Origin of the sequence: Micromonospora sp. NPDC049004 (assembly GCF_040649315.1) — a bacterium.
In the GTDB taxonomy this organism is placed as follows: Bacteria; Actinomycetota; Actinomycetes; order Mycobacteriales; family Micromonosporaceae; genus Micromonospora.
The window spans coordinates 459,168-516,838 of record NZ_JBEZFG010000003.1; the positions used below are offsets into that span (position 1 = coordinate 459,168).

Sequence of the window (57,671 nt, forward strand, 5' to 3'; positions counted from 1 at the left end):
CCGCCGCCGAGGCGGGCGATGCGACGCTGAGGATCGAGGTGGTCGCGGCCAGCGCGACGCCGACGGCGGCGAGGCTCTTACGGATGTTCATGGTGTCCTTTCGCGAACGGTGAGGGGGATGCGGGTCACTGCCCGCGCTGGTACTGCTCCCAGGTCCTGATCGGGACCTGGGGGCCGTCGTCCGGCCCCTGGTTGGCCAGGCCGTTCATGCCGAGGTAGTAGTCACCGACCTGGTGCTGCGCCTGACTGGACAGGTCCGTGTCGCTGATCGCCGTGGCGTGGATGTGCCACGGCCAGTCGCCCTGGTTGGGGTTGCGGACCCAGGCGGCGAAGCCGACCTGGCGCAGGGCCCGGGCGACTGCGGTGCGCCTGGCGGCGGTCATGCCGGTGACCGCGATGTCCACCACGCCCCCGCCGTCGTGCGTGCCGGCCGAGGTGGGGTCGCCCCCGGGGTTGTACGAGCCCTGGTCGAGCACCAGGGTGTAACCGAGCAGACGCTGGGCCTCGGCCAGCATCGCCTGGGTACGGGCGTTGACGACGTACCCGTCGCGCGGGACCTTCGCGCCCGGACCGATCGTGTTGCCGACGGTGTAGCGGTTCAGCCCGAGCTTCGTCAGCGACGTCGTGCCGGGCAGCCCGTTCGCGGCCAGCCCGGTGTAGCCGAGTGAGCGTTGGTACGCCGCGTACGCCGAGACGGTCACCGTGCCGAAGTAGCCGTCGACCCACTGCGCGTTCAGCAGGCCCTGCGCCTGCAACGCCTGCTCCACGGCGAGCACGGAGTTCTTCGCACCCGGAGTCAGTGTGTTGTCGGCCCGGCGGGGGTCGATCTGAGCGGCCAGGACGGTGGCCTCCATGTCCACGACCGGCCGTGCGGCCGTGGTGACGGCCCGCGGCGCTGTGGCGTCGGATGCCGCCGCGTGGGCCGGGACGCCGACGGCCACGCAGAGCGCGGCGAGCCCGACGGATAACCAGGGACGGCGCAAGATGGGTCCTCCTCGTAGCTGGTGAGTCGTACTCGGTTCGACATCACCCTGCGAGAAGTGCGGTGCTGTTCGGTACCCCTGGTGTCTGTCAGATCCGTCAGACCCTCACCGACCTCGATGAATGCGGTGTTGTCAGTTTGGCTCGACGCTCGTGCCTGACAGCGATCGATCGCATCGGGGCCACCCGGAGCCCGCGGCCTGACCCTCAGGCGGTCACGGTGACCATGAAGTACACCGGCCGCCGGGTCGGGAAGTACTCCCGCCCGGCCTCGTCGACCATCTTCCAACTGACCCAGCACTTGCCGGGGCGGCTCGGCGCGGTGACCCGAACACGGATCATCACCTGCTCACCGGGCGGCGTGTCACCGATCTGCACCCGGTCCGGTGTCCGGCAACCCGCACCGTCGGCGGTGGGGTCCATCCGCGCCAGGTACCGGTTGTGCCAGTCGACCTTTCCCACGTTCGCGAGAGCCCACACCTTGTCGAACTGGGCGTTGACCTTCACCTGGGTGCCGTCGGGGATGGTGACGTCGCCGACGAATCTGCTCGAGTCCCCGGGGATCAGCGAGTCCGAGAATGCCGTAGTGGTCGGCGACGCCACAGGTGACGGTGACGCGGTAGGTGTGCCGGGGCCGTCCGGGTCGGACCGGCCACGAACGGTCACGCCCAGGACGGCGGCCACCGCCACCACCAGCACCACGGCTGCGGCGTTGAGCCACGGCAGTCGACGCCGCCGCCTGGCCGCGACGCCATCCTCGGCCCGCGGATACTCCACGACCTGCACCACGCCCTGCTCCTTCGGCGCGGACGCGGCGACGACCGGCGCGCGGTCTCCGTCTCCGTCTCCGTCCCCGCCGGGTCGGGGGGCCGGCCCCGGGCGCTGCGCGTCCTCCCAACGGCGCCGCCACAGGGCCTCGTCCGCCTCGCACGCCCGGACGAACTCCCGCGTGGTCTCCCAGGAGGGAAACCGGGTCCCGGCGGCGGCCTCGTGCAGGGTCGTGTGCGAGATCCGGCCTGATCGCCCCGCCATCTTGCGGAACGACGGGTCTCCCGCGGCGCTGCGCAGTGTCCGCAACTGCTCGGCGAACCTCTCGGCGGCCCGTCCGTCCTGAATCGACTCTGCGGCGGCACGCTGGTCCTTCATCAGTCCCCCATGTCAGACAGCTTCGTCAGACGTTGTCAGAGCGTGTCAGAGGCTACCGAACGGGCCACAGCGAGCATCAATGTGGTGCATCGACGACACGGGGATCAACGGTCCCGGTGCACTGAAGGAGGTCATCGATGAAGAGTCTTTCCCGACGCGGTGTACGCATCCTCGCGGCCGCTGGGCTGGCTGTGCCCGCGACGATGGCGTTCGCCGGCCCCGCCCACGCCGAGACGAACCCGCGCTGCGCGAGCTCGGTGCAGATCGGCGCGACGGCGTACGTCACCGTCGGCGGGCAGACCGCCGCCTCGGTCAAGCAGTACAAGGGCTGCGGCAAGAACTACGCCTACACGTACGTGTGGCAGCAGTACCGCGCCACCCACGGCTCCTACCAGGTCTGCACGTCGATCGTCACCGGAAGCACGCTTCGCGACCTGCAGTGCTCGAGCGGGCCGGACGTCTGGTCGCTGGGCGCCAACACGCTGACGGTGTGCACCCGGGCCCTCGGTGGGATCTCCGACGTGGCGCAGAAGGAGACCGAGGTGCGCTGCTGACCGGCACGGCTGGGCGTCCTGTGCCGCGGCCGGGGATCATCAGGCACGGCCGGCGGCACCGCACCACCGTCGGGTGGCGCTGACGACTCAGGTGTGCCGGGTGGGTCGGTAGGTGAGTTCCTGGGAGCGGCCGTCGAGGGTCCGGCACTCGATCAGCTCCAGGTCGTAGTCGGCCGTCCCGTGAAAGATCGGCTCCGTTCCGGTCTGACCGGTGACCACCGGAAAGAGCGTCACCTGGATGAAGTCGACCAGCCCGGCGGCCAGCAGTGCCCGGTTCATCGAGAGGCTGCCGTGTGACCGCAACGGCACCTCGGACTCCTCCTTGAGCCGGGCGACGACGTCGACGGCGTTCCCGCGTACGACTGTCGCGTCCGGCCAGTCGAGGGGGCCCTGCAGCGTGTTCGACACGATCGTCGCCGGAAGGTTGATCATGCGGGTGACCCAGGCGTCCCGGACGTCGGACTCCTCGGTGCTGTCGGCCAGCATCTGCCCGAACAACTCGAACGTGCGGGCGCCGAAGACCATGCGCGAATCCTCGCCGTACGTGGCGAGGCGGCGCTCCAGCAGCTCCGGGCCCTGCTTACCCCAGTAGCCGCCCCAGTTGCCGGTGGTGCTGCCGAAGCCGTCGAGGCTGGTGAAGACGTCGAAGGTGTAGGTGGCGGTCACGAGGGTCTCCTCGGGTGGGTGAGTTCGGTACGACGCGTCCGCAGAAAGGCGCGCTCGGTCTCGTTGCTGGTCAGCGCGATGGCCTGGTCGTAGGCGGCGCGGGCCTCGCGGTCGCGTCCGAGCCGGGCCAGCAGCTCGGCACGGGTGGCGGGCAGCCGGTGGTAGCCCGGGAGGTCGACGTCCTCCAACGCGGCGAGGGCTACCGCCGGCCCGTGCACCTCGGCGACCGCGACGGCACGGTTGAGCGCGACGATGGCGGTCGGCGCGAGCGCGAAGAGCTGGTCGTACAGCGCCAGGACCTGCGGCCAGTCGGTGGCCGCGCCGTCGGTGTGCACCGCGCCGATCGCGGCCTGGACCTGGTACGGGCCGGGCCGGTTGCGCCGCAGGCAGCGCCGGACCAGGTCGTGGCCCTCGACGATGAGCGCGCGGTTCCACAGTGACCGGTCCTGGTCGACGAGGAGGACGAGTCCGCCGGTCGGGCCGAGCCGGGCCGGACGGCGTGCCTCGGTCAGCAGCAGCAGGGCGAGCAGGCCCAGCACCTCGGGTTCGTCGGGCATCAGGGCGGCCAGTTCGCGGGCGAGCCGGATCGCCTCGGCGCACAGGTCCGTTCTGATCAGCGGCCCGGCGGTGGAGGCGTAACCCTCGTTGAACATCAGGTAGAGCACGGTGAGCACGGGCGGCAGCCGGTCCGGCAGCTCGTGTTCGGCGGGTACCCGGTACGGGATCCCCGCGTCCCGGATCTTCTTCTTCGCGCGCACGATCCGCTGCGCGATTGTCGTCTCCTGAACCAGGTAGGCCCGCGCGATCTCCGGTACCTCCAGACCGCCGAGCAGGCGGAGCGTCAGGGCCGTCCGCGCGTCCGGGGCGAGTGCCGGGTGACAGCAGGTGAAGATGAGTCGAAGCTGGTCGTCCTTCACCGGTCCCACCTCCTGGGGCTCGTCCTGTTGGTGCAGCAGCAGGGCCTGGGCGTGCCGGGCCTCGCGGGTCGACTCCCGGCGGAGGCGATCGACGGCCCTGTTCCGCGCGGTCGTCACGATCCAGGCGCCGGGATTCGGCGGTGGGGACTCCCACTTCTGCAGCGCCGTCGTGAAGGCGTCCTGGACCGCCTCCTCGGCGAGGTTGATGTCACCGAGGATGCGGGCCAGTGTGGCGACGCAGCGGCCGTACTCCGCGCGGTAGATGCTCGCCAGGTCCATGTCGGGCGACAGCTCCCGCTCAGGCTTGGGACAGTTCGTCGAAGGGGCGCACCTCGATCGGGCCGCAGGCGGCCGCGCACCTCTCGGCCCAGGCCAGCGCCTCGTCCAGATCCGCGCACTTAATCACCCAGAATCCGGCGATGTGTTCCTTCGTCTCGACGAACGGCCCGTCGCTCATGGAGGTGGCGCCGTTCTCGACCCGGACGACAGTGGCGCTGTCGGGCGACGTGAGCCCCCCGCCGAAGACCCAGGCGCCCGCGGCCTGCATGTCGTCGTTGATCCGACCGGTCTCCCGGAACATGATCCGTGTTTCCTCGTCCGACGGCGTCGGTGCGCCCTCGACGACGTGCACGGACAGCAGGTACTGCTTCATGGTGGTCCTCCGATAGCTCGACGATGAGTGGGGAACAGGTCAGGCGGCCAGGCGGCGCGCGACAGCCGGGATCACGATCGCGGCCGCGACCAGGTGGGTGAGCATCAGCAGCGCCCTGGTGGCCGTCCCGGCGTCGGCGAGCACGTCCGGCACCAGGGACAGGACCGTCAGCGCCACAGTCGTACGGACGAACGCGCGCCGCGGACGCCGTGCGAAGCGGGACAGCAGCACGGCGAGCAGCACGCCGATCGACGAGAAGACGGCGGTCAGCACGCCGAACCCCGCCACCGGAATCGGGGCGCCGCTCACGTCGAGGCTGATACCTGCCGCGTGGCCGGCGGCGGCGACGGTCATGGTGGCGGCGCTCGCGGCGGTCGTGGCGATCGCACCGGCCCCGATCAGCGCGCCGAAGGCCGCCGTGGTGGTGCGGGTGGTCTGCGCGGTGGTGGTCATCGTGCCCTCCAGCGGGTGTGGCCCGTCTCGATTCCGGGCTCTCACCCTGGCTACGAAGAGAGCCGGTCCCGATCGACAGGCGCACCCACAATATTTTGACGGCCTCGTCGCCGGTGTACGACGAGCCGGCCCGCGGGCCGTCCGGTGCGGTTCAGGCGGGACGGCCGGTGGTCTTGTCGTCCTCGCCGTACTCGCCGCGGATGGGCAGGTAGTAGGCGGGCAGGAAGGCCGCGATGATGACGACGCCAGCGATCGGCACGAACGCGCCGACGAGGATGCCGCCGCCGATCCAGGCCAGCGCTAGTGCGAATCGGCGGCCGATGGCCCGCACGCCGAAGGGACCGAGACTGGGGTCCAGGAGTCGCGCCCGGCGAAGGTGGACCCAGATGACGTTGAACAGGGCCGCCGCCAACCACAGTGTCGTGCCGTAGACGACGACGGCCGTCCGCAGCCCCTGCTCCGCGCGGAGCGCGTCGGCGAGCAGCGACGTGGAGAACGGCAGGAATGCGATGACCATCAGGAGCAGCGTGTTGAGGAACAGGACCGGACGGTCGACGTGCCGGACCCGGTCGAACATGACGTGATGGTTGACCCAGACCTGCCCGACGAGCAGGAAGCTCAACGCGTACCCCAGGTACGACGGCCACAACGCCCCGAGGCCCGGCAGGAGGCGCCCGAAGTCCTTCGGCGGTTGGATCTCCAGCACGAGAAGCGTGACGGCGATGGCGAAGACGCCGTCGCTGAAGGCGACCAGCCGCCCCGGCTGGCGCGCGAGCCGAGGAGTGCCAGGACGACCGGACGACATGCCCTCCAGTATCCGATCGGATGACGATTCGTTACCGCGAAATTCGTAATCAGCGGAACCGGGTCGCTTTCCCGGAGTTAAAACAAACTTAAGCCTGCGGGGGGCGAAAAACTGTTATCCGGCGCCGGGACACCGGCTACCAGGAGACCTGCGGGCCGCCCTCCTTAATTCTTTTTCCGCACGTTGATGCAGGCTCTGGACGTGCACATACTTCACCCGACAGGAGCGTTATCGCCCGACTCGAAGGACACCACTGGTAATGCGGACTCCCCCCGCGCATGTCGCACCGCCGGACCGGGCGCGAAAGCGCCGTCGCCTCGCCCGCGTCACGCTCGCCGCCGCTGTCGTCGCCGCACTGGGCGGCAGTGGCATCTACATCGCCGGCGCGCAGGCCGAGGAGGTCGCCGTGCCCGGCCGCGTCCAGGCGGAGGCCTTCGCGGCGCAGTCCGGCGCGCAGACCGAGAGCACCGGCGACGCCGACGGCGGCAGGAACGTCGGCTGGCTCGCCAACGGCGACTGGCTGCGGTACGACGGCATCTCGGTGACCGGCGCGGAGCTGACGGCCCGCGTCGCCGCGCACAACACCGACGGCGGGGCCGTCGAACTGCGCCTCGGCACGCAGACCGGCACGCTGCTGGCCACTTTCCCGATCACCCATACCGGTGGCTGGCAGAAGTGGACGACGGTCAATGCCACCGCATCCGGCGTGCCGACCGGCCCGCAGACCGTCTTCGCCGTCATGAGGAGCACCTCGACGTCCGACTTCGTGAATCTGAACTGGTTCACGTTCGGCCCCACGACGGCGACGTCGCCGAGCACGTCGGCCGCACCGGCCACGTCGTCGGCACCGACTCGCACTCCGTCCGCCTCGCCCTCCGCGTCGGTCCCGCCGAGCGCGCCGGCCGCCGGCTGGGTTCCGGTCGACCAGGCCGCGTGGAGCAGGGAGCTGGCCGCCTTCACCGCGATCACCCCGAAGGCGGTGCCGCCGGGCACCACCCGCGTTCCCGAGTTCCACACCGACTGCGAGGTCGCCAACTCCGCCCCGGACGACCCGATCGTCCTGCCCGGCCTCTCGGGCGCCTCGCACATGCACACGTTCTTCGGCCCCAAGGTCGACGCCTTCACCACCACCGACAAGCTGCTCGCCTCGAAGACCACCTGCAACGCCCCTGGCGACCTGAGCGCCTACTGGGTCCCGGAGCTGCGCAAGGACGGCAAGCCGGTCCCGATGAAGAGCTTCCGGGTCTACTACGGCTCGCGGGTCAAGGACCCGTCGACCGTCAAGCCCTTCCCCCCGGGCCTGCGGGTGGTCGAGGGCGACGCCAAGAAGCAGGTCGACACCCCGAAGAACGCCGGCAGCAACCAGTTCTGGTGCGCGGGTAGCGCCGAGATCGGCCGCAGCGCCGACGGCAACTGGCCGGTCTGCGCCCCCGGTGGCAACCTGATCTTCCAGCTGGTGTTCAAGGACTGCTGGGACGGTGAGAACATCGACTCGCCCGATCACAAGTCGCACATGGGCGACCCGGTGAACGGTGTCTGCACCGGAAGGTACCCGGTGGCGGTCCCCGATCTCTCCTTCATGGTCAACTACGAGTCGCTGGGCGGGGACGGCCTCAGCCTCTCCTCCGGCAAGCCGTCCTCGATGCACGGCGACTTCATGAACGCCTGGGAGCCCGAGCACCTGGGCGCCCTGGTGAAGTCCTGCCTGAACCAGAACGCCAAGTGCGGGGTGGAACCGACGTTCGCCGGCGGCTGATCCCCGCCTCCCACTCCTGGACGGCCCCCTCGCCCCGGCGAGGGGGCCGTTCACCGTTCACCGCGCCGATCGGTCCCGGTCCCGGTGGCCGACACCCGACACCGGAGCGCGCAGTAGCCGACTGTGACCATCACGTTACGGGGAGCACACTCCTCTGCGACCCGTCCCCGTCGAGTGGAGGAACACATGCGTCTCCGATCGTTCGTCACCGCCGCGCTGGCCACCGTCCTGGCCGCCGGCGCGCTCACTCCGCCCGCACCGGCCGCCGCGGCCACCGCCGACCGCTGGGGATTCGCGTACGTGAAGGACCCCACGGTGCCGGTCTGGACCGTGCTGGACACCAGCCGGCAGTGGGGTAGCTGGAAGACCGCGTTCCCGGCCGCCTGGGCCGACGGCGTCAAGCTCGCGCCCGGCCGGTTCCAGGTCCGCTTCCCACAGGTGGGCGCCAGTTCGCGGGGCGTGCCGCACGTGACCCCGGTGAACCGGACCGGGCACTACTGCGAGGTGGTCCGCTGGTTCCAGTCCGGCGCCGACGAGATCGTCGACGTGCAGTGCCACCGGCCCGGCGGCACGCGCGAGGACACCCCGTTCACCGTGCTCTGGACGACCAGTTCGGGCGTGCTGCCGGCCGGCACCTCCCACGCGTACGTGCAGTGGGGCGGCGGCGTGGTGGTGCAGTCGTACAACTCGACGGGCGTGGTGAACACGGTCGGGCCCCTGGGGGTCGGGCAGTACCTGGTGCGGCTGCCCGGAGTCGGTCTGGCCGGGGTGCTCGCCGGCGACGTGCAGGTCACCGCCGTACAGCCCAACGCCGGCCCGCGCCGGTGCAAGGTCTACTCCTGGGCCGCGGTCGGCAGCGACGTGCAGGTGTACGTCTTCTGCTACGACCAGGCCGGCGCGTTCATCAACACCGACTTCGCCCTGTCGTACCACCGCCGGCGGCCGGTGATCGGCTCCCTCGCACCGCCGTCGTACTTCGGTTACCTGGGCACCGCCGTCGGCGGGCCGACCAACGACAACTCGGTGCTCGGCGTCGGCGCGAACACGGTGGCGCCGCTGGTGCCGGCCGGCCGCTACCTGGCGACCTTCCCGCAGATCGGTCTCAAGGAGACCCACGTCCAGGTGGTCGCGCAGGGCGCCGGCAGCAACTACTGCCACCTCACCCAACCGTGGACGTACACCACCAACGCCGACGTCGACGTGATCTGCTTCGACAACGCCGGCGTCGTCACCCCGCACCGCTTCCTGGCCACCTTCACCTCCCGGCTCTGACGCCACCACCGTGCCGGCGGTGGCCGTCCGGGGTCGCCGCCGGCACGATGACGCCGCGTCACCCCACCGAGCCCCTAGGATTCGGGGCATGATGGCAGCGCGCCCGGCGGACCGACGGTGAGTCGTGCCCCGCGCAGCGACGGCGTGGCCAACCGGGAGAAGGTCCTGGCGGCGGCGTTGCGTACCTTGCAGCGTGACCTGGCCGCCCCCATGGCGGTGGTCGCCCGGGAGGCCGGTGTGGGCGTCGGGACGCTCTACCGTCACTTCCGCGACCGCGAGGCCCTGCTGGTCGCCCTGCAGATCCGCTCGATCGGCATGGTCCTCGCCCTGGTCGACGAGGTGCTCGAGCGCGGGGTCACGGGCATCGACGCGGTGCACGAGTTCCTGGTCGGCACGGTCCGGCACGGCACGGAGCTCTTCCTGCCGCATCACGGCGCCCCGGTCACCACCGATCCGGAGTACCGGAGCCTGGAGCGGCGCGTGTGGGCCGGTGTCGGCCGGATGGTCGAGCGCGGCGTCGCCGACGGATCGTTGCGGCCGGATCTGACGGCCCGCGATGTCATCATCTTCGGCTCGCTGATCGCGGTGCCGATGCCCGGCGTGGGCGACTGGCCGGAAGTCGCCGGTCGCCAGATCGACCTCTTCCTGACCGCGCTCCGCCCGGGTCAATCCCCCGCCGGGGGCCGCGACGCGCATCCCGGAGAGCAACGAGTTCCGGCTAGCCGGACGATATATTCCGTTTAACGGGCTCGTCGCCCGGAGAAGAAGGAGGGCGTCCGCGAGCCCTGCTGACGCAGCCCAGGAAGGACGAGCAGCATGAGCGCCTCCGACCGCGCCGCCCCCGCCATCCCGGACGACGACCCGACCCGAACACTCACCATCGCCGGCCCCGACGAACCGGCGACCACCTGGATCTCCCTCGCCGGGGGCACCTACGCCATGTTGATCACCGGTGAGCAGACCAACGGCCGGTACTGCCTGATCGACATGCGCATCCCCGACGGCGGCGGACCGCCGCCGCACCGGCACGACTTCGAGGAGATGTTCACCCTCCTCGAAGGCGAGATCGAATTCACCTTCCGCGGGGAGAAACGCACGGTCCGGGCCGGCTCGACCGTCAACATCCCGGCCAACGCCCCGCACCACTTCCGCAACACCTCCGGCGCACCCGCCCGCATGTTGTGCATGTGCACCCCCGCCGGGCAGGACGAGTACTTCCTGCGCGTCGGCGACAGAATCGCCGGGGCGGACGCACCGCCACCGCGGCTCACCGACGACGAGCTGGCGCAACGCCGGCAACGCGCGGCCGACCTGGCTCCCGAGTACCGCAGCGAGCTGCTCTGACGCGCGCATCCGGCCCCGCCGCGGGTCCGATCTGATGATCGAGCCCGGGCGGGACCGGATGCTCCGTGCTGCTGTCGGACGCCGCTGCCGACGTAGACGCCGCCGCCGTTCTCCACGGTGCTCTGCCTGTCCGGGAAGGCCGCGGCTACGGCGCGGACTTGACGGTCTCCCGGCACCCGCCCCTGCTGGCCAGGATCTTTCTGCCGGACGGTGCAGCGGCGCCGCGGACGGGCCGCAGGCCCACGTAGGCGACCGCACCGGAGGCCAGGTACAACGCCGCCTGCACGTTGAGGACGAGCACGACGTCGAGCGCGTCGCCGAGCAGACCGGCCGCCGCCATGCCCAGGCCCTGTGCCGCGTTGTAGATCGCGTAGTAGGCGCCGAAGGCCCGGCCGAGATCGGTTTCCGGCACGCTCTGCTGGATCTGCGCGAAGGCCCCGCTGCCGTAGGCGACGCCCGGCACGCCGACCAGGATGAACAGCAGGACGTACCACCCGGGTTGACGGGTGACCGCCGGTCCGTTCCAGATGACCAGGCTGATCAGGCCGAACGTGGTGGCGCCGAGGCTCATCAGCAGCCGGGAGCTGAGCCGCGCCCCCAGCATTCCGACGATGAGCCCGCTGGCCACACCGCCGATCGCCTGTACGCCCCGAAGCACGCCGGTGAGCGTGCCGTCGGCATGCAGCGCGCGGCTGACGAAGACCACGAAGAGCACCAGGAACAGGCCCTGCGCGATCCCGCCCAGCGCCACGCTCAGGATCGTCACCCGCACGGTGGGGTTGCGCAGCATCGCCGCGAGGCCAGAGCGCCAGGTGGTGAAGAACGACGACGTACGTTCCGGTGGGTTTGACCGCGCGGCGCCGCGACGCGCGGCCCGGCGGCCGGCGACGATCAGGGCTGCCGTGGTCGTGAAGGCCACGACCGCGCCGATGGCGAGGTAACCCGTGCCGGCGCGGGTGATCGCGAACCCACCGAGCGAGCCTCCGATCAGCCGTCCGACACTGATGTTGAGCGCCACCATGCTGTTGGCACTCACCAGGTGCGCGGGTTCGACGAGGCTGGGCAGCGCCGCGTTGCGGGCGGAGTCGAACGTCTGCGTCAGCACGGCCTGGGCGCCGGCGATCAGGCAGATGACCCACAGCCGGTGGCCCGGTTCGGCGAGCAGGGGAAGCACCACTGCCGCCTGCACCACGGCGACGCAGCCCATGAGCCGGAACCTGTCGTAGCGGTCGGCCAGAGCACCGGCGAACGACCCCAGCGTGATGCCGCACAGCAGCTCGACGAGGAAGACGGCGGAGGTGGTGGACGCCGAGCCGGTCACACCGAACACGTAGATCGGCAGCCCGGTGAGCAGCAGCCAGCTCGCCACGCTCGAGCAGAGCCCCGCGGCCCAGATCACGACGAATCCGCGGTGACGCAACAGCGTCACCATGTCAGAGGAATTCCGGTGTGGGGTAGGCCTGCAGGCTGAGGCTGACCGGTCGGGCGTGGCTCGGGGGCGCGTTGCGCAGTGGGCGCAGGTACGGCCGGATGACCGCGTCGAGGGTCAGCGTGAGGTGTCGCAACTCCTCCGGGGTGAGCGACAGCGTGTAGTTGTGGAAGGTCGCGCTCTCCCACCACTCGTCGGTCAGCTTGTGCTGACGGTTCTGGTAGCGCTGCAGCGACCGGAACACCTCGTCGAGCTCGAGCGCGGTCAGTGCGTCGTTGACCTGCTGTCCGTCGGCGTCATCGGAGTCGGGAAGGTATTCGAGCCCGGTGGAGGCGGCACGCCAGGGCCGGTCACGTCGGTTGGACCCCTCGGCGGAGACCCGTTCGATGAGGCCGTGCCGGGCCAGCTGATGCAGGTGGTAGCTGCAGTTCGAGCCCGTGTCGTCGAGGGCCTCGGCGCACTGGGCGGCGGTTCGCGGGCCGGCGGCCAGCAGATAGCGCAGCAACCGCAGGCGCAGCGGGTGGGCGAGCGCGCGCAGTGTGGTGGCGTCCCGTACCCGTACGCGATGTTCCGTCGGCTCCATGGCGTGACACTCCTAAGCGAAAGACTTCTTTCGTTTATACGCTCCTGCAGATCGTTTTCGCAATGAGTGTTTCGCATCAACGAAGAGGCCCGGCCGGTGCGGGGCCTCTGCTGGAGATGACGTGGCGCCGCGCGGGTATGCCGACCCGGCGAACGGTCGCCGGGACGAGCGACAACCCGAACCAGCCGAGGTGATGTCATGGCAAGGACCTGGTTGACCGGCCTGACGGACGGGCTCGTGGCCGGCGCCGCCGGCACGCTCGCCCGTGAACTGTGCAGCAACCTCGATGTGGGCCTGCGGGCTCGCCCGATGAGCGGAACGCACGAGCGTGCCGTCCAGCGGATGGCGGACATGACCCGGATGGACCTGGGGTCAGCGGAGCGGGCGGCGAACCGACGGGCCGGGTTCGGGCCCGTGTTCGGGTTCGTCAACGGAGTGCTGGCCGTCTCGCTCTTCGCGGCGCTCCCCGGCCGACGGCGGCTACCCCTGCACGTGGCGGCGGGGGTGATCGGGGTCGGCGGCATGGTGGTGGCCGACGGGTCGATGACCGCGCTCGGGGTGACGGACCCACGCCGCTGGGGCGCCGAGGGCTGGTTCGAGGACGCCCTGCCGTACGTCGCGTACGGCCTGGCCGCCGCCGCGACGTTGCGACGGCTGGACCGGAGCCGCTGAACCGGCCTACGCGAGCGGCCTCGCACGGGCCATGGTGACGACGATGCGGACCGCGCTCAGCGGTCCGGGACCGTGGAGGCGATGGTGGCCGGGGCGTTCAGGGGCGCGAGCTGGTCCTCGCCCAGTCCGTACCGCTCGGCGAGGTACGCGGGGTCCTGCCAGGTGACCAGCGAACCGGGCTGGCCGTCGTCGCGCACCATGATGCGCATCGGCAGGTCGATGGCGATCTCCGGACGGGCCTGCATGAGCGGAGTGCCCGCCTGCGGGTTCCCGAAGATGATGACCTGTGTATCCGGCATGCTCAGCCCGACCGTGCGAGCGGCCGCCGCGTGGTCGACCACCGCCGCCACCGCCGCGCCCGCACGTTCCGCCTCGGCGCGCAGCGCCGCCACCGTCTCTGCGACATCGCGGACGCTCCGCCTGGTCATCAACCCGTCGTTCACGCCCGCCCCCGCTCACCGTGGTATCAGCGAATCCATCTCATCGTGCCGGCAACCGGGACCGGCTCGGGAGGGTTTGCCGCAACCGGCCGTATGCGAAAAGTGCGGCAAAACAGGCCGCCGGGGGCGGGCGTGTCAGAGCGAGCGGAGTCGCTCGCGGAGCCAGGCGCGGTCGGGGTTCACCACGGCCTGACCGCCGAGCACGACGGTGGGCACCGTCTCGTTGCCGCCGGTTATCGCCCGGACGGCGGCGGCACCCGCCGGGTCGTGCCAGATGTCCACCCAGTGCGCCCGCCGAGCGAGCCGGCCGAGCGAGAACCGGAGCTGGAGGCAGTAGCGACAGCCGGGGCGCCAGTACACGATCGGCAGCCCGTCCGCCGCGCTGGCCCGCTGCGCCTCGGCGGCGCCCACCGAGCGGGGGAATGCCCACGGTGACAGCACCAACGCCAGCGCCAAAAAGATCAGAAACTCGACAGCGCCGACCACGGGTAAGCCGTCGGCCAGTTGAGACACCAGGACCACCACGCCGAAGGCAGCCATCAATATCGCCAGAACCCACCGCCGCACCACGCTGGGGACACTACCGCCGGACGCGCGGCTGCGCGTTCGCCGACCTGGTCGGGAGGACGGATCGCACACCCGGCGGCGGGCCTCGCCGCCAGACGCCGCGGGCGCGGTGGCCCTATCCGGCCCGACAACCGCGTGCATCACCAGATGCGAATACGTGAGTGCATAGCTACTATGGGTCAGCAATCCAGAAGGGAAGGGGGGTAGTGCCCGCGTGCGAAGTCCCGTCAACGGAACCGCGACGATGCCTGCGCCGAGCCGATCGGCTGCGCTCGTGGCCAGCCGACTGCGCGGGCTCGCCCGGCGGTTGGTGCTGCTCGCGGCTGCCGTCGGGGCCGGTTTCCTCCTGGCCGCCCTGTTTCAGGGGCCGGCCGCCGCCGACGGGATACACGGCGACCACGGCGACGAGCCTCATGGCCAGCTCCGCGTCCTGGTCGCGCCGATCGCACGACTCACGGTCACCGAGCGCGCCGCGGGTGAGCGCCCGCGCGTCACGCGGGCCGACGAGCCCCGCCAGGATCGGCCCCGCGCCCCGCTGGCCGGGGCCATCGGCAACGTCGTCACCCCCCGTGACGGGACACCCTCGACGCCGCCCCGTCGGTCGACGGCGGCATCGCCCAGGTCCGTGCCGCTGCCCCGGGTCGGCGCAGCCGCGCCGACCGAGGCTGGCGAGCGCGCGCGGCTCCGGCCCGCCTCCCCAGCGTCCACGGCTCATCGTCCGGTTCGCCAAGGGCACCCGTCCCGGTCGGGCGCCCATCCGGCGGCGCTGCCCGTCCCCGCCGCAGCCGAGGCACACGCGCTGCCCGTGACGGCCGGGTCTCTCGCGGTGGGCCTGATCGCCACTCCGCTGCCGCACGCCGTCACCATCGTGCGGGCGGTGCCGATCCAGTTCGTCATCGTGGCGCTGCTCCGTGTCACCGACGCCGTCCTGCCGCCCGCTCTCCGGGCGGTGATCCCCCCGGCGACACCTCCACTGACCGCTCCCCCGCCGCCCGGCCCGGCCACCACGCCGATGACCGGCTCGCCACCCGCAGCGGCCGTGCCGACACCACCGGCGCGCTCGCTGATGTCGCCCGTCCGCGCCGCGCCGCTGACCGTGTGCGTCGAAGCGGCGCCGCCTCCCGCCGCACCGCCGATGTCGGTCGCCGTCCCCACCCATCCCACGGCCTCGACGGGGCACCTCGCCGCACGCCAGGCCCCGTTGGCGGTGACCGGCTACCTGCCCGGGCAGCCCGTCGCGCCGGTCGACCAGGAGGCCGCCGGCGTCGACTATGGATCGACGGCGGGGCCGGGTCTGATCCGGCCGGTCGACCGGCAGTCGCCCCTCGCTTCCGAGGCGCCCCGCGACCGGGTGCCACTCCTCGTCGAGAGCCGGGCTCCGTCTGCGATCGCCCGCCCGGGCTGAGGCGGGTCGACCGACCCGGGTGGCCGACCGACACGATCGGTCCCATCCGCTGGCCTGGTCGATCAGTGCCCGTGCCCGTCTGCCGTGACGGCTCCGGGCCCATGCCTATCCGTCCGTCACGCGTAACGCCCTGACCAGCCCGTGAACGTTCCGGGATCGGTGGCCGGCGTGACGCGTACCTGAGATCGGAGAAACGTGGTGATCCACGTTGTCGTCGCCGAGGACATGGGTTTACTGCGCGGTGCGCTCTGCGCCGCGCTGTCAGGTGAGGAGGACATGAAAGTGGTCGCCGACGTCGAGGGCGTCAGCGAACTGTTGACCGTGGTGCGCCGGTGCAGACCCCAGGTGGTGGTGCTGGCCCTGACACCGGAGTCGCCCGACCCGGTGGAGATGGTCACCCGGATCAGCGCGGAGGCGCCGCACGCCGCCGTGCTGGCGATGAGCCCTCGGTGGAGCCCCGCCCTGGTGGAGGCCGCGCTGGCGGCCGGCGCACGCGGGCTGCTCGGCAAGGACAGCTCCCTGGAGGAGCTGGTGCGCGCGATCCGCGCGCTCGCCGCCGGCGAACGGGCGATCGACCCGGCCGCCGCGGTGGCGGTGCTGAGCCCTCCGGAGATCCCGTTGACCCCCCGGGAGATGGACGTGCTGCGGATGGCGGCCGAGGGTCTGCCCCTGAAGGAGATCGCGGCCCGCCTCTACCTGGCACACGGGACGGTGCGCAATCACCTCTCGGTGATCCTTCGCAAGACCGGTGCTCGCAACCGGTTGGAAGCGGTGTGGCGCGCGCGCAGTAGCGGCTGGCTGTAGCCGTCGGGGGGCGGGGCCGCAACGTGCCCGGCCCCGCCCCCGTCGCCGTGCGGACCCCACGGATGCGTGTTTGAATATTGACGTAGTGTGATCACCCTCGGAGTGCGGGAAGGTTCATCGTGATCCGTACCCTGCTCGCCCTGGACGGTGCCCTGGTGCTGGGCGCGCTGTCGTTCGTCCTCGCCGCCGAGGACGACATCCGCGTCGTGGCGGAGGTGGATCGCGGCGACGCGGTCTCCGCAGCCGTCCGCGACCAACGCCCCGACGTGGTGGTGGCCGACCTCGACGTGGTCGAGGGAGTCGATCCGAGCCGCTTCGGTAGGTGCCCCGTCCTGCTGCTGGCCCACCCACATCGGGCCCGGCGACTGCGCGGCCTGTTCTGCCCGACCCGGACGGTCGGCATCCTGCGCAGCGACGCCGGCCCCCAGCGGGTCATCGACGGGATCCGCCGGCTCGCCCGCTCACAGCCCGTGCTCGACGCGGATCTCGTCGTCGCTGCGCTGCGCTCGAACGGCCCGCTGACCAGCCGCGAGACCGAGGTGTTGACGCTGACAGCGGCCGGGGCGCCGGTCGCGGAGGTGGCGGCGTCGCTCGGGCTCAGCCGGGGCACCGTCCGCAACCATCTCGGTCGCATCACCCGCAAGGTGGGTGCGCGCACCCGGGTGGAGGCCGTACGGATGGCAGGCGAGGCAGGCTGGATCTGACGGCGCCGTCGGCTCGGGCGCGCGATTCAGCTCAGCCGAGCCCCCGTTCGGGAAAGCGCCACCGGGTCGTCCCAGCAGCCGACGAGCGCACGGTACGTCACCGAGCGGGCCAACAACTGCTCGTGCGTACCCACCACGGGCTCGTCGCCATCGAGGACCAGCACCCGATCGGCCCGCAGCGCGGAGCTGATCCGGTGCGCGATCACCACGAGGCTGCCATGCCGCCGGGCGAAGGCACTCTCGACTGTCGCCTCCAACGCCGGGTCCAGGTGACAGGTCGCCTCGTCGAGGACCACCAGCGGGACGGGCGCCAGCCAGGCCCGCACCGCCGCGATGAGCTGCCGCTCACCGGCGGAGAGCAGAGCCGGCGCGACCGGCGCGTCCAGACCGCCCAGACGGGTCGCCAGGGGGCCCGCACCGAGCGCGGCGAGGGTGTCCTCCAGGAGGGCGTCGTCGGCGTCCGGCCGCAGGTAGCGGAGGTTGTCGGCGAGGCTGCCGGTGAAGACGTACGCCTCCTGAGGCACCAGCACCCTCATCCGGGCCAAATCGGCCGGCTCGGCGTCGGCCACCGTCGCGCCGGCCAGGCGGACCGTGCCCGCCTGCGGCGGCACCAGACCGGCCAGCAGGGCGGCCAGTGTGGACTTGCCCACGCCGCTCGGGCCGACCACGGCGAGGTGATCCCCCTCGGCCAGCGTCAGCGCGAAGTTCTGGAGAACGGGCCGGGCGCGCGGGCCGTAGCCGAAGGTCAGTCCGCGGACCTCGACGGCCGGTGCGCCGTCGACCGGACGGGCCGGTGGGCGGGCGCGCGGCGTCCGGGTGGTGGGAGCGGGCGGGCGGGGTTCGTCGGACACCGGGCCGGCCCGCAGGATGTTCTCCAGGGTGACCGCGTACCGCAGCCCGCCTCCGCCGATGCCCTGCACCAGCGTGTGCAGGGCCGGTTGCAGGCCGGTGGAGACGTAGATCAGCGCCCCCAGTACCGCGCCCGCCGTCAATCCGCGTTCGACCAGCCACGCAGCGGCCGAGAGCAGCACGACCAGCGGCAGCCAGCCGCCGATGGCGAGGCTGAGGCTGCGGATCACCGCCATCCGGGCGAGGGCGCGTTCGGCGGCGGCCTGTGCCGACACCCGGCGTTCCACGTCGGCAGTGACGCGCGCCTGCGCGCCGCAGGCCAGCACGTCGCGGTGACCGGCCAGCGCGGCCGACGCCGACTGGCCGAGTTGTTCACCAGCCCGGACGTACGCGCGCTGGTGCCCGGCCATCGCGGGCAGCGCGGCGAGGAACACGACCAGGCCGCCGACCAGCGGCGCGGCGGCCAACGCCGCCACCACCGGCGCCAGGGCGAGCAGACCGAGCAGGGCCGCGCCGGCGGAGAAGAGGAAACCGCGGGTCACCATCAGCAGACCGGCGAAGGTGTCGCGGATGATCTCCATCTGGTGGGTCAGCCGGGTCACGGCCGCACTGTCCGGGCGACCACCGACCCGGGTGGCGTCGCGCAGGGCACCCCGGACCACCTGGGCGGCCACCTCGTCGCGGAACGGCTCGACCACGGCGCCGAGGCTGCGGTACGTCCGACCGGTCGCCGCCGCGCCGATCAGCACGGTCACGGCGAGCACCCCCAGCCACGCCAGGCCGTTGAGGAACCGTCCGGCCAGGAAGCCGTCGTCGACGGCGCGCGCGACCAGGAGGCCGGCGAGCAGCGCGGGCAGCGCCTCGACGAGCGACCAGCCGCAGAGCCGGGCGACGTCGCGCCGGCGGGCCCGCAGCGCCCGCCAGGTCACCAGTCGTACGCTGGGACGGCTCACAGCCCACCGCCGGCCGGCTGGAAGAGGGCACGGTAGTCCGGGTCGGCCCAGAGTCGCCGGTGCGGCGCCAGGCCGCGCAGCCGACCGCCGTCCAGCCAGGCGACGAGGTCGGCCGCGGCGGCCGCCGCGATCCGATGGGTGACCACCACGCGGGTCCGCTCGCCGCCGCGTCCGAGAACCGCCTCGGTGATCCGGTGCTCGGTCGCGGTGTCCAGGCTGGACATGGCGTCGTCCAGGATGAGCAGCCGCTCGGCGGCGAACGCCCGGGCCAGACCGAGGCGTTGGGTCTCGCCTCCGGAGAGCGGTGTGTCCACCAGCGGGGTGCGGTAACCGTCGGGCAGACGGTCGATCACGTCGGCGACCGCCGCCCCGCGGGCCCCCCGAAGGACCGCAGGCGTGGCCGGGCTCGCGTCGGCCGGTGGCGTCGCGGACTCGACCGGCAGCGCCAGACCGATCGCGTCGTGGACTGTCGCGCCGATCAGCACCGGCTGGTCGAACGCATAGCCGACGGCTCGGCGCAGCGCCGCCCCGTCGAGGTCGCGCAGCGGCACACCGTCCAGGCGCACCTCACCGCCGTCGGGGTCGTGCAGGCGTCCCGCCACGGCGGCCAGTGTCGACTTGCCGGCACCGGACGCTCCGACGACGGCCACTATCGCGCCGGCCGGTACGTCCAGGTCGATGCCGTCCAGGATGGGCCGGCCGTCGTCGGCGTGCACGCGTACCCCGCGCAGTCGCAGTGCCCCGCCGCCGGGTGGAAGCTGTCGCTCGCCCGCCGGCGCGGCGGGCTCGGTCAGCAGCTCGGCGACCCGGTGTGCTCCCGCGCGGCTGCGGACCAGGTGGTTCAGGGTGGCGAGCACCCCACCGAGGCCGGCGCCCATGGCCGCGTACCGGACGGCGGCGACCAGTTCGCCAGGCGTGAGCCAGCCCGCGGTCAGGGCGTACCCGCCGACCGCGATGACGCTCAGGTTCAGCAGCGGCGCCACGGCGGACGTACGCGCGCTCGCCCGCGCCAGCAGTTCCCACGCGCGCCGGCCGTGCAGCCCCAGCTCCGGTAGGGCTGCCAGCACCCGGTCCTGCTCACGGTGGACGGTGGCGGCGGCGGCGATGGTCCGGGCGCCGGTCAGCGATTCCAGCAGTCGGCCGGCGATGGCGCCGAGCACCCGCTGGTATCCGGCAGTGGCGGCCGAGGCGTCGGCCACGAAGGCGCGCATGAGGACGGCGAGCAGGCCGAGGCCGGCGAGCAGGGTGATCCCCAGGACCGGTTCCATGATGGCGAGCGCGACGACGCTGCCCAGTGGTGGAAGCACCGCGACGACGGCCAGGACCACGGCGTTGCCGGCCTGTCCCGCGTCGGCGGCCTGGCCGACCAACCGGCCGACGAGATCACCCACCGGATAGCGGCGGGTGGTGCGGACATCCACGGCGAACAGGTGACGCAGCAGGCGACGGCGCAGTCCGGCGGTGGCGCGTGCCGCGCCGAACCCGCTGGCCAGGTCGGTGAGGGTGTCGACGCAGACGAGGACGACGACCAGGGCACCGGCGGCCACCGCCCACCAACCGGAGCCGCCGGCGAGGGCGGCGTCGACGGCGTGGCCGAGGGCCGCGGGCAGCAACAGTTCGGCAGCCGCGCCGAGCAGCGCGACCGCCGCGAGTACACCGGTCCAGCCGCCGCCGGCCAGAACCGTCCGCCTCAGCAGCCGGTCCCCCGCCTCGAACGTCGGCATCGGTCCTCCCAGTGCTACGCGGTCGCCCTGGGTGGGCACGTCTACCCGCCCAGGGCGACCGCGTTCTGCGATGGATCAGTTGCAGGTCGTGACGGAGAGCGAGCTGTCGCCGCAGAGCAGCAGGCTCGCCCGGCTACCGCCACCCGTGCGGTCGGCCGGAGCCATCTCCAGGCCCTGGAGGTCCAGAAGCGCCATGTCGTTCACCTCCCTTCCATCCGTTCGTCGATCCTGTCGCCCTCGCTGTCGCGAGGGAGTCTCTGCGCGCCCGACAGGGGCGCGAGGAAGGGCAGCACCGCCGGCTCGTCACGTCGCGCGCAGGCCAGCGCGTAGAGCACGCCGGCGGTGCCGGTGCCGAAGTCCATGGAGAGCCGCAGCAACTGCTCGCCGGGGAACGCGGTCCCGTCCCGGTACGGCAGCGCGTGCCAGGTCAGCCGGTCCACCTGTGCGGCGAGTTCCCGGCGGTCGGCGTCGTGACCCGAGGCGGCGAGGTAGGCGATGATGCCGGCACGGCCGGCGAAGAGCCCGGACTGTGCGTAGAACGGTGACCGTGCCGCGCGGCGGATCCCCGCGCTGGCCTCGGCGAACCGGTCGTCGGCCCGGTGGCGCAGGTACGCATCGAGGACCAGACCGATACCGATGCTGCCGTGCGCCAGGTACGGCATGGTCCGCCAGCCCTCGTTGACCTCCAGGGCACCGTCCGGCCGCAGCACACACCGGCGCAGATCCTGGCGCAACGCCGTGGCGGCGTGCCCGAGCAGTTCGTCGTCACCGCTGAGCTCGTAGAGCCGCAGCAGCATCAGCGCCGCTCCGGTCCGGCCGCGCAGCAGCCCGGCGTACGGGTTGCGTCCGCCGCTGACGTCCGGGCCCGGATCGTCGGCCAGTTGCCCGATCACCCGCTCGGCGGCCCGCCAGGCGGCGTCGCGCAACGACGCCTCCCCGGTGCGCCCGGCCAGCTCGGCCAGGTTGAGCGCGATCCCGGACAACCCGCTCGCCAGGCTGTGGTCGAGCCCGTCCAGGGGCTCGCGCAGGCAGATGTCGAGCACGTCCAGCGCGTCCTGGCGGCGTCCGAGGTGATCGAGGGCGTAGGCCACACCGTGCAGGCCGTCGTAGAAGCCGCAGCGCGTGCCGGACGGTGGCGCTGTCGCCCGCCGCACCAGCCAGTCCTCGTGCTCGGGCCACCGACCGGCGCCACTGGCGTCGAGCGCGTACAGCACTCCGGCCGCCCCGTGGGCGAGGTTGAGGCCGCCGCTGCGGAACTGCTCGATGTCGCCGGGGAAAAGCCGGTCCTCGCGGGTCGGGGTGGCGCTGGCCAGGATCGCCGTCGCCAGCCGATCCGTCGCTACGGGCGCGTCGTGCGCGCCCGTCACCTGCGGGCCACCGGCGATCTCCTCGACGGCCGGGTCGAGGAAGGACCTCGGCACCGGGAAGTTCGCGGCGATGATGTCGGCCAGGTGCGCCGCCTTCGCCGGCGCGAGCCGCACCAGCTGGGTCAGCGGGAGGAACAGCGCCAACCGCAGGCACGCCAGGGCGTACCTGTCGACAGCCGGGCCGGTGCGGTCCCGCGGGGCCGCGAAGCCCTGGTTGCGCAGTCCGGGCCGGCGGTGCCCGGCGATCGGGGCGGCCACCTCGAAGTCGACGAGGGCGACCTGGTCGTCCGGCCGGATCATGATGTTGAACAGGTGCAGGTCACCGTAGACCAGGCCGCGCTCGTGGATCGCCGCGACGAGGGACTCGACCTGCTCGTGGATGTGCCGGGCCCAGCGGGCGTACGCCGCCCGGTCCTCGTCGGTCGCGTCGGCGTCGATCAGCGGGTACCTGTCGACAAGCACCTTGTTCAGCGGCCGACCCTCGATGAACTCCAGCGCGAGGAACCGGTGCTCGCCGAGGGCGAACTCGTCGTGCACCCGCGGCACCTGCGGCAGGTCGGCCAGTTGCCGCAGGGCCTGCGCCTCGCGGGCCAGCCGGGCGACGGCGTCCGTGCCGTCAGCGTCCAGGCCGGCGTGCGGTCGGGCCTCCTTCAGCACCACCTCGGTGTCGGTACGCAGATCCCGGCCCACGTACAGCCCACCGCCGTTGGAGAAGTGGATCACCTTCTCGATGCGGTAGGGCACCTGGTTGGTGCTGGTGTCGTTGCGGGCGGCCAGGTGCGGGCCGAGGAAGTCGGGCAGGGTGACCCAGGACGGCACGTGAAAGACCGGCTCTCGGCGATCCGGCACCAGCGCGCCGGAGTCGTCCTCGATCGCCGGCACCACCTGACCGTCGGGCGAGTGGCAGTAGCGCGCGGCGAATCCGCCGTAGCGCACGTGGACCGGGCCGTCGCCGTAGCGCAGGTCGCTGAGGATGTACGGGCCGGTCTCGCCGGTGAGCAGCTCGTCCAGCTCCTTGCAGACCAGCTCCAGCTCCGCGTCGTCGCGCGGGTAGACGGTGATGAACTTGCCGCTGGCGGCCCGCGCGGCGTACTTGGAGTTGCGCAGCAGCAGTGTGCGGGGCCCGCGGAGGAACTTGAAGGAGAGGCCGCGGGGGACGCAGTAGTTCCAGACGGCGTCCAGCACCCGCTCGGCGTTCGTCAGGCCCGCCGACACGTGGATCTTCCAGCCCTGCTGCGGCAGCGAGCCGCCGTCGGGCGCGTAGATCAGCCAGTCGTCGAGCGGCTCGCGGCGCCACCCGGTCGGGACGGGGCGCTCGGCGGCCGGGAAGACGGGCTGTGCGACGGCGCTGCCGAGCGAGTCGTAGAACAGCCGGTCCGCCGCGCAGTAGCTGTCGTAGCGTTCGTCCACCGTCCCGCCTCCTCTCGAACCCGGCCGGCTGTTGTTCCGGCGTTGCATCGAGTCTCATCGACGTCAGGTGGTGCGCCCCAGTGCGCTTAGTCACGGAATCCGGTGCGGGGCGCATCGGTATGCATGACATTAGTCAGGCCCGGGAGGCCGACGCCGCAGTCACACCATCGGGCCGCATCCCGGCGACAACGGCGAACCTTGCGAGCCCCTGAACTGGGATTACTCCGATTTCGTCGGTGACGCAGCGCGTTCGTCCGCGCACCCACCTACTCGTCCTTGACCCCCGGTGTGGACGGAACTTAGACTCCGGTGATTGTTAGCGTTAACAGTTACGTCATCAGATCGAAATCAGAGCGGTCATCACCGTCACTCTCGGTGTCGACGCTGCCGACCGGTGCCGACCGGGCCGATGGGACCGCGACGGCGCGTACCACCACCAGCCAGGAGGACGAGACATGACGAACGATCAGAACAAGCCGGTACGCGACGAGCCGAGACTGCTGAGCCGGCGAACCATCCTGACGACGATGGGGGCCGTGCCGGTCGCGACGATCGCGGCGGTCGCGGGGGCCACGGAAGCCTCGGCGGCGCCGGCGACCATCAACCTGTCCGCACAGCGGCAGACGATCCGAGGCTTCGGCGCCATGGCCCACGCCGCGTGGATCGGCGACCTGACGGCCGCGCAGCGGGAGACGGCGTTCGGCACCGGCGAGGGCCGGCTGGGGTTCTCCCTGCTACGGATCCCCGTCGGCGAGAACCAGGCGGACTGGAGCGCCGACCTGGCGACGGCGCAGCGGGCGGCCGAGCTCGGCGTGACCGTCTTCGCGTCGCCGTGGAATCCCCCGGCCAGCATGATCGAGACCTTCACCCGCGGCGGTCAGACCAACGCGAAGCGCCTCCGGTACAGCTCGTACGGCGCCTACGCCCAGCACCTCAACGACTTCACCACACACCTGCGCAACAACGGGGTCAACCTGTACGCCATCTCGGTGCAGAACGAGCCCGACTACGCGACGGAGTGGACGTGGTGGACGTCCACCGAGATGGTCCGCTTCCTGCGGGAGAACGCCGGCTCGATCAGCACCAGGGTCATCGCCCCCGAGTCCTTCCAGTACGTGAAGTCCATGTCGGACCCGATCCTGAACGACTCCACGGCCCTGGCCAACGTCGACATCATCGGGGCGCACCTCTACGGCACGTCGTACTCGAACTTCCCCTACCCCCTTTTCAAGCAGAAGGGCGCGGGCAAGGAACTCTGGATGACGGAGGTCTACTACCCCAACAGCAACACCAACTCCGGCGACGCCTGGCCCGAGGCGCTCGACGTGGGCGAGCACATCCACCACGCGATGGTGGACGCCGAGTTCCAGGCGTACGTCTGGTGGTACCTCCGGCGCAGCTACGGCCCCATGCGCGAGGACGGCCAGATCAGCAAGCGCGGCGCGATGATGGCGCACTTCGCCAGGTTCGTCCGCCCCGGGTACGTGCGGATCGACGCGACGGCGAACCCCGCGTCGAACGTCTACGTCTCGGCGTACCGGGGCGGTGACACAGTGGTGATCGTCGCCGTCAACAAGAACACCTCGTCGGTGAGCCAGCAGTTCACCCTGTCGAACACCTCCGCGTCCGGCAGTGTCACGAACTGGCTGACCGACGGGAGCCGCAACGTCGCGCCCCAGGGCGCGCTCACCATGTCGAACGGCTCCCTGACCGTCACGCTGCCCGCGCGCAGCATCATGACCTTCGTGGCGAACGTGAGCGGCGGCACCAGCACCGGGGACACCTACAAGCTGGTCCACGCCGACACCGGCGTGGTTCTCGGCGTGCAGAACATGTCCACGGCCGACGGCGGTCTGGCCGTGGTGTGGGGCGACACCGGCACCGCCGACCACAACTGGGTCCGGGTCACCGACGGCAGCGCGTTCCGGTTCCGCAACGCCAACAGCGGCAAGGTGCTCGGCGTCGAGAACATGTCGACCGCCGACAACGCCCGCGTTCTGCAGTGGAGCGACAACGGAACCGCCGACCACCGCTGGACCCTGGTGGCCAACAGCGACGGCTCCTACCGGATCCGCAACGTCAACAGCGGCAAGGTGCTCGCCGTCCTCAACGGCTCCAGCACCTGGGGCGCCCAGGCCGTCCAGTACACCGACAACGGCAGCACCAGGAACAACTGGCGCCTGGTGCGGGTCAGCTGACCACCTCGCAGCGCGTTGCGGGCCGACCGCGTCCGGCCGGCCCGGAACCGCCGCCTCGACAGTCCGCGCCGACGTGCCGGGCCACGGGGCCCGCGTGAGCCTCAGCCCGGTGGCTGCTCCTTCGTCAGGTGGAGCAGCCACCCCTCGCCGGTACGGATGAGCGCGTACCGCCTGCTGCCGGTGCGCCCGTGCAGCGTGAACAGCATCCGGCGGTCGGTGCGGTCGTGCTCCTCCCACGTGCCGATGTCGGCTATCGACTTGTCGGCATCGGTGTAGGTCAGGTGATCGAGGTCGTGGTCGGGCACCGCGATCGCGAGCCGGTTGTCACTGGGACTGTCCGGCAGGCCACGGGGAACCGCCCACGAGCGCAGCACCCCGTTCTCCTCGAGCCGCAGGTCGAAGTGCGGTCGGGGTTTGCGGTGGTCGTGCAGGACGAAGGCGGGACGCACAGTTGCCATTGTCGACGAGCCGCGGCCACGCCGCCGGTCAGCCCAGGTACTTCTCCCACGGGCCGGTGATGGCCAGGGTGAGGCCGGGGTCCTGCATGTTGACGAAGAGCACCTTGCCGTCGGCGCTGAAGGTAGGCCCGCAGAATTCCGAATCGTTGAGCTGGTTCCGGGCGATCGGGTACGTCGGGCCGCCCGGGATCGTGCTGAGCACGTGCGAGGCGCCCGAGCCGTCCTCGGCGAGCACGAGGCTGCCCCACGGGGTGACGGTGACGTTGTCCGGACCGTCGAAGGTGAGGTCGGTGTACTTGACCGGCGTCCCCTCCTCGGACTGGGTCTGGTGCGGGAAGTACGTCACCAGCTGGATGGTCTGGTCCTTGAAGTTGTAGAACCAGACCATGCCGTCGTGCGGCGCCGCGTCCGCCGGCAGGTCACCCTCGTCCCAGGCGTACGAGTTGACCACGTACACGCCCTCGTCGGTGGCCCACACGCCCTCGAACTTGCGTCCCCGGGTGACCTGGCCGTCGGCGAACTGCTCGCGTACGGACGTGGTCCGCGCGTCGCGGTCCGGCACCGCGATCCACCGCACCGGGAACGGGCGGCCCAGCTGGGCGGAGGTCAGGTAGGCGACGTCCGGCAGCACGGAGCCGTCGTCCATGATGATCTGCATCGCGGCGAGGACGCCGGCGTTCGGCGCGAGGCGGGTGAGCACGCCGGGGCCCAGCTTGACCCCGGCCGGGGCGGTCCAGCGGTAGAAGAGGCCGTTCGGCCCGTCCGCGTCCTCGGAGAGGTAGACGTGGGTGCGGTCCTTGTCGACCGCCAGGGCCTCGTGGGAGTAGCGGCCGAGGCACTTGATCGGCCGCGGGTCGGCGCTGCCGTCGGCCCAGACCTCGAAGACGTACCCGTGGTCCTTCGCGAAGGCGCCGGTGCGGCCGCCCTCCTCCCACGCATCGCCGGCGCGGTCCTCGGTCTCCTCGCAGGTCAGCCAGGTCCCCCACGGGGTCGGCCCACCGGCGCAGTTGGAGACGGTGCCGGAGAGGGCGACGAACTCGCCCAGGTTGCGCCCCGCCCGGTCCGTCGTGATGACGGTGCAGCCACCGGCGTCGACGGCGCCCGGGTCGTAGACAGTGCCCTTGACGTGCGGCACGCCGAACTCGGCGCCGGGGTCGATCTCGTGGTTCTGGATCAGGGTGTAGCGGCCGTGGCCGGCGTCGTAGACGGCCATGCCGTCGTGGTCCGACGGGGTCGTGCCCTGGCCACCGTTGAGTCGGGTGACGCCGGTCCGGGTGACCACTGTGTAGCTGAAGCCCGCGGGCAGGGCCAGGATCCCCTTGGGGTCGTCCACCAGCGGCGGGAAGGGCAGGTGGCCGCCCTTGACGGGCGAGTGCGGCCGGCTGGGGCTGGCCTGCGCCAGGGACGGCAGGCCACCGGCGACGGCAAGGCCCACACCGGCGGCGGCGCCGCCAGCGAGGAAGGTACGACGGGAGGAAGGCACGCGGATCAGCTCCTGGTCAAGGCAAGTGCGACGGCTGACAGCCAACTCCGGCCGACGGACATCGACACGTCACCCGGGGGGTCGCGTGGTGACATCGGAGTGAAGAATCAGGGCCGCGCGCCACCTCGCCGAGCCGACGGTGCGAGCCCTCGCCTCAGCGGCCTCGCCGTGGCGATGTCCAGCCCTGCTGGTGGAGCCGTTCGATGCCGTCGAGCAGCAGGTCCAGCGCGAACTCGAACTCGAACTGGTCGTCGCAGCCCGGCCCGACGACCGACTGGTCGTCGTGGGACGCCGCCCCGGCGATCTCGGCCAGGTGCGGGAACCGGTCGGCGAACTCCGGCGGTAGGGCGGCGGGCGGCTCGGGGCTGGTGGCTCCGGAGCGACCGGCCTGGCGGGAGGCGTCGAACAGTTCCTGGCTGAAGCCCAGCACCCGGCTGCCCATCGTGTGCATCACGTGGTGGGCGAGGTTGGCGGAGAACCCGCCGGCCTTGAAGGTCGCGACCACCGAGTCGAGGTAGGCGAGGATGGCCGGCGTCGCCATGTTCCGGGACTCGATCGCGAGCGCCGCCCAGGGGTGGCGGCGCAGCACCTCCCGCGCCGAGAGGATGCGCCGGCGGATGGCGTCCTTCCAGTTGGTGTCGGACGCGGGCGGGTCGATCTGGCCGACGATCACGTCGATCATGCCGTCGAGCAGTTCGTCCTTGTTGGCCACGTGCTTGTAGAGCGCCATCGGCACGACGCCCAGGTCCTGGGCGAGGTTGCGCATGCTGAGTGATTCGATGCCGGCCTCGTCGGCGAGCGCCACTGCGGCACGCAGGACGCGATCCCTGCTCAGCGGCGTCCGGCGCAGCGTCTCAGCCTGCTCAGCCATCTCGTCCTCGTCCTGTCCGGCGGTCGTTGAACCATAACCGCCTTGACAGGTGTACGGCGTACACCTACCGTCAGTGTACGCCGTACACCCTTCGGGAGGGATCATGAAGGCGATCGTTCAGGGCCGATACGGCCCACCGGAAACCCTCAAGCTCGCCGAGGTCGCCGCGCCGACGCCCGCCCCGGGCGACGTGCTCGTACGGGTCGAGGCGGCCTCGCTCAACGCGTACGACTGGCATGCCATGCGTGGTGATCCCCGCATGGCGCGGTTGGCGATGGGCCGGACGCGGCCCCGGGCGCGCATCCGTGGCCGCGACTTCGCGGGCTGGGTCGAGGCCGTCGGCGCCGACGTCCGGCAGGTGCGGCCGGGCGACGCGGTGTTCGGCGACCTCGGCGAGGCCAACGGGGCGTTCGCCGAGTACGTGTGCGTGCCCGAGACGTTGGTCGCGGCGATGCCGGCGAACCTGACCCCGCAGCAGGCGGCGGCCCTGCCCCTGGCCGGTATCACCGCGCTCATGGGCCTGCGCGACGCCGGGTGCGTCGAGCCCGGCCACCGCGTGCTCATCAACGGCGCCTCCGGCGGCGTCGGCACCCTCGCCGTGCAACTGGCCAAGGCGCTCGGCGCCACCGTGACCGGGGTGTGCAGCACCCGCAACGTCGACCTGGTCCGCTCGCTCGGCGCCGACCACGTCGTCGACTACCGCCGCGACGACTTCACCCGCGGCGCGGACCGCCACGACGTCGTGTTCGACCTGGTCGGCAACCGCTCACTCAGGGAGCTGCGGCGGGCGCTGACACCCACGGGGACGCTGGTGCTCTCCGGCGGCGGCGTGTACGACGGTGGCAGCCTCATCGGGCCGGTCGGGCTGCTCGCTCGCGGACGGCTGCTGGCCCCGCTGGTCCGACAGCGCATCGTCACGCTCACGACGACACCGGGCCGGCAGCACCTCGACGCGTTGCGCGCCCACGTCGAGGCCGGCCGCCTCACCCCGGTCATCGACCGTACGTATCCACTGCACGAGGTGCCCGCGGCCATCCGGTATCTCGAAGGCGAGCACGCGCGGGCCAAGGTCGTCATCACCATCTGACGGCCACCGCTCGACGACACTTCCTGCCCCATCACGGCGCCCCAGCCACCACCGACCGACCGACCGAAGCCTTGAGCGGCGTGTGTGGGCGGGCGTCGGCCGGATGACCGAGCTTACTGCCACACGACGACACCTCCGAAGTCGAAAGCCGCGACGCCAACAATCTTGCTTGCCAGCCAACTTCCATTCGTACCTGGAAGGCTGATCCGATCGCCGCAGGTGGTGCCTCAAAGGTCCGCACACGAGGACATGGGCCGGTTGGCCGCTAAGCGCCGAGGGTGTATCCGTGCTCGGAGAGGACCAGTCGCAACGAGGTGAACAGCCTTCCCAATGCGGCATCGTCCATCCCGGCCGGATCGGGGCCGAACAATACCATCGCCATCGCAACGTCGCCCTGCTCCTCCAACCAGATCGCGGACTTGTGGCTGTCCGGCAAATATTCGAGATACGTACCGTGGCGCCCGTGCCCGGTCCAGGTCTTCTCGGGGGGCGTCAGGACTCGATAAACGGTGGCACCCACAGCCGGGCTATCAGCCTCGGTCGGCCGATTGCTGAAGGGAATGCTGCCTGGCGGGTACTGCAGATAGGCCACCGACGTGGCTGGTTGAGCCCGTCCCACCAGGCAGACAAGCCGCAGGATGACGGGCTGGTCGGCGACCACATCCACCTGCTGTCCCCAACGTGGACATTCGCTCGCGGACCAGATCCCGCGATTCGTCATCAGGGGCAAGTCCTCCGAGAAGAGGGTGAAAGGCGGCGCCACAGCACCTTGTGCTCCTCCCGCCGCCGGCGCCGGTGCCGCGGTCCCTGCCGGCGTGTCCGGCCATACGACAAACGCGACTATGACAGCGGCCACCGTTGTCATAGCGGCTATCTTTGCGTCCCGTGTCCGCCGTTCGCGTAGTTCGGGTGTCCAGTCCGCGAAGGCCCGGCGGAGCCGCCACCATAGCCGACCAGCCCCACCGAAGGTGTCGGCCGTCTGCACCGCGAGGACGGCCGCCGAAAACCATGGCCAGGTGCCGGTGACGCGTCGCCAGTCCGGCTGCTCGTTCAACAGGGCCCGAGCGATGTCGGGGGATGCCTGGAGGTGCACGCTGGCGAGCAGCGCCACCGCAAGTTTGGAGTCCAGTTTGCGGACGACGGCCGGTCGCTGATCACGATCGTCGTCCATCTTGGCGAGCAGGTTGGCCGCGGTGTCCTGATCGAGAAGTCTGAGGCAGTCCGCAGCCCTGTCCGCGTCGAGGAGCGCTAAGGCGGCTATGGTCCGAGCGGCGCAATCAGGGGCCATCACGGCCAGCCATCGGTTCGGTAGGCCGGCAGCAATCACGGCGGCGGATCGGACCGGCGGCATCGCTTCGAGATGGCCGCCAGCTTCCTCGGGACTCATCCGGGTGAACAAGGCCGCCAGCCCGGAGGGGTTCACCTGACTGAGCCACGCTGCTGCCTCCCCACGAACTTCCGGCAGAGTCAGAATCACCTTGACTGCGTTTGGGTCGACTGCAGCCATATTCGACAGCAGTTGGGCGACAACGGCGGGTCCGGTGGGAGCCGGATGGCCGGCGTTAGGAAGCGGGCCTTTGAGCCGACCTAGATAGGTGAGCAGCCGTGCAACCTGCTCCGGGCGCATTCGTGTCATCGCGCCCGCTCGGATTCGCGCGTTGAGCGACTGCATGATCCGCCACGCATGTTGGCTGTCCATCGGCCCAAGGTGCTCGGCGCACCGCATCAGGCCATCGTGCTTCCCGGCCATCATCGTCAAGATGTCCGCTGCATGCTGCGCAGCGAGGGTCCGAAGGACGAGTCGACGGTACTCGATCGGCGTCACCTCGTCGAAGAGTTCGCAGGCCTCCTCGGGCGCGTGGGTTTCCAGTTTCCCGCAGGTGATCGCGAGATCTTCCCGGGCGTACAAGTGGTTGTTGACTACGTAGTGGTTCTTGTTCTCCTGGTAGACGTCATAGAGGAAAACATCACGTGTGTTCCCGAAGACGGACCCAGACTTGCTGCGAAGCTGAGCGTTGGTGACCGTCTGGTTGCCGGCCTCGGTCACGACCGCTCCCGCCTGCCGCGCCTTTCGCGCACCTGCGACCGATCAGCGTTGATGTGGACGTTCCGCGCGTTCCCTATGACGCTTCCCGAGTTGCTCCGCAGACGGGAGTGCGAAACAGTCTGACTTCTCTCAGTGGCTGGCGGTGGGTTCCCGCCATGACTCACCCACGACGAACCGATCGCCGTCGCCAGGCCGATTGCGGCGGCGGCCGCTGCCGCAGCCAGCGTCCACCTGGCGTCGAGTTCGGACGCCACCCGTAGAACCGTCAAGAAGACGATCCCTGCGAGACCGAACCCGCCAACCACGGTCACGATCCATTTCGCTGTCCGGCTCATGCGCGTCCTCATCTCCTTCGCCACCCCGCCCGATTCACCCACGGTAAACAGGTGGATACAGGACGGACTCATCCGATTGGACGGGGCGGCAAGCCATACGCCCGGTCCTATGAGCGTTATGTCGCAAGCAGCCGAGTTGTCGGATTAGGGGTCTGCCGCTATGGCCTGGTTCGCCAAGCCGGGAGGGACTGGCGTGAGAGGCAGGCAATGACTGAGATCACGAGCTCGTGCGTCCGCATCGCCAGGCCAGGGACCACAGCCGAAGATGTGACCCGACGCCAGACCAGCATGAGCGGGGGCCGGGCCCTCGATTACGGTGACCAGGAACGGGGGTGGGCCATGGCGTCAGAGGTGTCACCGCGAAGGGCCAGGGCCGTGCTCGTCGCGCTCTCCCTCGCCGCGTTCGCGTTCATCACGACGGAGTTGCTGCCCGTCGGCCTGCTGACCCACATCGCACCCGACCTCGACCGGTCCCGCTCGCAGGTGGGCCTGCTGGTCAGCGGGTACGCCGTCGTGGTCGTGCTGGCATCGGTGCCGCTGACCCGACTGACCCAGCGGATTCCCCGGCGGCACCTTCTCGGCGCCACCATGTTCCTGTTCGCCGTAGCGAACGCCGCCGCCGCCCTCGCCCCGACGTACGCGGTGCTCGCCGGCTCGCGTCTCGTGACCGCTCTCGCCCAGGCGATGTTCTGGTCCGTCGCCACGGCGACAGTGATCGGGCCGTTCCCGGTCGCCGTGCGCGGCCGGGCGGTGGCGCTGTTCGCGACCGGGGCGACACTCGCCCCGGTGCTCGGCGTACCGCTCGGCACGTGGCTCGGGCAGCAGGCCGGCTGGCGTGTGGCGTTCGCGGCGCTGGCCGGAGCCGGTCTGGCGATCGCCGCCGCGGTGTTCGTCCTTCTGCCGTCATATCCCCCGGCAGCGGGTGGCGCGGCCCGGGGCACCGCGCCGGACGGGCGGCGCTTCGCCGTGTTGCTGATCGCCACCGCCCTCGGCATCGGCGGCTTCATGACCCTGCAGACCTACATCACACCGTTCCTGCTCGACATCAGCGGCTTCGCCGACGCGGCCCTGGCGCCGCTGCTGTTCGCCGCCGGCACTGCGGGCGTACTCGGCACCCTGGCCGCGGCCCGGACGCTGGACGCCCGGCCCATCGCCTCCCTGTTGACGCCGCTGAGCATCGGCACTGCCGCGCTGTTCGGCATGTACGCGCTCGGCACGCTCCGGCACGGCGCGGTCGCATTTCTCGCCGCCATCGGCCTCGCCTACGCGGCGTTCGGCTCCGCAGTGCAGAACCGGATGCTGCAACTGGCTCCCGGCAGCACCGACATCGCGTCGGCCGGCGTCAGTACTGCCTTCAATGCCGGCATCGCCGGCGGATCGCTGCTCGGCGGCACCCTCCTGCCGATCTCAGGGGCACGCCCCCTGGCACTCATCGGTGGACTGCTGACGCTGGCCGCCCTCACGTTGCTCGCCGCGGACACGCGGCTGCGCCGCAGTGGCGGGTCCGCGCCGACCATCGGTCGTCCCTCGGCCAGCCCCGCGGTTACGCGATAGGGCTCGGCGAGGTGGCCGGAACGCACCTGCAGAGGGTACTGAACGGTTTCACTGAGGCAGTATTCGCGCACACCCCGCATGCGTATGTGCACCAACTTCCATCCGAACAGTGGCCCATGCGGGCCATCCTGACCCGGCGACGTGCGGTCAAGCGCCTGGATCTGCAACTCGATCTGGCGACCCTCCCGGTCACCTCGAGGAAGCACGATGGAGATTCCCGTTATCACCCCGTCCTCGAAGCCGAGAAACCTGTCGAGGAACTCCGAGACAATGTGGGGAGCACCCGCGCCGTGACCACCGCCCGGAGTACCCGGAGGATCGATGACACGTCGACGGCCACGCTCTGCGTGCCCTGATGGTCGTCGAAGAGCCAGGTGCGACCCGCGCCGTTACGAGAGGCGACGGTGCTGCCCGCGATCCAGCACCTCCACCGAGACGGCGTCGGTCCGGGCTCCCGCGGTGCTGGACGCCCGGCCCACCGTCACCGGCAGGGCACCGGCACGCACCCGCGACGCCGCGACCCCACGCTGGCCGGTAGCCGGGGCGGGCAGCGTCACGGACCCTTACCCGGCTTCGGCCAGACCGGTGCCGTGAGCTGCGCGCTGGGCACCTTCTTGACCGGCCACGCCCGGCCCTTCGCCGGCACGCCGTCAGAGTCGAGCTTCTCCTGCTGCGATGTCAGGTGCGGCTGCGGCTTGGCCGCCGCCTGTGTCGGCACGGACAGCGTCGACACGGCCAACGTACCGGTCAGCACGGCGGAGTCGGCTCCCACCTGCCGGCGGGCGTAGGGGTTTGCGGGTTGTCCGAAGGGTGTGTTTCACCCATGTCTCCACAGGCGACCGTTCCGAAGATTGGTTGACGTTCTGGTACGACTGCCAAGGACAGCGCCGGCCGGCCCGAGGGCCGGCCGGCGCGCACACCGTGAGCGGATCAGTCGGTAGGCGTGACGTCCGCCACCGACTGCCTGTCGTTGAGCTGCTTGACGTCGACGTCGGTCAGTGCCCCCTGATAGAGGTTGAGGTTCGACACGTCGCCATCCCACTTGTCGACGATCTGGACCGCCTGGCCCGGCGGCTGGTACTGGGAGGCACCGACCCAGACCGGCCCGGTGGCGTCGAAAGCCCCCGTGAAGGTGCCCGGGAACGGCACGGCGGCCACGCGCTCGCCATTGACGTAGAGACGGGCCTCACGGCGGCCCAGGTCGTAGACGCCGACCAGGTGGGTCCAGGTGGACAGGTCGTCCTCCGCGTTCATCTGCCGGGAGGTCATCATGATGTCCACGACATTCCCGTTCTGGGGCGACGTGTCCAGTCCGAAGAGGCTGAAGGACCACCAGTTCCCGGTGACTCCGTTCACGGTCTTCGTCCGCTGCCCCAGATAGAAGGCGGAGTTCCTGGTGCCGATCTGGGCGACAGCCGTCTGGATGCCGAGCGACTCCGGCCGCAGCCACACCGACACCGAGAACGAGTCGTTTGTCTTCGCCACTCGGGTGTCCTGCCAGGCGCCACCGACGTTCTTCATCGAGTGGCCGTACTCCGTGGTGACCTGGTTGGGGTCCTCCAGCCCCTGCGAGTTGAACCGCAGGAAGCTGCGGCTGTCGCTGCCGACGTCGGTACCGACGGTCAACCCGAGACGACGACCGAACTGACCGGACTCCGGGGCGTTGCACAGGTCCGGGTCGGTCGACTGGACGTAGCAGGGGACGGCCCCGTTGAAGTCCCAGTCACCAACCAGGGTCGGACTCAGCATCCCCGGCTCGTCGACGCCACCGGAGCCTGGCGTCTCGGCGAGCTGGCCGGTGAAGTCGTCGCCCACCAGCGCCCGGTCGAAGACCTGGACGTCGACAAGCGATCCGTTGAAGAAGTTGTCGGAAACCTTGGTGTTCTGGGCGTAGTTCCGGCCGACGTGGAACGGGCCGGCGGCGTTCCACGCGGTCGTCCACGGCGTGGAAGCGACAGCCGCGCCGTCCACGAACAGCGTCAGGGTGCGGGCCGCCTGGTCGTAGGAGAAGGCGACGTGCCGCCAACGGTTGACATCGGCGGCCGAGATCGCGGTGGGCGCGTGCAGGACTGTGTAAGCAGCACCGGTGCAGTCACCATTGCGCATGGTGACGTTCCACTTCGGCACTCCCGAGACCTGGACGATGCCGAAGAAGAACCCGAAGTCGCACGCACCGCTCTGCGTCGCGATGGCCATGTTGTTCGCCGGCACGCTGGGCAGCCGCACCCACGCCGCCACGCTGTACGAACTCGTCGTGTTGACGACCGGCCCGGACGTCGACAGGTAACCGCCGGTGGCGGGTCCGCCGAGCGTGGCCGCCTGACCGCCGACCAGGCGCACGTCGTTCGGCCAGGTGACGTTCGTCGCCGTCAACGGAGTGTCGCCTCCCAGTGCGGGCTGACCGTCGGCCAGGGCCTGCGCCTGGGTCACCCCCGGGTAACTCTGCAGGCCCCACCGCGCGACGGCCGGCGACGGCCGGCTCGCCGTGAACTCGACCGAGGCCCGTCCGATGTTGCCCGTGCTGTCCACCGCCGAGACCTGGAACGTGTTCAGGCCGTACTTCGGCACGATGGCGGAGACCGTGGCGGTCTTGGTGCAGACGGTGCCCGACGGTCCGTTGACGCAGGTGCTCACCGCGGGCACCTCGTTGGTCGGGGAGACCCAGCCGTGGCGGAACTTGGCCACCGTGGTGTCGGTGGTGCTGAGGCCGAACGTCGCCACCGTACCGGGCAGGGGGTTCGGGTTCGACGACGTGAGGCTGACGGTCACCGGAGGAACCTTGGTGTCCACGGTGAATTCGCACCACGCGGACCAGGCGCTGGTCATGCTGTACGGCGACGGGTCGGTCGACCTGGCCCGGAAGGCGTAGGCGCCGCCTTCGACCAGACCGGAGAGGGCGGCCGTGGTGGAGCGACCGTTGGCCGGCACCGACGCCCCCGCCGGCGCCGTCTTGCGGGGCGTGGAGTCGTTGTAGCCCCCGGTGGTGGGGATCTGGAGCCACTCGTACGTCGTGCGCAGCGCCTGACCGGTGTCGGCGTCCGGATAGATCGCCGACAAGGTCGGGTTCAGCGTGCCGATGCCGATCCGCTGGCCGGTTGGGCAGGCGACCCCGTGAACCTGGAGATTGTTCGGCGCCCCGGGGATGGAGTCGAAGTCGACGATCAGTTTCGCGCTGTTCGGCCAGAACTTCTTCCAGCGGTCGGTGGTGGACTCACCCGAGCCGTCGGTGGCGCTGCACGCGCAGAAACCCATGGTGATGCTGGCTGACTTGTTGGTGGCGTGGGTCTGGATGATGCTGGTGACGGCCGAGCCGGTGAAGTTGACAGTCATGTCCGGCTGCGGCGAGTCCGAGCAACCGGAGCCCTCGTTCGCGTGCGACTGCGCCGTCGACTTCAAGCTGTTCAGCTTCGGCGCCCACGCGGTCCGCGGCGTCGAGGAGATGCCCGCCGAGTGGTACAGGTACGTCGGCGTGTTCCCGCACGACCACGAGTGGTCCAGCTTCATCTGGACGTACGCGGACTCGATGTGCTTGCCCTTCATCGAGGTCAGCGGGAAGTCGAAGTACGAGCGGTAGAGCTTGCCGCTGTCCGGATCCCGGCCGACCCGCGCCACCGACGTGTCGGTGTTGTTGGTGTTGTTGTTCGTCGCGTACGCCCACCGGGACTTGCCCGTCGACCACGCCGGGTCGATGAACACCGGGAAGGCCGCCGCGGTCGAGAGCAGGCCGGTGTCCGGACGCAGCACCAGGTCGCCCCCGGCGACCTCGACACCGACGGCGGCCGTCTTCGCGACGTCGCCCGGCGCTGCCGCCGTGGAGCGGGCCAGCTCAGGGCCACCCTCGGCGTCACCGCCGGCCATCGACCTCGCGACGGCCGACGGCGTGGTGTTCGAGTCCCACATCACGGCCGGCTCCGCCGAGGCGAGCACCTCGGCACCCGCCATCGCGGAAAGCCGTCCGTCGGCGCCGCGCACCACGCGGGCGTCGCCGCCGAGGTCGAAGCGGAGCGTGCGGAGCGCAGGGTTGGCCGCGGCCTGTGCGTTCTTGACCGCGAAGACGTGCGTGAAGCCGCTCCGGGTGGCCCGAAGCACCAGATCCGTGCCCGGTAGCACCTCCGGGTAGGTGGCCGAGTCCCCGCTGACTGTCGGCTTCGGCAGCCCACCCGGCCAGGACAGGGTCAGCGACTTCCCCTGTCGGACCAGCGTCACCGCCGGGCCCTTGCCGCCGGCGGAGAACCGCACGTCGGCCACCGAGGCGACCGGACGCAGCGAGTCTCCCGCCCCGGCTCGCAGCGTCAGGTCGACGGGCGCCCACGACCCGTCCGTACGGCGGACCCGCTGCGGCGTGACCGCCGACTCCGACGTGAAACCGCCGGACGGGTTCGCGAAGACCTGCGTCAGCTCGGTACGGGCGTCGGCGACCTCCACCCGACGGCCGGAACGCTTCGCCTGGGCGACGGCCGACGCGGCGTCCGGTGCGACCGACGGGTTGGCGGGCTCCGCGGCGGGCGCCGCCGCCTCGACGGATGACGGCGCGATGAGCAGGGAACCCACGACCACGGCTGCGACGCTGGCGGCGGTGAATCGGGAACGTCTCAGAAAGAAGGCAGGCAGCATCGAGCGGCCAGGCACCATCTCAACCCCCGTGATTGAACGTGAACCGGTGGCGAGACTGTAGGGCTCAAACGAGGGGGTGTCCACATCGACCACGGTGAGTGATCTCGAATCGGGCAAGATCGTCCATACGAGAGGCGCGCACGACCGACGGTGACGGCGATCGCGGACCTCCTCCGGCAGATCCGCTGTCACCACCGACCGATCACATGCGTCGTATGGCCGATTGCCCGCACTGAAAGCCGTCGATACCGTGATCCCCGTGTTCGGGGAGGCCGTACAGGAGCTGCGGCGTCACAGCGCGCTGACGCAGGAGGATCTGGCCGCGAAGACAGGGCTGTCGGTCCGGCATCTCCGGGACCTTGAGGCGGGACGGATCGCGCGACCGCGACCCGCGACGATGCTGTTGCTGGCCGACGCCTTCGGCCTGCGCGGGGTCCGACGGGACCGGTTCCTCTCCGGTACGCCGACCCCTGCCGCCACCAGCGGCGTTCCGGCGCAGTTGCCGGCGGACGGCTTCGGCTTCGTCGGCCGCGCCGATGCGCTGGCCCGCCTCGACGGGATTCTGGCCCGAGCGGCGGATCAGCCGACCGCGATGGGTCTCGCGATCATCTCCGGCACCGCCGGGGTGGGCAAGACCGCGCTCGCGGTGCACTGGGCTCATCGCGTCGCCGCGCAGTTTCCCGACGGCCAGCTCTACGTCAACCTTCGCGGCTTCGACCCGGGTGGCGTCCCGGTCAGCCCGAGCACGGCGCTCGCCGGATTCGTCAACGCGCTCGCGGGACCGGACGCCCGTCCGCCGACGGCCTTGGATGAGCAGGTCGCTCGATATCGCAGTCTGCTGGGCGGCCGGCGGGTGCTGGTGGTCCTCGACAACGCGGGCGATGCCGACCAGGTACGCCAGCTGCTGCCGGGCGCTCCGGGCTGCTTCGTCCTCGTCACCAGTCGGGACCAGTTCCTGGGTCTGGTCAGTGTGAACGGCGCTGATCCGATCACCCTGGACGTCATGTCCGGGGCCGACTCCCGCGAACTGCTGACCCGACGCCTCGGCGCGGAGCGCGTCACCGCAGAGCCCGAGGCCGTGGACGCCATCGTCAGCGCCTCCGCCGGGCTGCCCCTGGCGCTGTCCGTCGTCGCCGCCCGGGCGGCCATCCACAGTGGATTTCGACTGATGAACCTGGCGGCCAGTCTGCGCCCGGTGGCCGGGCGCCTGGATGCCTTCGACGGCGGCGAACCGGTCACCGACCTGCGGCTGGTCATGTCGTGGTCGTACCGGACCCTCGATGAGCCCACCGCCCGGCTGTTCCGTCTGCTGAGCGTCCATCCGGGCCCGGACTTCGCCGTCGCGGCGGCGGCCAGCATCGCGGGGATCACGCTCGCGCAGGCCCACCGCCACCTGGCCGAGCTGACTCGGGCCCACCTGCTCACCGAGCACCGCCCGGGACGGTTCACGTACCACGATCTGCTGCGCGCGTACGCCACCGAGCTGGCGGCGGCCGAGGACAGCGAGGCGAGTCGTCACGCCGCCCGCTCCCGCCTGCTCGACCACTACCTGTCCGTCGCGTACGCCGCCGACGAGCTGCTCTATCCGCAGCGGGACCGGCTGGCGATCGACCCGCCCGGGCCCGGGGTCGCGCCGGTGGCGCTGGCCGATCGCGACGCCGCAATGTGGTGGTTCACCGACGAGCACCCGGTGCTGCTCTCGGCCCTGCGGCTGGCGAGCGACCACGGATTCGACCGCCACACGTGTCACCTCGCCTGGGCGATCACCACCTACCTCAACCAGCGCGGCTACTTCCAGGACTGGACCAGCAGCCTGCGGGCGGCGCTGTCGGCGGCCGTCCGGCTGGCCGACGACCGGGCCGAGGCGTACGCCCACGGGGTGCTCGGCTTCGCCGACATCGCGCTTGCGCAGTACGCCGACGCGCAGCGCCACCTGGAGCTGGCGTACGACAGGTACCGGCGGCTGGGCGACCTCGCCGGGCAGGCCCGGGTCGAGCTCAACCTCGGGTGGATCCATGATCGGACCGGGCGTCCCGAGCAGGCCCTCGCCCACGCGCTGGAGGCGCTGCGCCTGCACCGGCAGGCCGGACACGTCACCGGCCAGGCCTTCGCGCTGAACGCGGTCGGCTGGTCGCACGGTCAGCTCGGTGACCACCACGCCGCGATCGAGAGCTGCGATCAGGCACTGGCCCTGTTCACGTCGGTCGACAACGTCCTCGGCCAGGCGATCACGTGGGCCAGTCTCGGGCACGCCCACCTGCAGCTCGACGCGTTCACGGAGGCGGTCACCTGCCACGAGCACGCCGTGCGCCTGCGTCGCGAGATCGGTCATCGACGGTTGGAGGCGGATGCGTTGGTGAGCCTCGGCGACGCTCACCTCGCCGCAGGCGACGCCGGCCCGGCCCGCGTGGCCTGGCAGCAGGCGCTGGACATCGTCGTGTCCCTGCGGGAGGCCGGCACCGGCGCGATCGAGGCCAAGCTCGCCGCGCTGCGCTGAGGTGCCCCGAAGTACCGGTCACGGCCCGGTCTGGCGCTGCCATTGACCGCCGGCAATTGACTGAGTGGTCGAGGTGCCTCTATAACGTTGTACGGGTGGTGATGGATGTCGATCGGATCACCATTGCCTGTGGGTGGGAATCCCGCCGACATCCGCCGTCCGCGTTCGAGAAGCCACCCGATGCCCACCGCCCGCGCGCTGCGGGCTCAGCTGCACGGCCCGCGGCGACCCGCCCCTCGGAGACGGCATGACACGTCAGGTCCCCGCCCGCCCCGCCCTGCCCCTACTGCTCATCCTCACCCTCGTCGTCGGCGTGTTCGCCGCACCGGCCCGACCGGTGCGGGCCGCCCCGGCCAAGACGCCGCCACTGACCACCCCGTGGACCAGCCAGGCGCTGGCCGGGACGCCCCTGCCGGAGTACCCGCGACCACAGATGACGCGACCGGACTGGCTCAACCTCAACGGGGAGTGGCAGCTGCGCCAGTCCGGCACCGACGACGCCCCGCAGTTCAACACCGATCTGCCCGAGCGGGTCAACGTGCCGTTCCCCGTCGAGAGCGCACTCTCCGGTGTCCAGCGGGCCGCCAACGACAACCGCAACTACCTGTTCTACCGACGCACCGTCACCGTCCCGCCCAACTGGTCGGGCCGGCGGACCCTGCTGCACTTCGGCGCGGTGGACTGGCAGAGCACGGTCTGGGTCAACGGCGTACGGGTCGGCGCGCACACCGGCGGCTACGACGCCTTCACCTTCGACGTGACCCCGCAACTCAACGGCGGCGCGAACGAGATCGTGGTGAAGGTGTGGGATCCCACCGACACCCGGCAGAACGGCAGCCTGCCCCCGATCGGCAAGCAGACCAAGCAGCCCGGCGGGATCTTCTACACGCCCAGCTCCGGTATCTGGCAGACGGTGTGGATGGAGCCGGTTCCGGCGGCGTCGATCAGCAGCGTGGACGTCTACCCGAACCTGAGCACCAACACCCTGCGGGTCCGGGTCTTCACCCGGGGCGACGTGAGCGGGCACAGCGTGCTCGCCGAGGCGCTCGACGGCGCCACCGTCGTCGGCTCCGCCACCGGCGGCTTCACCGAGTTCAGCGTCCCGGTGCCCAACGCCCGCCGCTGGTCACCCGACGATCCGTTCCTCTACAACCTGCGGATCCGCCTGCGCAACGCCGGCGGCGCGACTGTCGACCAGACCCTCCACTACTTCGGAATGCGCGAGATCACCACCGGCATGGTCAACGGGGTGCTGCGACCGAAGCTCAACGGCCAGTTCGTCTTCCAGGTCGGCACCCTCGACCAGGGCTTCTGGCCGGACGGCCTGTACACCGCGCCGACGGACGCCGCGCTCGCCTTCGACCTGCAGAAGCACAAGGACCTGGGCTTCAACATGGTGCGCAAGCACATCAAGGTCGAACCGCAGCGCTGGTTCTATCACGCCGACCGGCTCGGCCTGCTGGTCTGGCAGGACATCCCGTCGCTGACCGCGCAGAACATCGACCCCACCGACGCCCAGCAGGCGCAGTTCGAGAGCGAGGCACGCGAGATCGTCGACGAGCACCGCAGCTCCCCCGCGGTCGTCGCCTACACGCCCTACAACGAGGGCTGGGGCGAGCGCACCCTGGCCGACACCCGCCGCGTGGCGCAGAACATCAAGAATCAGGACCCCACCCGACTGGTCAACCCGCACAGCGGGCACAACTGCTGCCAGTCCCTCGGTGACCCCGGCAACGGCGACATCGACGACTGGCACGTGTACCTGGGCCCGGACTCCCCCTCGCCATCGAGTAGCCGGATCGCGGTGCTCGGCGAGTTCGGCGGCCTGGGCCTGCACACCCCGGGCCACGAGTACAGCCCGAACGGGCAGTTCTTCGCCTACGAGTGGCAGCCCACCTCCGCCGCGCTCACCGACCGGTACGTGGGACTGGTGGAGGGTGCGCAGAACCTGATGCTCGGCAAGGGACTCAGCGCCTCGATCTACACCGAGATCGCCGACCAGGAGGGGGAGTTGAACGGCTTCCTCACGTACGACCGGCGGGTGGTCAAGATGGACCAGGCTCGCGTCCGCGCGGCCAACACCGCCCTCATCAACGCCTCCCGGACGATCGGCAGCTCCGCGCCCGTCGCGCTGCCGGTCAACACCCGGCGTTCCCTGCAGGTCACCACTCCCGGCTACACCAACCGGTACCTGCGGCACCAGAACAGCCTGGCGTACACGGAGGTGGTCGACGCGGGCAGCTCGGCGCTGCTCAAGAACGACGCGACGTACACCATCCGGCCCGGCCTGGCCGACGGCGCCTGCTACTCCTTCGAGTCGGTCAACTATCCCGGTCAGTACCTGCGGCACCAGGACTCCCGGGTCCGCAACTCGCCGAACGACGGGTCAGCGCTCCTGCGGGCCGACGCCACCTGGTGCGCCCGCGTGGGGCTCACCGGAAGCGGCGTGTCGCTGGAGTCGTACAACTTCCGGGGCAAGTACCTCCGGCACTACAACTCGGAGGTTTGGCTCAGTAACGGCGCGGGCGGTGACGCCTACAACAGGCCCACCCTCTGGGCGGCCGACAGCACCTGGACCATCGCCGCCCCCTGGGCCCCCTGACAGCGGCGGACCGTGCGCTGACCAACGGTGCGGGCCGGCGGCTTCCCGCCGGCCCGCACCGGGTCACTTGTCGGCCTGCGCGTCGCAGAGCACGTCGATCTGCACGACCCTCGACGTGCCCGCACGCACCGACTGCTGTTGGCTGCTGTTCAGGTCGTCATCGAGGTAGTCCACGGCCTTGGTTCGGTCCCGGATCTCGTACACCGTCACCCGACAGGTGCCGGTGTCCGAGTCGGTGCCCTGGCCGGTGGCCAGGTAGTCGTAGAACAGGTACGACAGGTCCGTGCCGCCGGGGCTCAGGGTGAGCCCCGGCGCGGTGACCGCGGGCACGCCCTCGCCGGCCGGCCCGAGGTAGGACCGACCTTCGCCGTTCGAGTACGCCGTCTTGACCAGCGTGAATCCCTCCACCCGCACGCGGTCGGCGTACCGCTGGGTCTCGTTGCCGTCGTCGCCGCAGCCCGCCGTGGTGACGGCCAGCAGCGTGGCCGTCACCGCGAGCAGAGCCCGGCGGGGCACCGACGTCAGGAACACGTGAACACTCCGGAGTAACAGACCAGCCGATCGGCCGTCTGATAGTAGCGACCGATGCTCGTGGCGTAGACCGTCGCCCGCGGGCCCAGATCACCACCCTGCCCCACAGCGTCGTTGTAGTTGCGCTCGCCGACGTTGTAGATCCCGGCACCCACCTGTTGCGGCGTCCACTTCTCCTTCATTCCGGCGGTGGCGGTCCGCTCCGCCATGGCGGTGGTGTCCTTCAGCCGGTACGCCGTCACCTTGATGGAGAGGTCGTTGTGCCAGATCAGCGAGGACCAGTCGAGGTCGCCCAGGGCCTCCGGGTGATTCGTCTTGGTCTGCTCGAACGCTTCCTGCTGGATGTTGCCCCAACCGATCGACGGAGGGTTCGCCTGCTCACCCTTCTTGAAGCCCGTCACGTTGCCGACGAACTCCTTCAACGGGCCGTAGATGCCCAACTTGTCGGCCACCACGCTGGCCGCCTGCACGTTCTGGTCGATCGACGCGTACTTCTCGGAGTTGCCGACCTCGGCCATCAGCACCGCGAGCAGCCACCGCGGGTCGATGTCCGCCTCCTGGGCCGACTCGACGGCCATCAGCAGCCACGCCGCCGGACCACTCGGGTTGCGCCACATCGTCGCCCCGACGACCTTGCGATACTGCTTCTCCCAGTCCTTCGTCTTGGTCAGTCGCGGTGGACGACGTCCACCCCAGCCGTTGAGCACGGGATCCCGAGCCAGCCGCTTGCGGTTCTCGACGTCATGCAGGATGTCCTGCTGGTACTCCTGCATCGAGACGCCCTCCGGGATGGTGCCCGTCGGGTCGGAGGCCGTCACCGGCGAGTTGTTCGCGTACGCGTAGGCGTGGAACTGCTGCGGGTCCTTGAGGTCCTGGACCGGGTCCACCGACACGAAGCGGCCGAGGCCGGGATCGTAGTCGCGGGCGCCGATGTGGGTCATGCCGGTCGGGTCCTTGTCGCCGCCGACGAAACCCTTCGAGTTGCGCCACTGTGGCTGGCTGCCACGGGGATCGCCGTAGGGGGTCTGCCGCCGGACGGAGACCTGCTGGCTGAGCACGTCGACGCTGACCTGCTGAGTGCCCTGGTGATCGGAGTAGAGCCAGGTCAGTCCGTTGGCGTCCCGGCTGGCCACGGTCCGGCCGCTGAAGGTGTAGTACCGGACGGCGGACGTCGTCGAGTTGCTGGCCCGCCGGATCTCCTGGCCCGGCAGGTAGAGGGTGGTGCCGGTGGCGTCCCGGCGGACGAGCCGGTTGCCGTCGACGTCGTACACGTTCGACTCGACGGACTGACCAGCAGTGCTCACGCTGGCCAGCTTGCCCTCGCTGTTCCAGCTCAACGCCTGGGAGTTGGTGTAGGCCGCGTCGCAGGTGTTGGCGGTGGTACCCGTCGGGCGACAGGTCATGTTGCCGGTGCTGTCGTATCCGTACCGGGTCGTCACCGCGGCGCCGGCGTTGATGGCAGTACTCACCGAATCCAATCCGTGCGGGCGGACCTGGTCCTTGCCGCTGGCGGGCACCCCGTAGGTGCGGACCGTGTCACCGCCTGCGGTGTGCACGGTCTCGGTACGACGGTTGCCGATGTCGTCGATCTTCCACTCGTGCCAGTACGGGGCCGGGCCGCCCAGGTTCGCCGTCGAAGGCGCCGTCGCGCAGGCGACCCCGGCCTTCGGCGACCACGCCGAGGTCAACCGGCGCAGCGAGTCGTAGCCGAAGCACTGGCTGTCCGCCGAACCCACCTGCGGCGCGTCCGCGACCGCGAGGATGTTCCCGGCGGCGTCGTAGCCATAGCTCGTGTCCTGCACCGTTCCGGCTGCCGTCTCGGGCTGCACCTTGTACCGCTCGAGCCGGCGGGTGGTCAGGTCGTAGTACGCCGCGTCCTCGACGTAGACCCCGCCGTTGATCTTCCGGGTGGTGACCGTCGGCTCGCCGTAGGCGGTGTACTGCTGGCCGATCACGTAGGCGCCCACGTTGATCAGGTTGGTGTCCAGTCCGCTGGGCAGACCTGTCGTGGCGTCGTACCGGGTGGTCACCGTCTCGGTGGTCAACCCGTTGGCGCCGGGCAGCGTCACCGAGGTCGCGTCGCCCGTGTAGGGCGAGTAGCCGAAGCCGTAGTTGTACGTTCCGGCGATGCCGGTGCCTTCCACGCCCGGAACCACGTACTGCGCACCGGTGGGCTGGTAGCGGTCGTTGTAGCCGTTCACCCGGTAGGTGTACGCGTTCGCCGAACCCGCGGGCTCGTAGCGGATGCTCTGGCCCAGCTGGCCCCGCAATGTCTGACCGGTGTACAGCCGGTCGTACTTCCACTCGGCCCGCTTCGTGCCGGCCGAGATCAGGTCGTCGTACATGCCGATCTTGCGGCCGAGCTTGTCGTATTCGTAGACGAGTACCTCACCACGGGCGTCGGTGCTCTTCACCAGGTCGCCGTAGTCGTTGTACTCGCTCAGGCTCGTGCCCTTGTCCGGATCGGTGGTGGCGGTCTTGCGCCCCCGGATGTCAACCGTGTACCGCCACTCGTTGCCCAGCGAATCGGTGACGGTACGCAGCTCTCCCTTGCGGTCGTAGGCGTAGCGCGTCGTCACCGTGCTGGACCCGAGCTGGCGAAGTTCGACGGTACGACCCAGGGCGTCCACCACGGTCGTGGTCGGTACGCCTCCTGAGGGCGGAGTGACGGTCGTGGCGTCACCGAGGTGCTCGGTGGTGGTGCGCCACTTCTCCACCAGGTTCGTCACCCCGTCGGTGCCGAAGAAGATCTGGTCGGTGGCCCGGGAGGCGCCGTCGAACACGGTCTTCGTCAGCGCGGGAACAGACCACTCCGGCTCCCACCAGAGCGCGCCCGACGGCGTGCCCGGTTCGGCGTGGGCCGAGTAGGTGGTGACCGCCCGGCCGGCCTTGTCGTACAGGGTGTCGGTCACGACCCGACCACCGCCCACGGCCGCCGTCTGGACCTGTCGGGCCCGTAGCAGCGCGTCGAAGATCTGGTAGGACGTGGTGTACCCGCCGCCCGCGTGCAACGTCCGGCTGGTGGTGTAGGGGTAGGCGTTCCGCGCCGCGGCGAAGGTGTAGTCGTATCGCGCCGAAGGGCTGTTCGGGTGGTCGGCCTTCGCCCAGCCGATCTTCCAGACCTGTGCGGTACGGCCGAGAGCGTCGTACTCGATGTCGGTGACCCGCCCGTTGGGATCGGTGGTACGCACCGGCGAACCCCGGTACGGCTCCGACTCGATGGTGCTGACCCAGCCGCTGCCGCCGTTGGGGTCCGCGGTGGTCGTGGTCAGCTTCCGCAGCGGTCCACCGGAAGCCGGTAGGTACGCCTTTGTGGTGACGTTGCCCCGATCGTCGGTGCTTCGGGTCAGCCGTCCGAAGGCGTCATGGGCGGACTCGCTGCTGACCCGCCAGACCGTGCCGCTGGCGCTCGACCAGTCCTTCAGGCTCTCCACCTTGGTCACCAGCCCCTTGGTCGGGGCGGTGCCGACACTCGTCGCGCCGTCGTAGTAGCTCCGCTCGTCCGAGATGACGTCGTCGGGCCCGGCCGGCGCCACCCCGCAGGCCAGCGCCGTGACTGTGGTCTGCTTGACGGTCTCGACGAGATTCGCGGCGGTGTTGCGGTTGTAGCTGTACGTGGTGCACTTCTCGTCGCCGGTCTTCGCCGTGTCCCCGTCCTCCTGGGTCCAGGTCGTTGTGCCGTAGGTGTCGTCGAAGCGGGACTCCGACCGGGTGGTGCGCCATCCCTTGGCCCCGTCCACCCCGAGCGCGGTGGCCGAGTAGGTGGTCATCGTCCGGGTGAACCGGGCGGTGACCGTGTCCCCGTTGATCGTGCGGGAGGCCAGTGCGGGTGACATCCAGGGCACGTTGACGGTCTTGCTGACCGGCTTGGTGCTGACGCCGTTGTAGGTCACCTGCTCGCGGACCAGGCCGGCGAACTGGTCCTCGTCGTACACCGTCTCGCTGCCCAGCGACGCGCCGACCGGGACGGTCCGCGAGCCGCCCGAGATGGTCGCGCGGTCTCCGTGCATGCCGCGCAGGTACGTGGTGCGGGTCAGCGTCTGGTTCGGCGCGTCGCCGGTTCGGGTCTCGACAGTCGCGTACCCCCGGAACTGGCTCCACGTCTTGCGCTTCGGCTTGACCAGGCCGTCGTCGTCGGCGTAGTGCCAGGCCGGCGTGCCCACGTAGGTGTAGAAGGTGTTCTTCACCGGCTGCCCGTGGTCGGTGCCGTTCACCATCACCATCAGGTCGGACTCGGAGATCTGGGTGACCACGTACTTGTGCCACCACTCGGTGATGTCCGGGCCGTCCGGGTCGTACGGGTCGGCGCCGATGACGGGATAGCACCGCTTCGTGTTGTCGTAGGTCGTCGCGGGGAGGTTGCCCGACGAGCAGTCCGGAAGGCTGTAGGTGACCTGGATCTTGGCACCGGTCTCGGTGACGATGTTGCCGATGCGCATCCGGTTGTTGGTGGTGTTGTTCGACGTCAGCACGCGGTTGCGCAGAGCCACCGGCTCGAACGTCACGGGCGGCATGCTGACCGCCGTGCCGGCCAGGCCGGTGTGCGCGATCGCGCTCAGCCACATGCCGGCGTGGTCGCTGCCGTCACCGACTGCCGGATAGGTGTGCGTGAGGGTCCAGGAGTCCACGCCCTGCCAGGCCGGGGTGGTCTTGGTGGTGTCCCAGACCTGGGTGGTGATCTTCGACAGTCGCTTCGTCGACCAGTAGGTGGGTGAGTAGTTCTCCTTGCAGTTCGCCGCGGCGGCGGTGCACTCCTGGTCCCACGGCACGTCCTTCCAATGCGCCGCGTCGTGCGTGCCGCAGTCGGCGTCGCAGCGGTCGGCAGTGGTGAAGAGCACCTGGGCGGTCGGCGTCACGGACCGGTCGGCGGAGCCCCGGTCCCACGTGCCGTAGTCGATGCGCGTGAGCGTGCCGGCCCGAATGTAGGACGCCTTGTCGGTGTTGGTGGCGTTGCGCCCGTAGTAGTTGGTCTCGGTGCCGTACCAGTAGGACATCGTGTTGCCACGGGGGTCGACCACGTAGTCGAGGTTCCACCGCCAGGCCTGGTTGCAGAACGAGCCGGTGAAGGAGCTGCTGTGGCACGGCTCGCCGCTCTGGTTCCCGGCCACCGGCACGGTCCACGTCGAGTTGGTCTTGGCCGACTGGCCGGGCAGGCCGTGCAGGCCGAAGAAGTACTGGACACCGTCGGGCGTGGTGACCTTCCAGTACTCCCCGTTGTCGTCACCGTTGCTGCCGCCGGTGACCTTCTCGATCTTCGAACCGTCCTCGCTGCGGGTACGCCAGCCCTTGCCGGCCTCGTACACCAGCTCGGAGCCGCGCCCGTTCAACGACAGGGTGGCGTTGTCCGACCGCCAGCACTGGTCACCGGTCTTCTTGCTGCTGTTGCTGTTGGTCATGTCTTCGCCACAGCCGACGTACTTGCGCTCGATGTAGCCGCCCCACAGGTCGAATCCCTCACCGACCCAGGTCGGCTGGTTGTTGTCGACGCCGGACTTGCCATCCATCGCTGCCGACGAGTAGCTGAGGGAGAACGTCGGCACCGGGCCGGCGATCGCCGGGGGCATCTTCATCGGATACGACCAGTTGAAGTCGCCCGTCGCACCGCCTGCGGACCAGGTGGCTGACGGTGTGAGCGAGGTGGCGGTGTAGTCGCCCTCAGACCCGGCGGCACCTGCCGCGAGCGCGACGAGAGTGGAGCCGGCGGAACGGGCGCCGGGCGCCGCCACCGGCACGGGCACCTCCGCGCTCACCTGGCCGTCCTTGTTGACCGACGGCATCGGCGTGGCGACGCAGCCGGGCGCCGGCCGGTCCTGCAGGGCGCATTCGGGCACCTGCCACAGGCGCAGCCGGGACGACCAGCTGCCGCCGATGGCGTTGCGGAATTCGCGGTAGTCCACCGAGACCGCTGCGGCGCCGGAACCGGCTGCCGCGTCGCCCTCGGTCTTCGCGGCGGTGCCACTGACGCGCATCAGCAGGCCGTCACGCCACTGCTGCGGCACTGCGGAACGGTCGAGCAGCTCGACCGCCACCGCGCCGGTCCGCTCTCCGCGCGGCCCGCCGGCCCGGCGCACCGTGACGGGCAGGGCGCCGGCGCGCACGGCGGGGGCGGCGCTCTGCCGCTGGCCCACGCCTGCTTCGGGCAGCGTGACTGTTGCCCGGCCGGGTTTCGGCCACACCGGAGCGGCGAGCTGGGCGTTGCGCGCCGCCTTTGCCGGCCACGCCCGCCCGGTGGCGGGCCCGCCGTCGGAATCCAGCGCCTCCTGCTGGGCCGACAGGTGCGGTTTCGGTTTGGCCACCGCATCGGGCGGGGCCACCAGGACCGAGACGACCAGGGCACCGCTCAGCAGTGCCGCCGCGGCACGGTGCGAACCTGAACGTGATGTGGGCAGCATTGATCTATCCGGCGCCATCGCATCCCCCGTGATGAAGCTGAACCAGTTGGCGAACTGTAAGGTCTTGGGAACCGTCTGTCCATCCTGGTCACACAGGGTGATTCGGCCGAGGGCCGGCCGCCGGATCGCCAGCCGTGGCGGTCGTCCGCGCCTGCCGCGCGCGGGGATGTCAGCCGGACCGTACGGCGCACGTCAGCGTCCGTACGCGTTGCTTTCCGTCCAGTCGTGCACCGGAGTGAGCGGAACCGGCGCCGGCCGCTGCACCACAGTCGTCAGCTCGATCCGCCGGCCCTCGGCCGCCGAGGCGAGCAGCGAGGTCATCGTTTCGAGGACGTGCAGAGCGACGTCGCCGCCGGCGCGGGGCGACCGTTGACCGTCGGCGCTGACCAGATCGATCAGCCCGATGCCGCGGGAGCCCTCGACGTAACCGGCCCGCGGTTCGAGAACGCGCCACCCGGTGCCGCCCAGCGGAAAGACGCGAACGTCCCCGTCGAAGGTGTTCGGATCGGGTACGGCGAGCGTGCCGGTCTCTCCGTGCACCTCGATCGGCGCGGCAGTCGTCGCGACGCCGTCGAAGCTCGTGGTGATGGTGGAGAGCGCTCCGTTGGCATGCTCAAGCACACCTGTCACGTGAGTGTCCACCTGCGCCGGAATGCGCTGGCCGTTTCGGGGACCCGAGCCGATGACACGCTCGGCGCGCAGGCGGCTGGCCGCTCCGACGACCGCGCGAACCGGCCCGAGCAGGTGGATCAGCGCCGTGATGTAGTACGGCCCCATGTCCAGCAACGGCCCCCCGCCCGGGGCGTAGTAGAAGTCGGGGTGGGGATGCCAGCGCTCGTGCCCCGGTGTGACCATCACAGCCGTCGCCGACAGCGGGCGTCCGATGAGCCCCCCGTCGATCGCCGCCCGCGCCGTCTGCGTACCGGTGCCCAGGACGGTGTCCGGCGCGCACCCGACGTGGACGCCCGCCGAGGAGGCACGTTCGATGATCGAGCGACCGTCCGGGATCGTCACGGCCAGAGGCTTCTCGACGTACACGTTCCTGCCCGCCTCGATCGCGCCGAGTGAGATCTCGGCGTGCGCCGCGGGGATCGTGAGGTTGAGAACCGTCTGCACGTCCGGGCGAGCGAGCAGACGCTCGACGCCCATCGACTCGGCGCCGGGGATCGCGGCCGCCGCCGCGGCCGACCGGGAGGCGTCGAGGTCGGCCAGCGCGACGATGCTCACGGCCGGGTGGTTCGCGAGGGTGTCGAGGTACGCGCGGGAGATGACCCCGAGACCTACGATGCCGACGCGGTGCGGCTCGCCCACACCATCCCCCTCTCGATGACGGTACGAACGTCCGCGTGCTCCAGCACGTCGAGGCTGTGCCCCGGTGTCGTCACGACGACGCGCCCGGCACCCCAGCGCCGGGTCCAGATCGCCGGCGAGGTGACCGGCCGGTGCCATGGATGCCACGCCCGCGTGGGGTGGGTGGTGACGGCCAGGACGTCGATCAGGTCGTCGTGCAGCACCCAGTACTGCTCGGTGACCAGGTCGAAGTCCTCGATTCCCGCGGTGATCGGATGCTCCCGGCCGAGGTCGGTGATGCGCACGGTGTGCGGCAGGAAGTTGTCCTCCGGGCCGCCGTGACGCTCGCACGGCTCCTTACCGGGGTGGGTCGCGAACTGGCCGCCCACCAGATGCAGGTACTCCGACGACGCGCGGAACGCGTCCACGATCCCGCCGTGCCAGCCAGTGAAGCCCGTACCGGCGATGACCGCCGCGCTCAGGCCCGCCACCTCGTCCGCGGTGATCTGCGACATCGTCATGCACTGCACGACCAGGTCGGTGGCGGCCATCTCGGCGGCATCGGCGTAGATCTCCGTCGACTCCTCGACCCGTACGGCATAGCCGCTCCGTTCAAGGAAGGGGATGAACAACTCCGTCGCCTTGACCGGCTGGTGCCCCTCCCAGCCGCCCCGAACCACGAGTGCTCTCGGCTGCGCCACCCGCGCTCCCTTCCACGCTCCGTCGCCACCGGGCCGGTCGTTGCCGCCCCGACGGCGTGCCATCGGTGTCGGTGCTTGTCGAGCACAGAAACCGTACCCGTGGTCGCGGGCAAAAGCCGGAGTCGCGGAGCGGTCGCGGGGTGTGGACGGGGTCGCGCCGGTTCGGCCGGGGCCCATGTCGGGCCCCGACCGAACCTCAGATCGCGGACGTCACGATCACCACCATGGCCGGTAGCAACGCCGTGGCGACCGCCGCGGACTGCACCAGCCGCCGTGGCCCGGGACGCCCCAGGTCACTCACGCTTCCACGACCGGCGAGAATCGCCACGACCAGTGGACCGGTGAACGCGCCGCCGAACACCAGCCCGCTCCACTGCGGAGCGACGTTGAGCAACGCCGCCACCAGCACCACCCAGGTCGTCGCCGACACCCGGAACGTGCTCCACATGAGCCCGGTGTCCAGACCCCAGATCATCGGCGGAACCCACCACGGGATGTTCTCCCGATGGCCCAGCTCCTTGGACGTCTGTCGACGAAGCCCGGGGGCGTACGAGTCCGTCCGAATCGCGTGTACGTCGAAGCACGCCGCCACCAGTGCCGCCACGAGGCACAGCCCCGCTGTGAGCTGGGCGTCGAGCCGCCCGGCGAACAGTGTGCCGACCTGGTACAGCGACGCGGTGACGAAGCCCGCCATGGCGATGTGCGCGACGGACAGCACGGCGACGAAGCGCAGACCGCTTCGGACGAGACGGGACGAGTCCCCTTGCACGAAGGGGCGGATGACTCCGATGAAGGACTGGCCTCAAGGGCTGAAGAGCTGGGCGAAGCCCGCCACCGCGGCGAGCGCGATCGTCCACAGAACTACCATACGTACCAGATCGAGCAGGCGAAGGGACCGGACCAGCACGAGGTCTTGCTCTTGCTGCACTCACCGCAGCCGTACGTGCGGCCGCCGCTGGTGCAGGTCCAGAATGTGCGGTAATAGCCTGACGGGCAGGTGTAGCGATCGGGTTCGACCGCGTAGTGGCACCGGGTGCAGCTGGCCAGCGAGCAGCAGGGCGACCCCAGGCAGTCGGCCACCGCCGGGGAGGCCTTCAGCACGGTGGCCAGGCCGGCGACGACCGCGGAGGCCGCGCCCATGAGCGCGAATCGGCGGCTGGGGCGGCGGTCGGTGAGCACCGCCGTCTCGGTCGGTGTCACACACTCCATCTGATCGGTCATAGCCGTACGGTTCCTTCCTTGGCGACGGGCAGGCGGGACGGGACGGTGCGGGGGTTCAACAGCGGTTGCAGCTGCCGGAATGAGGGCAGTGTCTGGGCCAGGAAGGCCTCACCCGAGCGGTAGAGGACCACCGACGGGACGGTGTCGATGCCGATCGCCCGTGCGACGTTCTCGTCGACATCGATGGTCGCCCGGTCGATCGGCATGTTCAGTCCTTCGAGCCAGGCGCGGCCCTCCTGCTCGGAATGCGCCTGCTGCAGGACGATCCACACCAGTTCCAGGTCTTTGCGGCGCAGGCCCTCCGCGATCGACCGGCAGGTCGTGCAGGACACGGACAGGAAGAGCAGCGCGAGATGCGGCTGCGCATCGAGCCGTGCCGGGAGCCCGACCAGGGAGGGCCTGATCGAGTCGTCCATCGGGATCGGGATCGGCGACGGGTTGTCTTCGAGCTTGAGGGACGTACGGATCAGTTCGAGGGTTTGATATTGGTCGATCAGCGCCAACACGCAGATCCCCATCAGCACGCTCAATGCGGCGACGACGACCCAGAGGAAGCCCATTGACTCTCCAACACTTTGAGGTAGCTCCAGCTCCGCAGGGCCAGAGGCAACAGCTGACGGACGACGGTCGCCAGGCACAGCACCAGCGCCGTCACCGCGACGGCGTCCGGACCGACGAGCAGATCCGATGAGTCGCGGTGCGCCGTCCAGGCGACGGCGAGCCAGATCGGGAGCAGCGCGAGCTGCGTCCAACCGAGCTTCGCCTCGGACCTGCCGCCGAAGCAGGCACAGCGCACCGAGGCGCCCCGTGCCAGCGCGATCGACGCCGCGCCTGCGAACGACGCGCCGAGCGCGACCACCAGGCCCGCGGTCACCCAGGAGCGCGGTGCGGTCAGCAGGAGGACCGCGGTGACCAGCTCCACGCCGCTGACCAGCAGGGCCAGGACGCGCGGACGCGGCATCCTGAGCGCGACGAGCGTGCGACGGAAGGCGATGGGCGCGGCGAGCTTCTGACCCGCCGTGTAGAGCAGGACAGCCGCCGCGACGATCCGCACCGTTGCGTCGATCATCGGCACCAGCTCAGGCCGGGACGACCGCGAGGACCTGGGCGTCGGCCAGTTCTGTGTCCAGGACACAGACCCGCACACGCCGTGCGGTCCGCTTGTCGAGCAACGGCGAGGCGGCCAGCCGCTGGCCCGCGACCGCATAGCCGCTGCCGTCGCGCTTCGGCACTCCGGTCACCCAGTGCACCACCGGCACGGCGGCCACTGCGAGGTCGGGCCACAGGTCGGTCACGGTGACCAGGTCGCCCGGTCGTGGGGTGATCCCGTCCGGGAAGCCGGCGAACGGGACACGCTCCGCGGCCCGGATCGCGGTGCGGTTCGCCACCTTCGGCGTACCCACCACGGCGCCGCCGGCCGCCACCGCTGACACGCGGGCCAGCTCACCGCGCGAGCCGGCCTGTGCCGCATCCGTCCCCGGGTCGGCCGATGCCGACTCGCCCGTGACGGCCACGACAGCGACTGTCGATCCCACCACGGCACCAACGCGGAGGATCTGCCGCCGCGATAGTCCCTTTTCCTGGTTCATGCGTACTCCTCGGGTCTGGTCGATGAGGACGATCTACCGGTGTCGGCGCCCGAATCGAGCGCGAACCCGCGGGTCCGGAGCGACGCCGCGGCGGGACTGGGGGCTACTCGGTCGACCACCCCGCAGGGGTCGCCTCGACCGTGCTGCTGATCGACCCCCGGCGCTCCCCCAGTGCGCTCCGGATGGTTCTGACACGGCGGTGCTCTTCGAGGTGGTGACGACGGCGTCCGGAGGATCGGCAGCGTCGATGCGTCTCCGGACATCGATGCTGCTCAGATCCACGTGCATCACCGTTTCAAGAGACCAATTCAGGGGTCCAGGCTTCGGCGGTGTTCTTGAACAGATCTTGACCGAAGCTGCCGCGACCCGTGGCGGCGCACCGCGCCGGTCCGTCCGTTGTGGACACAAGGTCCCGGAGAGCGTTGAGACGCCTCGGCGGGAGGTTACCCACGACACGGATGGCTGATTCAAAACCGGGCGTCGATGGGCCGTTGAGGGCGCGTCGATGGTGAGATCATTTCCGGCAACGTGGATTCCTACGGATCGGACCGGGCGTGGACCAAGTGGAGGACGGCCTGCAGATCCGGCTGCTGGGTCCGGTCGGCGTGTGGCGCGGCAGCCGACTCCTGGGCCCGTCGGCCGCGCAGCAACGCACCGTGCTGGCCATGCTGGCGTTGGAGTGCGGAAACATCGTTCCCATCAACCGCCTGGTGACGGCACTGTGGGGCACGGCACCGCCCGCATCGGCTCGGAACGCGGTGCAGGGCTGCGTCTCCCGACTACGGGCCCTGCTCAACTCGGTCGACCAGCCGTCCCGCACGGCCCAGCTCGTGGGGGTGGGGACCGGCTATCGGCTGACCGTCGACCGGTCCGCGGTGGATCTGCACGACTTTCGGGATCTCCTGCGGTCCGCCCGCACGTGCGAGCCGCAGCGGGCTCGTGAGCTGGTCGACCGCGCTCTGCGCCGATGGCGGGGGCCGGCGTTGGCGGACGTCGCCGGCCCGTGGCTGGACGAACTCGTCGCCCCGCAGCTGAACGAGGAACGGTTCGCGGCGGTCGAGCTGCGAGCCGACCTCGACCTCCGACTGGGCCGGTACGGTGACATCGTCGACGATCTGTCCGACCTCATCGCTGACAATCCGGCCCGGGAGCGTCTGGCGCTGGCAGTGCTCATCGCACTGCACCGGTGCGGCCGTCGGGTCGACGCGCTGACCCTGTTCCGTCGGGTCCGCGAGAACCTGGTCGAGAGGCTCGGCATCGAGCCGGGCGAGGAGCTCCAGCGGGCCTATCGCGCAATGCTCGCCGGCACCGAGCCCGCCGCGGAACCCGCGGTCCAACTGGTGCGGGAACCGACGGGCGTTGTGCCGCGGCAACTGCCGGCGGCCACACCCGGCTTCGTCGGCCGCCAACGCGAACTGGCCGTCCTCGACGAGGTGCGCAAGGAGCGGACGGCACCGGTCGCCGTCGTCTGCGGCCCAGCGGGGGCCGGGAAGACCAGCCTGGCGGTGCGGTGGGCGCACGACGTCCACCACCACTTCCCGGACGGACATCTGTTCGTGGACATGCGCGGGTTCCACCCTCGTCCACGCCGGACCCCCGGTGAGGCGCTGCCGCTGCTGCTGGACGCGCTGGGCGTCACCGCCGACCGGATACCGGCCGAGCCGGACGCGCAGGTCGCGCTGTACCGTTCGACGCTCGCCGGTCGGCGCGTCCTGCTGGTACTGGACAACGTTGCCGACGCCGACCAGGTGCGGCCACTCATTCCGGGCTGCCCGGACTGCCTGGTGGTGGTGACCAGCCGGGACAGGCTCAGCGGCCTGGTCGCCCGGGACGGTGCCGCTCGGCTCACTCTCGACGTCCTACCGGCCGCCGACGCGGTGGAACTGCTCGTCGGCACCGCGGGGGCCGAGCGGATCAACGCCGACCCGGCCGCTGCTCGGGAGTTGGCCGAGATCTGCGGGCACCTACCGCTGGCCCTGCGCATCGCCGGCGCCCGCCTGGCCGACCGGGCGCACGTGAGCGTGCGCAGGCACCTCGACGAGCTGGTCGCGCGGGGCCGGGTCGCGCAGCTGCGGGTCGAGGGTGACGACAGCACCGCCGTCCGGGCCGCGTTCGAGCTGTCGTACCAGGCGCTCCCGCCCCCGGCGGGCCGGGTGTTCCGGCTGCTCGGGCTGGTGCCGGCACCGGCCGGCCTCGCTGTGCCCGCAGCCGCGGCGTTGACCGGCCTGCCCTGCGACGACCTCGAACCGCTCATCGACACCCTCGCCCGACTGCACCTGATCCGGATCACCCGGGCAACCCGGATCGTCAGCCACGACCTGCTGCTCGAGTACGGAGCACAGCTCGCCGCCGAACATGGCGACGCGGCCGACAATGCCGCCGCCGTGCACCGGCTGCTGCACTTCTACCTGCATGCTGTCGCCCGGGCCAGTGCCGCGCTGAACGGCCCGTCGCGGCTACGGCTGCCGCCGGATCCACCGCCGACCGGCGTACGGATCCCTGAGCTCGACGATCAGGCACACGCCCGCGAATGGCTCGTTGCGGAAACGGCGAACCTGGTGGCGGCGCTGGAACACGCGGCCGCCGACGGCCGAGACCGGATGGCGTGGCAACTCGCCCACGTCCTGTACGACTTCCTCCGCATGCGGACGCCGCTGAGCCAGTGGCGGTCGATCGCCCGGACCGGACTCAAAGCGGCCCGCCGCGACGGCGACCTGCGCGGCGAGGCGGTGATGCGACAAAGCCTGG

At 70.7% G+C, this 57,671-nt stretch carries 46 protein-coding genes (2 of these 46 cut by a window edge); 15 read left to right on the forward strand and 31 right to left on the reverse strand.

From position 1 onward, the window contains the following. The 3 genes from AB0B97_RS11405 to AB0B97_RS11415 form a co-directional block, all read right to left on the reverse strand. On the reverse strand, positions 1–91 hold the 5' portion of the coding sequence (locus AB0B97_RS11405) for a peptidase inhibitor family I36 protein (protein ID WP_234581169.1). It extends 794 nt beyond the left edge of the window; only the first 91 of its 885 coding nucleotides appear in the window; the start codon lies at positions 89–91; the stop codon falls past the left edge of the window. A 34-nt stretch (positions 92–125) separates the two neighbouring features. After that, entirely contained in the window at positions 126–983 is an 858-nt protein-coding gene (locus AB0B97_RS11410; protein WP_357492779.1) for a peptidoglycan-binding domain-containing protein, read from the reverse strand. 205 nt (positions 984–1,188) lie between these two features. Next, on the reverse strand, positions 1,189–2,127 hold the full coding sequence (locus AB0B97_RS11415; RefSeq protein WP_357492780.1) for an NBR1-Ig-like domain-containing protein: 939 nt from the start codon (positions 2,125–2,127) through the stop codon (positions 1,189–1,191). 137 nt (positions 2,128–2,264) lie between these two features. Here AB0B97_RS11415 and AB0B97_RS11420 point away from each other — a divergent pair, with 137 nt between their 5' ends. Then, positions 2,265–2,681, forward strand: a complete 417-nt coding sequence (locus AB0B97_RS11420) for a hypothetical protein (protein ID WP_357492782.1) — start codon at positions 2,265–2,267, stop codon at positions 2,679–2,681. A gap of 87 nt (positions 2,682–2,768) precedes the next feature. On the opposite strand, the gene AB0B97_RS11425 is transcribed toward AB0B97_RS11420, so the two are convergent. From AB0B97_RS11425 to AB0B97_RS11445, 5 genes are all read right to left on the reverse strand, one after another. Further along, positions 2,769–3,347 carry a dihydrofolate reductase family protein gene (locus tag AB0B97_RS11425; RefSeq protein ID WP_357492784.1) on the reverse strand — a complete coding sequence of 193 codons (579 nt, stop codon included), beginning with the start codon at positions 3,345–3,347 and terminating at the stop codon, positions 2,769–2,771. After that, a complete protein-coding gene (locus tag AB0B97_RS11430; protein ID WP_357492786.1) occupies positions 3,344–4,543 on the reverse strand; it encodes an RNA polymerase sigma factor in 1,200 nt (399 codons plus the stop codon). Before AB0B97_RS11430 ends, AB0B97_RS11425 begins: the two co-directional genes overlap by 4 nt. Before the next feature lie 19 nt (positions 4,544–4,562). Beyond that, positions 4,563–4,916 (reverse strand): YciI family protein, encoded by a 354-nt coding sequence (locus AB0B97_RS11435; RefSeq protein WP_357492788.1) that lies wholly within the window; start codon positions 4,914–4,916, stop codon positions 4,563–4,565. Positions 4,917–4,955: 39 nt separating this feature from the next. Continuing rightward, complete coding sequence (locus AB0B97_RS11440; protein WP_357492790.1) at positions 4,956–5,369, reverse strand: DUF6069 family protein; 414 nt, start codon at positions 5,367–5,369, stop codon at positions 4,956–4,958. Positions 5,370–5,520: 151 nt separating this feature from the next. Next, positions 5,521–6,174: a TMEM175 family protein gene (locus AB0B97_RS11445; protein ID WP_357492792.1), complete on the reverse strand. Its 654-nt coding sequence runs from the start codon at positions 6,172–6,174 to the stop codon at positions 5,521–5,523. A 259-nt stretch (positions 6,175–6,433) separates the two neighbouring features. On the opposite strand from AB0B97_RS11445, the gene AB0B97_RS11450 reads away from it, so the two are divergent. The 4 genes from AB0B97_RS11450 (at position 6,434) to AB0B97_RS11465 (ending at position 10,546) form a co-directional block, all read left to right on the forward strand. After that, entirely contained in the window at positions 6,434–7,930 is a 1,497-nt protein-coding gene (locus AB0B97_RS11450; protein WP_357492794.1) for a DUF1996 domain-containing protein, read from the forward strand. Positions 7,931–8,116: 186 nt separating this feature from the next. Beyond that, positions 8,117–9,202, forward strand: coding sequence for a hypothetical protein (locus AB0B97_RS11455; protein ID WP_357492796.1), 1,086 nt, complete (start codon positions 8,117–8,119; stop codon positions 9,200–9,202). Positions 9,203–9,319: 117 nt separating this feature from the next. Further along, the gene (locus AB0B97_RS11460; protein ID WP_357492798.1) at positions 9,320–9,946 is read left to right on the forward strand and encodes a TetR/AcrR family transcriptional regulator; all 627 of its coding nucleotides are present in this window, start codon (positions 9,320–9,322) and stop codon (positions 9,944–9,946) included. A 72-nt stretch (positions 9,947–10,018) separates the two neighbouring features. After that, positions 10,019–10,546: a cupin domain-containing protein gene (locus AB0B97_RS11465; RefSeq protein ID WP_357492800.1), complete on the forward strand. Its 528-nt coding sequence runs from the start codon at positions 10,019–10,021 to the stop codon at positions 10,544–10,546. A 145-nt stretch (positions 10,547–10,691) separates the two neighbouring features. On the opposite strand, the gene AB0B97_RS11470 is transcribed toward AB0B97_RS11465, so the two are convergent. Together AB0B97_RS11470 and AB0B97_RS11475 are read right to left on the reverse strand one after the other, a co-directional pair. Continuing rightward, the gene (locus AB0B97_RS11470) at positions 10,692–11,945 is read right to left on the reverse strand and encodes an MFS transporter (RefSeq protein WP_357492801.1); all 1,254 of its coding nucleotides are present in this window, start codon (positions 11,943–11,945) and stop codon (positions 10,692–10,694) included. 34 nt (positions 11,946–11,979) lie between these two features. Further along, positions 11,980–12,558: a winged helix-turn-helix domain-containing protein gene (locus tag AB0B97_RS11475; protein ID WP_357492803.1), complete on the reverse strand. Its 579-nt coding sequence runs from the start codon at positions 12,556–12,558 to the stop codon at positions 11,980–11,982. 198 nt (positions 12,559–12,756) lie between these two features. Here AB0B97_RS11475 and AB0B97_RS11480 point away from each other — a divergent pair, with 198 nt between their 5' ends. Further along, entirely contained in the window at positions 12,757–13,230 is a 474-nt protein-coding gene (locus AB0B97_RS11480; protein WP_357492805.1) for a hypothetical protein, read from the forward strand. Between the two features lie 56 nt (positions 13,231–13,286). Here AB0B97_RS11480 and AB0B97_RS11485 read toward each other — a convergent pair whose 3' ends face one another. Together AB0B97_RS11485 and AB0B97_RS11490 are read right to left on the reverse strand one after the other, a co-directional pair. Next, positions 13,287–13,658 (reverse strand): DUF302 domain-containing protein, encoded by a 372-nt coding sequence (locus tag AB0B97_RS11485; RefSeq protein ID WP_357492807.1) that lies wholly within the window; start codon positions 13,656–13,658, stop codon positions 13,287–13,289. 147 nt (positions 13,659–13,805) lie between these two features. Next, entirely contained in the window at positions 13,806–14,240 is a 435-nt protein-coding gene (locus AB0B97_RS11490; protein WP_357492809.1) for a glutaredoxin domain-containing protein, read from the reverse strand. A 271-nt stretch (positions 14,241–14,511) separates the two neighbouring features. Here AB0B97_RS11490 and AB0B97_RS11495 point away from each other — a divergent pair, with 271 nt between their 5' ends. The 3 genes from AB0B97_RS11495 (at position 14,512) to AB0B97_RS11505 (ending at position 17,150) form a co-directional block, all read left to right on the forward strand. Next, the gene (locus AB0B97_RS11495) at positions 14,512–15,642 is read left to right on the forward strand and encodes a hypothetical protein (protein ID WP_357492811.1); all 1,131 of its coding nucleotides are present in this window, start codon (positions 14,512–14,514) and stop codon (positions 15,640–15,642) included. A gap of 198 nt (positions 15,643–15,840) precedes the next feature. After that, positions 15,841–16,446 carry a response regulator transcription factor gene (locus AB0B97_RS11500; RefSeq protein ID WP_234581132.1) on the forward strand — a complete coding sequence of 202 codons (606 nt, stop codon included), beginning with the start codon at positions 15,841–15,843 and terminating at the stop codon, positions 16,444–16,446. Between the two features lie 119 nt (positions 16,447–16,565). After that, on the forward strand, positions 16,566–17,150 hold the full coding sequence (locus tag AB0B97_RS11505) for a response regulator transcription factor (RefSeq protein WP_234581131.1): 585 nt from the start codon (positions 16,566–16,568) through the stop codon (positions 17,148–17,150). 26 nt (positions 17,151–17,176) lie between these two features. Here the strand turns inward: AB0B97_RS11505 and AB0B97_RS11510 are convergent, their stop codons facing one another. From AB0B97_RS11510 to lanKC, 4 genes are all read right to left on the reverse strand, one after another. Next, positions 17,177–18,952, reverse strand: coding sequence for an ABC transporter ATP-binding protein (locus tag AB0B97_RS11510; protein WP_357492813.1), 1,776 nt, complete (start codon positions 18,950–18,952; stop codon positions 17,177–17,179). Next, positions 18,949–20,676, reverse strand: a complete 1,728-nt coding sequence (locus AB0B97_RS11515) for an ABC transporter ATP-binding protein (protein ID WP_357492815.1) — start codon at positions 20,674–20,676, stop codon at positions 18,949–18,951. The genes AB0B97_RS11510 and AB0B97_RS11515 overlap by 4 nt, the downstream gene beginning before the upstream one ends. Positions 20,677–20,751: 75 nt before the next feature. Further along, positions 20,752–20,871 (reverse strand): SapB/AmfS family lanthipeptide, encoded by a 120-nt coding sequence (locus tag AB0B97_RS11520; protein WP_013734295.1) that lies wholly within the window; start codon positions 20,869–20,871, stop codon positions 20,752–20,754. A gap of 5 nt (positions 20,872–20,876) precedes the next feature. Next, positions 20,877–23,453, reverse strand: a complete 2,577-nt coding sequence (gene lanKC, locus AB0B97_RS11525) for a class III lanthionine synthetase LanKC (protein WP_357492817.1) — start codon at positions 23,451–23,453, stop codon at positions 20,877–20,879. 455 nt (positions 23,454–23,908) lie between these two features. Between lanKC and AB0B97_RS11530 the strand changes: the two genes are divergently transcribed. After that, entirely contained in the window at positions 23,909–25,651 is a 1,743-nt protein-coding gene (locus AB0B97_RS11530) for an RICIN domain-containing protein (protein WP_357492819.1), read from the forward strand. 101 nt (positions 25,652–25,752) lie between these two features. Here AB0B97_RS11530 and AB0B97_RS11535 read toward each other — a convergent pair whose 3' ends face one another. From AB0B97_RS11535 to AB0B97_RS11545, 3 genes are all read right to left on the reverse strand, one after another. Continuing rightward, positions 25,753–26,109 carry a DNA polymerase ligase N-terminal domain-containing protein gene (locus AB0B97_RS11535; protein WP_357492821.1) on the reverse strand — a complete coding sequence of 119 codons (357 nt, stop codon included), beginning with the start codon at positions 26,107–26,109 and terminating at the stop codon, positions 25,753–25,755. Positions 26,110–26,137: 28 nt separating this feature from the next. Continuing rightward, the gene (locus AB0B97_RS11540; RefSeq protein ID WP_357492823.1) at positions 26,138–27,592 is read right to left on the reverse strand and encodes an alkaline phosphatase PhoX; all 1,455 of its coding nucleotides are present in this window, start codon (positions 27,590–27,592) and stop codon (positions 26,138–26,140) included. 154 nt (positions 27,593–27,746) lie between these two features. Continuing rightward, positions 27,747–28,463: a TetR/AcrR family transcriptional regulator C-terminal domain-containing protein gene (locus tag AB0B97_RS11545; RefSeq protein ID WP_357492825.1), complete on the reverse strand. Its 717-nt coding sequence runs from the start codon at positions 28,461–28,463 to the stop codon at positions 27,747–27,749. Between the two features lie 103 nt (positions 28,464–28,566). Here AB0B97_RS11545 and AB0B97_RS11550 point away from each other — a divergent pair, with 103 nt between their 5' ends. Beyond that, positions 28,567–29,550: an NAD(P)-dependent alcohol dehydrogenase gene (locus AB0B97_RS11550; protein ID WP_357492827.1), complete on the forward strand. Its 984-nt coding sequence runs from the start codon at positions 28,567–28,569 to the stop codon at positions 29,548–29,550. A 265-nt stretch (positions 29,551–29,815) separates the two neighbouring features. Here the strand turns inward: AB0B97_RS11550 and AB0B97_RS11555 are convergent, their stop codons facing one another. Beyond that, positions 29,816–31,597: a hypothetical protein gene (locus tag AB0B97_RS11555; RefSeq protein ID WP_357492829.1), complete on the reverse strand. Its 1,782-nt coding sequence runs from the start codon at positions 31,595–31,597 to the stop codon at positions 29,816–29,818. Between the two features lie 686 nt (positions 31,598–32,283). Between AB0B97_RS11555 and AB0B97_RS11560 the strand changes: the two genes are divergently transcribed. Beyond that, positions 32,284–33,486 carry an MFS transporter gene (locus AB0B97_RS11560; RefSeq protein ID WP_357492831.1) on the forward strand — a complete coding sequence of 401 codons (1,203 nt, stop codon included), beginning with the start codon at positions 32,284–32,286 and terminating at the stop codon, positions 33,484–33,486. 553 nt (positions 33,487–34,039) lie between these two features. On the opposite strand, the gene AB0B97_RS11565 is transcribed toward AB0B97_RS11560, so the two are convergent. Together AB0B97_RS11565 and AB0B97_RS11570 are read right to left on the reverse strand one after the other, a co-directional pair. Further along, positions 34,040–34,258, reverse strand: coding sequence for a hypothetical protein (locus AB0B97_RS11565; protein ID WP_357492833.1), 219 nt, complete (start codon positions 34,256–34,258; stop codon positions 34,040–34,042). 158 nt (positions 34,259–34,416) lie between these two features. Then, positions 34,417–38,043, reverse strand: coding sequence for a LamG domain-containing protein (locus AB0B97_RS11570; RefSeq protein WP_357492835.1), 3,627 nt, complete (start codon positions 38,041–38,043; stop codon positions 34,417–34,419). 316 nt (positions 38,044–38,359) lie between these two features. Between AB0B97_RS11570 and AB0B97_RS11575 the strand changes: the two genes are divergently transcribed. Beyond that, a complete protein-coding gene (locus AB0B97_RS11575) occupies positions 38,360–40,597 on the forward strand; it encodes a tetratricopeptide repeat protein (RefSeq protein WP_357492837.1) in 2,238 nt (745 codons plus the stop codon). A gap of 247 nt (positions 40,598–40,844) precedes the next feature. Next, positions 40,845–43,199, forward strand: coding sequence for an AbfB domain-containing protein (locus tag AB0B97_RS11580; RefSeq protein ID WP_357492839.1), 2,355 nt, complete (start codon positions 40,845–40,847; stop codon positions 43,197–43,199). A gap of 63 nt (positions 43,200–43,262) precedes the next feature. On the opposite strand, the gene AB0B97_RS11585 is transcribed toward AB0B97_RS11580, so the two are convergent. The 9 genes from AB0B97_RS11585 to AB0B97_RS11625 all read right to left on the reverse strand — a co-directional run bounded on the left by AB0B97_RS11585 (position 43,263) and on the right by AB0B97_RS11625 (position 54,923). Next, positions 43,263–43,730 (reverse strand): hypothetical protein, encoded by a 468-nt coding sequence (locus AB0B97_RS11585; protein ID WP_357492841.1) that lies wholly within the window; start codon positions 43,728–43,730, stop codon positions 43,263–43,265. Further along, positions 43,721–50,122, reverse strand: coding sequence for an RHS repeat-associated core domain-containing protein (locus tag AB0B97_RS11590; protein ID WP_357492843.1), 6,402 nt, complete (start codon positions 50,120–50,122; stop codon positions 43,721–43,723). Before AB0B97_RS11590 ends, AB0B97_RS11585 begins: the two co-directional genes overlap by 10 nt. Before the next feature lie 192 nt (positions 50,123–50,314). Then, positions 50,315–51,433 (reverse strand): Gfo/Idh/MocA family oxidoreductase, encoded by a 1,119-nt coding sequence (locus AB0B97_RS11595; RefSeq protein ID WP_357492845.1) that lies wholly within the window; start codon positions 51,431–51,433, stop codon positions 50,315–50,317. Then, a complete protein-coding gene (locus AB0B97_RS11600) occupies positions 51,403–52,113 on the reverse strand; it encodes a ThuA domain-containing protein (protein WP_357492847.1) in 711 nt (236 codons plus the stop codon). Before AB0B97_RS11600 ends, AB0B97_RS11595 begins: the two co-directional genes overlap by 31 nt. Before the next feature lie 196 nt (positions 52,114–52,309). Then, the gene (locus AB0B97_RS11605) at positions 52,310–52,882 is read right to left on the reverse strand and encodes a hypothetical protein (RefSeq protein ID WP_357492849.1); all 573 of its coding nucleotides are present in this window, start codon (positions 52,880–52,882) and stop codon (positions 52,310–52,312) included. A 92-nt stretch (positions 52,883–52,974) separates the two neighbouring features. After that, complete coding sequence (locus AB0B97_RS11610; RefSeq protein ID WP_357492851.1) at positions 52,975–53,334, reverse strand: hypothetical protein; 360 nt, start codon at positions 53,332–53,334, stop codon at positions 52,975–52,977. Next, positions 53,331–53,894, reverse strand: coding sequence for a hypothetical protein (locus AB0B97_RS11615; RefSeq protein WP_357492853.1), 564 nt, complete (start codon positions 53,892–53,894; stop codon positions 53,331–53,333). Before AB0B97_RS11615 ends, AB0B97_RS11610 begins: the two co-directional genes overlap by 4 nt. Continuing rightward, a complete protein-coding gene (locus tag AB0B97_RS11620; RefSeq protein WP_357492855.1) occupies positions 53,861–54,403 on the reverse strand; it encodes a MauE/DoxX family redox-associated membrane protein in 543 nt (180 codons plus the stop codon). Before AB0B97_RS11620 ends, AB0B97_RS11615 begins: the two co-directional genes overlap by 34 nt. A 10-nt stretch (positions 54,404–54,413) precedes the next feature. Beyond that, positions 54,414–54,923, reverse strand: coding sequence for a hypothetical protein (locus AB0B97_RS11625; RefSeq protein ID WP_357492857.1), 510 nt, complete (start codon positions 54,921–54,923; stop codon positions 54,414–54,416). A 554-nt stretch (positions 54,924–55,477) separates the two neighbouring features. Between AB0B97_RS11625 and AB0B97_RS11630 the strand changes: the two genes are divergently transcribed. After that, a protein-coding gene (locus AB0B97_RS11630; RefSeq protein WP_357492859.1) for a BTAD domain-containing putative transcriptional regulator crosses the window boundary here: on the forward strand, positions 55,478–57,671 show its 5' portion. Its footprint extends 1,070 nt past the window's final position; only the first 2,194 of its 3,264 coding nucleotides appear in the window; its start codon is at positions 55,478–55,480; its stop codon lies off the right edge, out of view.

Bases quoted from the DNA above. Each gene is read 5' to 3' on its own strand.
- AB0B97_RS11415 (WP_357492780.1), bottom strand. From the start codon at position 2,127: ATGAAGGACCAGCGTGCCGCCGCAGAGTCGATTCAGGACGGACGGGCC.
- AB0B97_RS11420 (WP_357492782.1), top strand. From the start codon at position 2,265: ATGAAGAGTCTTTCCCGACGCGGTGTACGCATCCTCGCGGCCGCTGGG.
- AB0B97_RS11430 (WP_357492786.1), bottom strand. From the start codon at position 4,543: ATGGACCTGGCGAGCATCTACCGCGCGGAGTACGGCCGCTGCGTCGCC.
- AB0B97_RS11435 (WP_357492788.1), bottom strand. From the start codon at position 4,916: ATGAAGCAGTACCTGCTGTCCGTGCACGTCGTCGAGGGCGCACCGACG.
- AB0B97_RS11440 (WP_357492790.1), bottom strand. From the start codon at position 5,369: ATGACCACCACCGCGCAGACCACCCGCACCACCACGGCGGCCTTCGGC.
- AB0B97_RS11445 (WP_357492792.1), bottom strand. From the start codon at position 6,174: ATGTCGTCCGGTCGTCCTGGCACTCCTCGGCTCGCGCGCCAGCCGGGG.
- AB0B97_RS11450 (WP_357492794.1), top strand. From the start codon at position 6,434: ATGCGGACTCCCCCCGCGCATGTCGCACCGCCGGACCGGGCGCGAAAG.
- AB0B97_RS11455 (WP_357492796.1), top strand. From the start codon at position 8,117: ATGCGTCTCCGATCGTTCGTCACCGCCGCGCTGGCCACCGTCCTGGCC.
- AB0B97_RS11465 (WP_357492800.1), top strand. From the start codon at position 10,019: ATGAGCGCCTCCGACCGCGCCGCCCCCGCCATCCCGGACGACGACCCG.
- AB0B97_RS11475 (WP_357492803.1), bottom strand. From the start codon at position 12,558: ATGGAGCCGACGGAACATCGCGTACGGGTACGGGACGCCACCACACTG.
- AB0B97_RS11480 (WP_357492805.1), top strand. From the start codon at position 12,757: ATGGCAAGGACCTGGTTGACCGGCCTGACGGACGGGCTCGTGGCCGGC.
- AB0B97_RS11485 (WP_357492807.1), bottom strand. From the start codon at position 13,658: ATGACCAGGCGGAGCGTCCGCGATGTCGCAGAGACGGTGGCGGCGCTG.
- AB0B97_RS11515 (WP_357492815.1), bottom strand. From the start codon at position 20,676: ATGCCGACGTTCGAGGCGGGGGACCGGCTGCTGAGGCGGACGGTTCTG.
- AB0B97_RS11520 (WP_013734295.1), bottom strand. From the start codon at position 20,871: ATGGCGCTTCTGGACCTCCAGGGCCTGGAGATGGCTCCGGCCGACCGC.
- AB0B97_RS11530 (WP_357492819.1), top strand. From the start codon at position 23,909: ATGACGAACGATCAGAACAAGCCGGTACGCGACGAGCCGAGACTGCTG.
- AB0B97_RS11535 (WP_357492821.1), bottom strand. From the start codon at position 26,109: ATGGCAACTGTGCGTCCCGCCTTCGTCCTGCACGACCACCGCAAACCC.
- AB0B97_RS11545 (WP_357492825.1), bottom strand. From the start codon at position 28,463: ATGGCTGAGCAGGCTGAGACGCTGCGCCGGACGCCGCTGAGCAGGGAT.
- AB0B97_RS11550 (WP_357492827.1), top strand. From the start codon at position 28,567: ATGAAGGCGATCGTTCAGGGCCGATACGGCCCACCGGAAACCCTCAAG.
- AB0B97_RS11580 (WP_357492839.1), top strand. From the start codon at position 40,845: ATGACACGTCAGGTCCCCGCCCGCCCCGCCCTGCCCCTACTGCTCATC.
- AB0B97_RS11590 (WP_357492843.1), bottom strand. From the start codon at position 50,122: ATGCTGCCCACATCACGTTCAGGTTCGCACCGTGCCGCGGCGGCACTG.
- AB0B97_RS11610 (WP_357492851.1), bottom strand. From the start codon at position 53,334: ATGACCGATCAGATGGAGTGTGTGACACCGACCGAGACGGCGGTGCTC.
- AB0B97_RS11615 (WP_357492853.1), bottom strand. From the start codon at position 53,894: ATGGGCTTCCTCTGGGTCGTCGTCGCCGCATTGAGCGTGCTGATGGGG.
- AB0B97_RS11620 (WP_357492855.1), bottom strand. From the start codon at position 54,403: ATGATCGACGCAACGGTGCGGATCGTCGCGGCGGCTGTCCTGCTCTAC.
- AB0B97_RS11625 (WP_357492857.1), bottom strand. From the start codon at position 54,923: ATGAACCAGGAAAAGGGACTATCGCGGCGGCAGATCCTCCGCGTTGGT.